42 protein-coding genes are annotated in these 48834 nt (G+C 55.8%); 31 read left to right on the top strand and 11 right to left on the bottom strand.

Annotated features, from left to right (window positions below):
* Positions 1 to 432: 432 nt before the first annotated feature.
* The gene (gene mdtD, locus HFD95_RS16715; protein ID WP_010258829.1) at positions 433 to 1833 is read left to right on the top strand and encodes a multidrug transporter subunit MdtD; all 1401 of its coding nucleotides are present in this window, start codon (positions 433 to 435) and stop codon (positions 1831 to 1833) included.
* Here mdtD and rbsR read toward each other — a convergent pair.
* The 7 genes from rbsR to HFD95_RS16680 all read right to left on the bottom strand — a co-directional run bounded on the left by rbsR (position 1830) and on the right by HFD95_RS16680 (position 8213).
* Positions 1830 to 2813, bottom strand: a complete 984-nt coding sequence (gene rbsR, locus HFD95_RS16710) for a ribose operon transcriptional repressor RbsR (RefSeq protein WP_033759297.1) — start codon at positions 2811 to 2813, stop codon at positions 1830 to 1832. The two genes, mdtD and rbsR, sit on opposite strands and share 4 nt — an antisense overlap.
* A gap of 13 nt (positions 2814 to 2826) precedes the next feature.
* Positions 2827 to 3756 carry a ribokinase gene (rbsK, locus tag HFD95_RS16705; RefSeq protein WP_010258835.1) on the bottom strand — a complete coding sequence of 310 codons (930 nt, stop codon included), beginning with the start codon at positions 3754 to 3756 and terminating at the stop codon, positions 2827 to 2829.
* A 62-nt stretch (positions 3757 to 3818) separates the two neighbouring features.
* The gene (gene rbsB, locus HFD95_RS16700) at positions 3819 to 4694 is read right to left on the bottom strand and encodes a ribose ABC transporter substrate-binding protein RbsB (RefSeq protein ID WP_052270980.1); all 876 of its coding nucleotides are present in this window, start codon (positions 4692 to 4694) and stop codon (positions 3819 to 3821) included.
* A 25-nt stretch (positions 4695 to 4719) separates the two neighbouring features.
* Positions 4720 to 5691, bottom strand: coding sequence for a ribose ABC transporter permease (rbsC, locus tag HFD95_RS16695; RefSeq protein ID WP_010258841.1), 972 nt, complete (start codon positions 5689 to 5691; stop codon positions 4720 to 4722).
* Positions 5688 to 7196, bottom strand: coding sequence for a ribose ABC transporter ATP-binding protein RbsA (rbsA, locus tag HFD95_RS16690; RefSeq protein ID WP_167430519.1), 1509 nt, complete (start codon positions 7194 to 7196; stop codon positions 5688 to 5690). The genes rbsC and rbsA overlap by 4 nt, the downstream gene beginning before the upstream one ends.
* A 7-nt stretch (positions 7197 to 7203) precedes the next feature.
* Complete coding sequence (rbsD, locus tag HFD95_RS16685) at positions 7204 to 7623, bottom strand: D-ribose pyranase (protein ID WP_003849483.1); 420 nt, start codon at positions 7621 to 7623, stop codon at positions 7204 to 7206.
* 182 nt (positions 7624 to 7805) lie between these two features.
* Positions 7806 to 8213: a YgiW/YdeI family stress tolerance OB fold protein gene (locus HFD95_RS16680; protein ID WP_010258845.1), complete on the bottom strand. Its 408-nt coding sequence runs from the start codon at positions 8211 to 8213 to the stop codon at positions 7806 to 7808.
* Between the two features lie 162 nt (positions 8214 to 8375).
* Between HFD95_RS16680 and qseB the strand changes: the two genes are divergently transcribed.
* Positions 8376 to 9047, top strand: coding sequence for a quorum sensing response regulator transcription factor QseB (gene qseB, locus HFD95_RS16675; protein ID WP_010258847.1), 672 nt, complete (start codon positions 8376 to 8378; stop codon positions 9045 to 9047).
* Positions 9035 to 10390, top strand: a complete 1356-nt coding sequence (qseC, locus tag HFD95_RS16670; protein ID WP_029519717.1) for a quorum sensing histidine kinase QseC — start codon at positions 9035 to 9037, stop codon at positions 10388 to 10390. The genes qseB and qseC overlap by 13 nt, the downstream gene beginning before the upstream one ends.
* Positions 10391 to 10405: 15 nt before the next feature.
* On the opposite strand, the gene kup is transcribed toward qseC, so the two are convergent.
* On the bottom strand, positions 10406 to 12274 hold the full coding sequence (gene kup / locus HFD95_RS16665) for a low affinity potassium transporter Kup (protein ID WP_010258849.1): 1869 nt from the start codon (positions 12272 to 12274) through the stop codon (positions 10406 to 10408).
* A gap of 291 nt (positions 12275 to 12565) precedes the next feature.
* Here kup and ravA point away from each other — a divergent pair, with 291 nt between their 5' ends.
* From ravA to HFD95_RS16545, 24 genes are all read left to right on the top strand, one after another.
* Positions 12566 to 14062 carry an ATPase RavA gene (ravA, locus tag HFD95_RS16660; protein WP_010258850.1) on the top strand — a complete coding sequence of 499 codons (1497 nt, stop codon included), beginning with the start codon at positions 12566 to 12568 and terminating at the stop codon, positions 14060 to 14062.
* The gene (gene viaA / locus HFD95_RS16655; protein WP_167430518.1) at positions 14059 to 15519 is read left to right on the top strand and encodes an ATPase RavA stimulator ViaA; all 1461 of its coding nucleotides are present in this window, start codon (positions 14059 to 14061) and stop codon (positions 15517 to 15519) included. The genes ravA and viaA overlap by 4 nt, the downstream gene beginning before the upstream one ends.
* A 71-nt stretch (positions 15520 to 15590) precedes the next feature.
* Positions 15591 to 17729 carry a 5-histidylcysteine sulfoxide synthase gene (ovoA, locus tag HFD95_RS16650; RefSeq protein ID WP_167430517.1) on the top strand — a complete coding sequence of 713 codons (2139 nt, stop codon included), beginning with the start codon at positions 15591 to 15593 and terminating at the stop codon, positions 17727 to 17729.
* 103 nt (positions 17730 to 17832) lie between these two features.
* Positions 17833 to 18294 (top strand): transcriptional regulator AsnC, encoded by a 462-nt coding sequence (gene asnC, locus HFD95_RS16645; protein WP_003849496.1) that lies wholly within the window; start codon positions 17833 to 17835, stop codon positions 18292 to 18294.
* Between the two features lie 155 nt (positions 18295 to 18449).
* On the top strand, positions 18450 to 18890 hold the full coding sequence (gene mioC, locus HFD95_RS16640) for an FMN-binding protein MioC (protein ID WP_010258855.1): 441 nt from the start codon (positions 18450 to 18452) through the stop codon (positions 18888 to 18890).
* 432 nt (positions 18891 to 19322) lie between these two features.
* Positions 19323 to 21212, top strand: coding sequence for a tRNA uridine-5-carboxymethylaminomethyl(34) synthesis enzyme MnmG (gene mnmG / locus HFD95_RS16635; RefSeq protein ID WP_010258857.1), 1890 nt, complete (start codon positions 19323 to 19325; stop codon positions 21210 to 21212).
* Between the two features lie 48 nt (positions 21213 to 21260).
* On the top strand, positions 21261 to 21878 hold the full coding sequence (gene rsmG, locus HFD95_RS16630) for a 16S rRNA (guanine(527)-N(7))-methyltransferase RsmG (RefSeq protein ID WP_010258859.1): 618 nt from the start codon (positions 21261 to 21263) through the stop codon (positions 21876 to 21878).
* Between the two features lie 711 nt (positions 21879 to 22589).
* Positions 22590 to 22970: a F0F1 ATP synthase subunit I gene (gene atpI, locus HFD95_RS16625; protein WP_010258861.1), complete on the top strand. Its 381-nt coding sequence runs from the start codon at positions 22590 to 22592 to the stop codon at positions 22968 to 22970.
* 8 nt (positions 22971 to 22978) lie between these two features.
* Positions 22979 to 23797, top strand: a complete 819-nt coding sequence (atpB, locus tag HFD95_RS16620; RefSeq protein WP_010258863.1) for a F0F1 ATP synthase subunit A — start codon at positions 22979 to 22981, stop codon at positions 23795 to 23797.
* A gap of 105 nt (positions 23798 to 23902) precedes the next feature.
* Complete coding sequence (atpE, locus tag HFD95_RS16615) at positions 23903 to 24142, top strand: F0F1 ATP synthase subunit C (protein ID WP_003849523.1); 240 nt, start codon at positions 23903 to 23905, stop codon at positions 24140 to 24142.
* A 105-nt stretch (positions 24143 to 24247) separates the two neighbouring features.
* A complete protein-coding gene (atpF, locus tag HFD95_RS16610) occupies positions 24248 to 24718 on the top strand; it encodes a F0F1 ATP synthase subunit B (RefSeq protein ID WP_003849528.1) in 471 nt (156 codons plus the stop codon).
* Positions 24719 to 24732: 14 nt separating this feature from the next.
* Entirely contained in the window at positions 24733 to 25266 is a 534-nt protein-coding gene (gene atpH, locus HFD95_RS16605; RefSeq protein WP_167430516.1) for a F0F1 ATP synthase subunit delta, read from the top strand.
* 14 nt (positions 25267 to 25280) lie between these two features.
* Positions 25281 to 26822, top strand: coding sequence for a F0F1 ATP synthase subunit alpha (gene atpA / locus HFD95_RS16600; protein ID WP_010258868.1), 1542 nt, complete (start codon positions 25281 to 25283; stop codon positions 26820 to 26822).
* Positions 26823 to 26874: 52 nt separating this feature from the next.
* Entirely contained in the window at positions 26875 to 27741 is an 867-nt protein-coding gene (gene atpG / locus HFD95_RS16595) for a F0F1 ATP synthase subunit gamma (protein WP_010258869.1), read from the top strand.
* Between the two features lie 30 nt (positions 27742 to 27771).
* Entirely contained in the window at positions 27772 to 29169 is a 1398-nt protein-coding gene (atpD, locus tag HFD95_RS16590; protein WP_010258870.1) for a F0F1 ATP synthase subunit beta, read from the top strand.
* 24 nt (positions 29170 to 29193) lie between these two features.
* A complete protein-coding gene (locus HFD95_RS16585; protein ID WP_010258871.1) occupies positions 29194 to 29613 on the top strand; it encodes a F0F1 ATP synthase subunit epsilon in 420 nt (139 codons plus the stop codon).
* A gap of 160 nt (positions 29614 to 29773) precedes the next feature.
* Positions 29774 to 31144, top strand: a complete 1371-nt coding sequence (gene glmU, locus HFD95_RS16580; RefSeq protein ID WP_167430515.1) for a bifunctional UDP-N-acetylglucosamine diphosphorylase/glucosamine-1-phosphate N-acetyltransferase GlmU — start codon at positions 29774 to 29776, stop codon at positions 31142 to 31144.
* Between the two features lie 153 nt (positions 31145 to 31297).
* Positions 31298 to 33127: a glutamine--fructose-6-phosphate transaminase (isomerizing) gene (glmS, locus tag HFD95_RS16575; RefSeq protein ID WP_010672188.1), complete on the top strand. Its 1830-nt coding sequence runs from the start codon at positions 31298 to 31300 to the stop codon at positions 33125 to 33127.
* Between the two features lie 165 nt (positions 33128 to 33292).
* Positions 33293 to 34336 (top strand): phosphate ABC transporter substrate-binding protein PstS, encoded by a 1044-nt coding sequence (pstS, locus tag HFD95_RS16570; RefSeq protein ID WP_167430514.1) that lies wholly within the window; start codon positions 33293 to 33295, stop codon positions 34334 to 34336.
* A gap of 87 nt (positions 34337 to 34423) precedes the next feature.
* Positions 34424 to 35386 (top strand): phosphate ABC transporter permease PstC, encoded by a 963-nt coding sequence (gene pstC / locus HFD95_RS16565; protein ID WP_022624789.1) that lies wholly within the window; start codon positions 34424 to 34426, stop codon positions 35384 to 35386.
* Positions 35383 to 36273, top strand: coding sequence for a phosphate ABC transporter permease PstA (pstA, locus tag HFD95_RS16560; RefSeq protein ID WP_010258878.1), 891 nt, complete (start codon positions 35383 to 35385; stop codon positions 36271 to 36273). Before pstC ends, pstA begins: the two co-directional genes overlap by 4 nt.
* A gap of 44 nt (positions 36274 to 36317) precedes the next feature.
* Positions 36318 to 37091: a phosphate ABC transporter ATP-binding protein PstB gene (gene pstB / locus HFD95_RS16555; protein ID WP_010258879.1), complete on the top strand. Its 774-nt coding sequence runs from the start codon at positions 36318 to 36320 to the stop codon at positions 37089 to 37091.
* Positions 37092 to 37108: 17 nt separating this feature from the next.
* Positions 37109 to 37843 (top strand): phosphate signaling complex protein PhoU, encoded by a 735-nt coding sequence (gene phoU, locus HFD95_RS16550; RefSeq protein ID WP_010258881.1) that lies wholly within the window; start codon positions 37109 to 37111, stop codon positions 37841 to 37843.
* 107 nt (positions 37844 to 37950) lie between these two features.
* On the top strand, positions 37951 to 39189 hold the full coding sequence (locus HFD95_RS16545; RefSeq protein WP_010258883.1) for an MFS transporter: 1239 nt from the start codon (positions 37951 to 37953) through the stop codon (positions 39187 to 39189).
* Positions 39190 to 39355: 166 nt separating this feature from the next.
* Here HFD95_RS16545 and xylB read toward each other — a convergent pair whose 3' ends face one another.
* Both xylB and xylA read right to left on the bottom strand, forming a co-directional pair.
* Positions 39356 to 40798: a xylulokinase gene (gene xylB / locus HFD95_RS16540; RefSeq protein ID WP_167430513.1), complete on the bottom strand. Its 1443-nt coding sequence runs from the start codon at positions 40796 to 40798 to the stop codon at positions 39356 to 39358.
* 17 nt (positions 40799 to 40815) lie between these two features.
* Positions 40816 to 42138 (bottom strand): xylose isomerase, encoded by a 1323-nt coding sequence (gene xylA, locus HFD95_RS16535; RefSeq protein ID WP_167430512.1) that lies wholly within the window; start codon positions 42136 to 42138, stop codon positions 40816 to 40818.
* Between the two features lie 344 nt (positions 42139 to 42482).
* Between xylA and xylF the strand changes: the two genes are divergently transcribed.
* From xylF to xylR, 4 genes are all read left to right on the top strand, one after another.
* Positions 42483 to 43475 carry a D-xylose ABC transporter substrate-binding protein gene (gene xylF, locus HFD95_RS16530; RefSeq protein ID WP_167430511.1) on the top strand — a complete coding sequence of 331 codons (993 nt, stop codon included), beginning with the start codon at positions 42483 to 42485 and terminating at the stop codon, positions 43473 to 43475.
* A gap of 28 nt (positions 43476 to 43503) precedes the next feature.
* On the top strand, positions 43504 to 45024 hold the full coding sequence (locus HFD95_RS16525; RefSeq protein ID WP_052270969.1) for a xylose ABC transporter ATP-binding protein: 1521 nt from the start codon (positions 43504 to 43506) through the stop codon (positions 45022 to 45024).
* On the top strand, positions 45017 to 46201 hold the full coding sequence (gene xylH, locus HFD95_RS16520; RefSeq protein WP_167430510.1) for a xylose ABC transporter permease XylH: 1185 nt from the start codon (positions 45017 to 45019) through the stop codon (positions 46199 to 46201). The genes HFD95_RS16525 and xylH overlap by 8 nt, the downstream gene beginning before the upstream one ends.
* 93 nt (positions 46202 to 46294) lie before the next feature.
* Positions 46295 to 47473, top strand: coding sequence for a D-xylose utilization transcriptional activator XylR (gene xylR, locus HFD95_RS16515; protein WP_010258893.1), 1179 nt, complete (start codon positions 46295 to 46297; stop codon positions 47471 to 47473).
* 58 nt (positions 47474 to 47531) lie between these two features.
* Here xylR and HFD95_RS16510 read toward each other — a convergent pair whose 3' ends face one another.
* Positions 47532 to 48665, bottom strand: coding sequence for an ROK family transcriptional regulator (locus HFD95_RS16510; RefSeq protein WP_022624794.1), 1134 nt, complete (start codon positions 48663 to 48665; stop codon positions 47532 to 47534).
* Between the last annotated feature and the right edge of the window lie 169 nt (positions 48666 to 48834).

Raw genomic sequence — 48834 nt, 5'->3', positions numbered from 1 at the left:
CGGAGACGCTGATATCAATCCTGCGAGTGCCCACACAGATTGTCTGATAAATTGTTAAAGAGCAGTGCGAACAGTGCCTTAGCGTCCTGTCGCGAGGTGGCGTATATTACGCTTTCCTCCTGCAGAGTCAACCTCTATTTCAGAAGTTTTTCTCCGGCGGCGCAGTCTCCTGTGCCTTTCAACCCGCTCCCCGTTGCCGGTGTTCCGTGTCGATGGAGGCGCATTATAGGGAGTTTCCGCGGGCTGACAAGCGTTTCTTTGAATTAATTTGCTGAGCGCATCTTTTTTAAACGAACGGCTTAAAAAGAGACGTTTCATGACGGAATAACGCACAAAAATCGCCATTAAACGTTGTAAAGAGACCTGCCGTTGCTTAATGCGGGTGCTATTATTTTGCTTCTTCTCGCAGGATAACCCCAGGAAGGATACTCAATGATAAAATCCGCGCGCAGCATGGCTGGTTTGCCATGGATAGCTGCCATGGCCTTTTTCATGCAGTCACTCGACGCCACCATACTGAATACTGCCCTGCCCGCTATCGCCACCAGCCTCGACCGTTCTCCTCTGGCCATGCAATCCGCCGTCATCAGTTACACCCTGACTGTCGCTATGTTGATTCCGGTCAGCGGCTGGCTCGCCGATCGCTACGGCACGCGCAAGGTATTTATCGTTGCCGTTTCGCTGTTCACCCTGGGCTCGCTGGCTTGTGCACTTTCTCCCACACTCCAGGTACTGGTCATCTCGCGCATCATACAGGGCGTCGGTGGCGCAATGATGATGCCGGTCGCGCGACTGGCGCTGTTACGCGCCTATCCGCGCAGTGAGCTGTTGCCGGTGCTCAACTTTGTCACCATGCCGGGATTAGTTGGCCCGATACTGGGGCCAATGCTGGGCGGCGTGCTGGTGACCTACGCGACCTGGCACTGGATTTTCCTGATTAATATCCCGATTGGCATTCTCGGCATTATCTACGCACGCAAATATATGCCGGACTTCACCACGCCGAAGCGCCGCTTCGACTTTTTCGGCTTCTTATTGTTCGGGGCTGGACTGGTGATGATCTCGATTGGGATTGAGCTGTTTGGCGAGCGGATTGTTTCCGCCTGGCTGGCGGGCGGGATATTACTCAGCGGGATTGTGCTTTTGCTTCTTTATATAGTGCATGCCCGAAATCACCCTTCGCCACTGATCAATCTGCCGATGTTTAAAACCCGGACGTTCTCAGTGGGCATCGGTGGCAACATCGCGTCACGTCTTGGCACCGGTTGTGTGCCCTTTTTGATGCCGCTCATGTTGCAGGTCGGCTTTGGCTATTCAGCGATTATCGCGGGCTGCATGATGGCACCTATCGCCATTGGTTCAATACTGGCGAAGTCGACGGTGACGCAACTGCTGCGCTGGCTGGGTTACCGCCGCCTGCTGGTTGGCATTACCGCCATTATTGGCATTCTGATCGCCAGCTTCTCTCTGCAGTCGCCCGCTGAAAGCATCATTGTGCTCTTACTTCCGCTGTTTATTCTCGGCATGGCCATGTCTACGCAGTTTACCGCCATGAATACCATCACCCTGGCCGATCTGAATGATGATAACGCCAGCGGCGGTAACAGCGTGCTGGCCGTGACTCAGCAGCTAGCGATCAGTTTTGGTGTGGCCGTCAGCGCCGCGGTGCTGCGCTTCTACCAGGAGTTTGAAACCAGCACCATTTCACAGTTCCACGCCACGTTTATGACCATGGGCGTGGTAACAGTATTGTCGGCGCTGACCTTTATGCTGCTGAAAAACGGCGATGGCCGTAATCTGATCAGTAATCGCGACAAAAAGAAAAAGCGCTAAACCGATCCACGCACCACCAGTTCCGGCGTCAGCACCAGCGTTTGCTGACTGGCGTCGGGATTGCTGAGACGATGGAGCAGGGTGTCTATCGCCAGTTCACCCAGCGCATCTTTCGGTTGATGAATGGTACTCAGTGGCGGAGTGAGATAGCGCGCCAGTTCGATATCGTCATATCCCATTACCGCCATCTGCTGCGGAACCTGCATGCCGGCCTGATAGAGTGCGTGATAAACGCCCACCGCCATGGCATCGTTGCTGGTGAAAACCGCTTCCGGCGGCGTTTCCAGCGCCAGCAGTTCGACCATCCCGTTGTAGCCTCCCTGGAATTCAAAGTCACCATTCACCACATAGCCGGGCAGAATCGCCAGGCCACTCTTTGTCATGGCGTTGCGATAACCTTCCAGGCGCATACGAGCCGGGGTTTTATCCTGTGGACCGGCGATACAGGCGATGCGGGTATAACCACTGTCGATAAGATGCTGAGTCGCCAGCTCCCCGCCCAGCAGCGCGTTATCCTGAATAATGTCACCACGGCCTTCAAACGGCGCCCAGTCCATCATGACGGCAGGTATAGAGGGATAACGGTTCAGAATGTCGGCCGAGGGCAGGTGACTTTCCGTACACATAATCAATAAACCGTCGACGCGCTTCTGCATCAGCGTTTCCAGGCTGCGGTTCATCCGCTCTTCATCACCTGCCGTGTTACAGAGAATCAGGCTGTAGCCACGCTGATAGCAGCTCTCCTCCACACCCCGCACCACTTCGGCATAAAATGGGTTACTACTGGTGGTCAGCAGCATACCGATCGTGTGCGTCTGATTGATTTTCAGACTGCGCGCCAGCGCAGAGGGGGCGTAATTCAGATGGCGGATGGCCTGCTCAACTTTTTCGCGCACGCCTTCACTAACAAAGCGATTGTTATTGATAACGTGCGAGACAGTGGAGGTAGAGACGCCCGCCAGGCGAGCGACATCTTTCATGGTGCTCAAATGCTTAGCCCTGCTGCTGCAAAAATTCATCGATCTCCGCGCGCCACGGCACGGAGGGCTGCGCACCCGAGCGGGTAACGGCGATAGCAGCGGCGGCATGGGCAAACCGCACCGCGTCATACATCGTTTTCTGCTCCAGTCGCGCGGTGATAAAGGCGCCATTAAAGGTGTCGCCCGCCGCGATGGTGTCGATAGCTTTAACACTGAAGCCAGCAATACGCTGACCTTCTCCCTGCTCGCTCAGCCAGACACCGCGGCGACCCAGAGTAATCAGAACCGTGCCGATACCTTTCGCATGCAGTACTGCCGCAGCGCGGGCGGCATCTTCATCGTTGCTGACCGCAATGCCGGTCAGACTCTCGGCTTCGGTTTCATTCGGGGTAATAATGTCGATCAACGCCAGCAGTTCATCTGAGAGCTGAGTGGCGGGTGCAGGATTGAGAATAACCTGCGTCTGATGCTGTCGGGCAAGCGTCGCGGCGGCCAGCACACTTTCCAGCGGTGATTCCAGCTGCATTAATAGTGCATCGGCGTCGGCGATAACCTGCTGATGGCGCGTCACGCAGGCGGGTGTTAACGCCGCGTTTGCACCGGAGTAGATGCCGATGTTGTTCTCACCGTCACCATTGACGAAAATCATCGCCACGCCGGTTGACTCACCCTCGACCACTTCGACCGGCGTGGTATCAATATTGTCCTGGGCCAGTTGCTGACGAACACGTTCACCAATGTCGTCAGCGCCCACACAGGCGATAAATGCGATATCGGCACCAGCACGACCGGCGGCGACAGCCTGATTCGCACCCTTACCGCCAAACGCAATCTGATAATTCTGCCCGATCACCGTTTCACCGGGACGAGGAAAGTGCGCCAGATTAAGGATGTGGTCAGCGTTAATGCTGCCAAGAACGGCCAGTTTTGCGTTTTTGCTCATTAGGGGAGTCCGAAATAAGTGCGCCACCAGGAGGGTGGCGCAGTGCCCTGCTTTTCTTTGAGTTATTGAGTGACCAGCTTCAGGTCGACCGGGTTGATCGCCTTCACTTTTTCACCCTTCAGCACTTTATCAGCGGTATCTACGCCGATCATGCCAATTTTGTCTGGCATCTGTGCCACGGTCGCGGACAGTTTGCCACCTTCTACCGCTTTAACGCCATCAGCAGTACCGTCAAAACCAACGACGATCACACCAGTTTTACCAGCGGTCTGCAGCGCACGCAGTGCACCCAGCGCCATTTCGTCGTTCTGAGCGAATACGGCCTGAACGTCCGGGTGTGCCTGAAGCAGGTTCTGCATGACGTTCAGACCTTTGGTACGGTCAAAATCGGCTGGCTGGCTGGCGAGGATCTGGAATTTATGCGCATCAGCGGCCTGTTTGAAGCCTTCGCCACGCTCACGGGCGGCAGAAGTCCCGGCAATGCCCTGCAGTTCAATAATTTTGGCGCTTTCGCCGACTTTTTTGGCGATGAAGTCGCCGGCCATTTTACCGCCGAAACGGTTATCGGAGGCGACGTGGCTGACAACGGTGCCCTGTGCCGCAACGCGATCCAGCGTGATAACCGGAATGTTCGCCTGGTTAGCCATCTTCACCGCATTGCCCACAGCATCAGAGTCGGTTGGGTTGATCAGCAGCAATTTGGTGCCGCGAACCGTCAGATCCTGCACGTTAGCCAGCTCTTTCGCCGGGTTGTTCTGTGAATCCAGCACCACCAGGTTGTAGCCCAGCTTGTCCGCTTCTTTCTGCGCGCCCTCTTTCAGCGAAACAAAGAACGGGTTATTCAGGGTTGAAACCACCAGCGCGATAGTATCTTTGGCCATAGCGCTGGTACTGAGCGTTGCGCCAAGGATCACGGCCAGTGCGGTTAACTTTTTCATCATGTCATCCTGTGTAAGGTCAGAGTTATTTACTGCTTTTATTATCTACCAGCACCGCCAGCAGGATTACTACCGCCTTAACGATCATCTGGTAGTACGAAGAGACGCCCATCAGGTTCAGGCCATTGTTCAGGAAGCCGAGGATCAGCGCGCCAATCAGGGTGCCGAAAATACGGCCCTTACCGCCTGCCAGGCTGGTTCCGCCCAGCACGACCGCAGCAATCGCATCCAGCTCATAGCCGGTACCCGCTGTCGGCTGTGCCGAAGAAAGGCGCGCCACTTCAATGGTGCCTGCCAGCGCTGCCAGCATGCCACTCAGTGAATAGACGATGATTTTGACGCGATTCACATTGATGCCGGAGAGACGCGTTGCCGCTTCGTTACCGCCAAGCGCATAGATATAGCGACCCAGACGGGTGTGCTGCAGCATGTACCAGGCAGCAATAAAGACCAGCGCCATCAGCCAGACCGGCGCAGGGATACCCAGCGGACGACCAATACCAAACCAGCCCAGCAGATCGGCATTGGCATTAAAACCCGTGTTTACCGGACTGCCATCGGTATAGACCATGGTGACACCACGCAGCAGCAGCATCATGACCAGCGTGGCGATAAACGCCTGCACTTTGCCGCGCGCCACAATGGTGCCGGTCAGGGCACCGATTGCCGCTCCCAGCGCCAGCGACGCCGCCACCGCGACCAGGGCATTGACCTCCATACCCACCAGCGATGCACCCACCGCGCCCGTCAGGGCCAGCAGCGATCCTACAGAGAGGTCGATACCAGAAGTCAGGATCACCAGCGTCATCCCGACCGCCATAATGGCGTTAACCGAGGTCTGCTGCAGAATGTTGAACAGGTTCGCCACGGTAAAGAAGTTCGGGCTCTGGCTGGCCACCACAGCGATCAGCACCATCAGCGCAATCAGCGACTTCTGTTCCAGTAGCCAGCTTTTGCTAAACCAGCGACGGCTGGCAGGTAAAGTTTGGGTCGTCATACCACTAAATCCTCGCTGTGTTGCTTGCCTACGGCGGCTGCCATCAGGCTCTCCTGAGTGGCTTCTTCTCGGGTAAATTCGCCGCTGATACGGCCTTCATGCATCACCAGAATCCGATCGCTCATGCCCAGCACTTCCGGCATTTCCGAGGAGACCAGAATGATGCTCAGCCCTTCGGCTTTAAACTGGTTAATCAGTTGATAGATCTCTTTCTTCGCGCCGACATCCACACCGCGTGTCGGTTCATCCAGAATCAGTACGTTAGGCCGGGTCATCAGCCCGCGGGCAATCGCCACTTTCTGCTGGTTGCCGCCCGAAAGCAGACCAATGGGCTGCTCCATTGAAGGCGTTTTAACGTTAAACAGCCGGATAAAGTCGCCCACGGCCAGCTGCTCTGCCGCATGTTTCAGCGTGCCGCTGCCGTGACTGAAATAGCCTAACGCTGTCAGCGACATGTTCTCTTTTACTGACATGCCCAGCACCAGGCCATCGCGCTTACGATCTTCGGAGATATAGACGATGCCGTTAGCCAGCCCATCCTGCGGTGAGCGCGTCACCACTTCCCGACCATTGAGCCACAGTGTGCCTTCGCGACGCGGCAGGGCGCCGTAAAGCACCTTCATCAGTTCGGTACGGCCCGCGCCCATCAAGCCAGACACGCCGAGGATTTCACCTTTGCGCAGGCTGAAACTGACGTTATCCACGCCCGGTCCGCTGACGTTTTCCACTTTCAGCCGCACGTCGCCTGGTGCCTGATCAATATGGGGATATTGATCTTCCAGCTTACGGCCGACCATCATCTCGATCAGGCTCTCTTCGGTCAGTTCGCTGACCGGGCGTTCAGCAATAAACTGACCGTCGCGGAACACTGTGACGTCATCGCAGATCTCAAAGATCTCTTTCATGCGATGCGAGATATAGACGATGCCGCAGCCCTGCGCTTTCAGTTCGTTGATCACCCGGAACAGCGACAGCGTTTCGGTATCAGTCAGCGCATCGGTCGGCTCATCCATGATGATCACCTGCGACTCAAAGCTCAGGACTTTGGCGATTTCGACCATCTGCTGATCGCCAATCGACAAATCCCCCACCAGCCTGTGGCTGCTGAAGCGCAGATTAAGCCGTTTAAGCAGCGCATCAGCTTCGGCATACATACGCGGCCACTGGATACGGCCAAAACGGCTGACATATTCGCGGCCGAGAAAAATATTCTCCGCCACGGTTAACTGAGGGATCAGGTTCAGTTCCTGATGAATGATGCCAATACCCGCTTCCTGAGACGCTTTCGGCCCGCTGAAACGGGTCTCTTTGCCCAGCCAGCGCAGCGTACCGGCATCATATTGATAGATGCCGGTCAGAACTTTCATCATGGTGGACTTGCCTGCGCCGTTCTCGCCCACCAGCGCCATCACGCGTCCTGCCCTGACATTCAGCGACGCCCCCTTGAGGGCTTTCACACCCGGAAAGGATTTTTCAATGCCGTCGAGTTGCAGTAAAAGTTGCATAGCGGCCTCAGAAGGTCACACCGGCGCTGAGGATGACATTCGCAAACGGAGAGCACTCTCCGCTGCGAATGACCGCCTGACTACGCTGCGTTTGTTGTTTGAATTGTTCATGACTGGTGTAGCTGATGGTGATGATATTCCCCTGGTGCTGTTGCAAGGCTTCGAGCACGGCGACAAGCGCGCTATGAAGTTGCGGATTATGCTGCTTAATCTCTTCCGCGATCAGGGCGCTCTCTACCTGCATCTCCAGTGCGACAGCATTAACCACCTGCATAAAATCGGGCGTACCCGGCGTGAGCGCTAAATCGATGCGCTGCGGTCCGGCCGGAATCGGCAAGCCTGCATCGGCAATCGTCAGCGTATCCGTGTGTCCCAGGCGGGCAATCACATGAGAGAGTTCAGCGTTTAACAAGCGACCTTTTTTCATCTTTTCACTCCACAGCGAAACGTTTCGCTGTCAGGAGTGTATGAAAAGCCGCCATCAACTCAACCGGCAAAGAAGAAATCTGTGATCGCTATCGAAACGTTTCGCTCACGCGGGGAGAAATTTGTATTAAGTCGGGGGAGGGGCAGAAAAAAGGGCCGCGAACGCGGCCCCGGAGGAGAGGATTAAGGCAGTTTCTTAACCTGCTTAACGTCCATCTCAATGCTGTTGAAATCTTTATCCAGTTCACCCGTCAGCTCGACGTTGTCTTTAGGTGAGATAGTCTGACCGTTCCAGTGCTTGTGGTCGATTTCGACTTTCATGGTGCCGGTCTGGTCGCGGAACAGATAATCTTCGTTGCCGATCTGTTTCTCCAGCTTACCGCGCACGGTGACCCAGCTGTCATCTTTCATCTCTTCAGCCTGCTTTACGGTCACCACACTGGTGTGATCGGCACTGAAACCACCCTGACCGGCTGCTGCCTGCGTCTGTGCGGCTGGCGCACTGGGATCAACAAATCCACCCTGCTGTGCAGCGAAAACCGGGGCGGAAGCCAGCATTACGACGGCCAGAATTGCAGCGTGCTTTTTCATTTTTTCACCTCTTTTCCATGATGTGGTTCGTCTTGTTGAGCTTAGTTGACCATAAAGTTCTTAACAGCTTCTTAAGAGGCAAAAATAAGCTATTTTCGCCGAAATCAGCTGTACAAGCAGGAAGTTGCTTCGTATAAAGCGCTATCGGAACAGGGAGACGTGATGCGTATTTTACTGATTGAAGATGATCGTTTAATTGGCGACGGTATCAAGGCGGGGCTGAGTAAACTGGGCTTCAGCGTTGACTGGTTTACCTCTGGTGAGGCGGGCTTTAACGCGCTGGAGGCCGCGCCCTGGGATGCGGTGATCCTGGATCTCTCACTGCCCGAGCGGGATGGGCTCGATATTCTGCGGCAGTGGCGACAGCAGGGCAAAGATGTACCGGTACTGATACTGACCGCACGCGATGCGCTCGATCAGCGGGTCGAAGGCCTGCAGCTGGGCGCCGACGACTATCTGTGTAAACCTTTTGCCTTAACCGAAGTAGCTGCTCGCTTACAGGCGCTGATCCGCCGCCGTCATGGCCAGCTGCAGCCCGAACTCCGGCACGGTAATGTGGTGCTGATCCCCGGCAGCCATAGTGTGATGCGCGAAGGTGAGGCGATTGCGCTGAAAAGCCGTGAACTGGCGCTGCTGGAACTGTTTATGCGAAACCCGGGCCGGGTGCTGACACGCAGCCAGCTGGAAGAGAAGCTCTACAACTGGGACGCCGATGTCTCCAGCAATGCGGTAGAGGTTCACATTCATCATCTGCGTAAAAAACTGGGCAGCCAGTTTATCCGCACGCTGCACGGCGTCGGTTATACCCTGGGAGCGGCTGAATGCGATCAATGAGCCTGTTTCTGCGGCTGGGTATCGGTTTTGTGCTGCTGCTCGGGATCTGCTGGGCCAGCGCCAGCCTGAGTGCCTGGCATCAGACACGTGAAACCCTTGATGAGCTCTTCGATACCCAGCAGATGCTGCTGGCAAAGCGTCTGCTGACGCTGGATTTCTCCTCGCTGGACAACGCCACTCTGCCTAAAACCAAAGAGATACTGCGCCACCATCGCGGCGATCAGGATGACGACGCCCTGGCCTTTGCCGTCTTCACGCGCGACGGCCGGCAGGTGATGAATGATGGTGACAATGGCCGCTACCTGCCGTTTGAGGCGGAGTATCAGGGATTTCATGAGGGTCAGCTCACCAATGATGACGATCGCTGGCGGTTTGTCTGGCTGACTACGCCCGACCAGCAGTTCCGGGTGGTGGTGGGTCAGGAGTCCGAATACCGTGACGACATGACGCGGGATCTGATGAAAGCCAGCATGCTGCCCTGGCTGATCGCGCTGCCCTTTATGTTGCTGCTGCTGATCGGTCTGGTCTGGTCTGAACTGCGCCCCCTGAAGACGCTGGCACAGCAGCTGGCGCAGCGCGCACCCGATGATGATACGCCGCTGCAGGCAGACCGCGTGCCGAAAGAGGTGCAACCGCTGATGGTCGCGCTCAATGGTCTGTTCAGCCGCATCAGCGCAATGATGCAGCGTGAACGGCGCTTTACCTCTGATGCCGCACATGAGCTGCGCAGTCCGCTGGCGGCGCTGCAGGTGCAAAGCGAGGTGATCCAGCTGACTGCGGATGATGAAGTGATGCGAAGCCATGCGCTGCAGCAACTGGATGCCGGCATTATCCGCGCAACCCGGCTGGTGGATCAGCTGCTGACGCTCTCACGGGTTGAAGCTGATGATGCACGCAGCGCCTTCGAAACGGTGGCGCTGAAACGCACGGTCCAGGAGACGCTGGCTGCACAGCTGCCGCTGGCGGATAAAACGGGTGTCACGCTGCGGCTGCATGCTGACGCCGATCCGCAGATTCAGGGGCATCCGCTGTTACTGTCACTGCTGGTGCGTAATCTGCTGGATAATGCCATTCGCTATACGCCAGCGGGCAGCGAAGTTGATGTGCGGCTTCAGGCGAACAGCCTGTCGGTAGAGGATAACGGCGAAGGTCTGAGTGCAGCCGATCTGCAACGGCTTGGTGAACGTTTCTGGCGACCGCCAGGTCAGGAGAAAAGCGGAAGCGGGCTGGGATTATCGATAGTCCGCAATATCGCCCAGTTGCACGGGATGCAGGTCAGCTTCAGCCAGCGATCGGGTGGCGGATTATGCGTCACGCTGCGCTGGTCAGCGCCCGCCCCGTAAGGCGGGCACTGCAGATCAAATCTCGACCTGGGTGCCAAGCTCAATCACCCGGTTTGGCGGGATCTCAAACTGGTCTGGCGCACGGAGCGCATTGCGCTGCAGCGCCAGGAAGAGTTTGCCACGCAGGCGCAGATACCACGGCCGTTTGCCGATAATCAGCGACTCATGCGACATGAAGAACGATGTCTCCATCATGCGGCAGTTGAGCCCTTCCAGCCCGCAGCGGTGGAAAATCTCCTCGACGTTTGGCGTTTCGCGCCAGCCGTAGCTGGCCACCACCCGCCAGAAGGTGGGTGACAGCTGCTCAATCGTCACGCGACGCACGTTGTGCACGTAAGGCGCATCTTCTGTCCGCAACGTCAGCAGCACCACCCGCTCATGCAACACTTTGTTGTGTTTAAGGTTATGCAGCATGGCAAACGGAATCACATTCAGCGCACGCGACATATAGACCGCGGTGCCCGGCACGCGAACCGGCGGCGATTTCTCCAGTGACGCGATCATCGCCTCCAGGGAGTTGCCATGCTCGTGCATGCGGCGCAGCAGGCGGAAACGTTCGCTTTTCCACGTCGTCATAATGATAAACATCACCAGGCCGAGACAGAGCGGCAGCCAGCCACCGGAGAAGATTTTCACCAGGTTGGCGGTAAACAGCGGCACATCGATACAGAGCATCAGTACCAGGATGACGGCAACCGCCAGCTTATTCCAGTGCCAGTTTTTAACCGCCACGGTACAGGAGAGCATCGCGGTCAGCACCATGGTGCCGGTGACGGCGATACCGTAGGCCGCAGCCAGATTACTTGAATGCTCAAAGCTGATAATCACAATCAGCACGGCGAAGTAGAGTACCCAGTTAATCACCGGAATATAGATCTGGCCCGATTCGCGCTCAGAGGTGTGGATGATACGCATCCCCGGCAGATAGCCCAGTCGCACCGCCTGGCGCGTCAGCGAGAAGACGCCGGAGATCACCGCCTGTGAGGCAATCACCGTGGCCAGCGTCGCCAGAATCAGCATCGGGATCAGCGCCCAGTCCGGCGCCAGCAGGAAGAAGGGGTTTTTAATCGCTTTGGGATCGCTGAGTAACAGCGCGCCCTGACCAAAGTAGTTCAGGACCAGCGACGGCAACACCACCGAGAACCAGGCCAGTCGGATCGGCACTTTACCGAAGTGACCCATATCGGCATACAGCGCTTCAACCCCGGTAATCGCCAGCACCACCGCGCCAAGCGCGAAGAATGAGACAGATTTATAGTGCAGGAAGAACTCGACCGCATAGGCGGGATTCAGCGCATGCAGCACTTCCGGGTTTTTCATGATGCCGCTGACCCCCAGGATCGCCAGCACCAGGAACCACACCAGCATCACCGGCGCGAAGAGTTTGCCCACCATGCCGGTGCCATGTTTCTGAATCGCAAACAGCAGCGTCAGCACCGCAATCGACATCGGCACAATAAAGGGATCCAGCGACGGCGCGGCAATCTCCAGACCTTCAATGGCTGACATCACCGAAATGGCCGGCGTGATCACCACTTCCCCATAGAAGAAGCTGCCGCCAATCAGGCCCATGATCACCAGCACTGCCGTGGCGCGTGCACCCGTATGGCGGCCCGCCAGCGACATCAGTGTCAGAATACCGCCTTCACCGGCATTGTCGGCGCGCATCACATAACTGATGTACTTCAGTGATACCACCAGCACCAGCAGCCAGAAAATCAGCGACAAAAAGCCAAACACCGCTTCCCGCTCAACGCCGAAGCCGAACTGTCCGGAGAGACATTCACGCAAGGTATACAGCGGACTGGTGCCGATATCCCCGTAAACAACACCAATAGCGGCCAGCGTTAATCCGCGAAGTGACTGCTTATTATCCGAGCTCATAGAGTTATCTTTTGTTGGAGTCTAAGAGGCGCAACAACCCCTCGCTCAGGCCATCAAAAAGCGCACAGTATGCACGGTTTGCCGAAAATTCCTATACCCGCTTCGCCTGTCTGCCAGGGTAACGGGGTGGTTTCAGGCATTAAAGCGTTAATCAGCGCCGCTTTCAAAGCAGGCAAACCTTATGAAACAAAAAAGCTGACAGCTATCAACGCTTTCACGCATGATGATCTATAGAGTAAGGCGCTTGCTGAAGCGCGGCGGCCCGACGATCGTAAGGACATTGAAGTGATTATGGCTCAACCCCATCTTTTGGCAGAAAGAATTTCTCGCCTTAGCAATGCGTTAGAAAAAGGATTGTATGAGCGACATCATGCCATCCGCCTTTGCCTGCTGGCAGCGCTGAGCGGTGAAAGCGTATTCCTGCTGGGACCGCCCGGCATCGCCAAGAGCCTGATTGCCCGCCGCCTGAAATATGCCTTTCAGCACGCCCGCGCCTTTGAATATCTGATGACCCGTTTCTCCACACCGGAAGAGGTGTTTGGCCCGCTATCTATTCAGGCACTGAAGGATGAAGGGCGCTATCAGCGCCTCACTAAAGGTTATCTGCCCGACGCGGAGATTGTTTTTCTGGATGAGATCTGGAAAGCCGGCCCGGCGATTCTGAATACCCTGCTGACCGCTATCAACGAACGCCGCTTCCGCAATGGCGACAGCGAAGAGGCTATTCCGATGCGTCTGCTGGTCACCGCCTCTAATGAAATGCCGGAAGCGGACAGCGGCCTTGAAGCGCTCTATGACCGGATGCTAATCCGCCTGTGGCTGGATAATGTGCATGAGAAGCAGAACTTTCGCAGCATGCTGACCCATCAGCAGGATGAGCACACCAATCCGGTCGCGGAATCCCTGCGCATCAGTGATGAGGAGTATGCGCAGTGGCAGCTCGGCATCAGTCAGGTCAGCCTCCCGGATGCGGTGTTCGAGCTGATTTATCAGCTGCGCCAGCAACTGGAAAGCCAGCCCGCCGCGCCCTATATTTCCGATCGTCGCTGGAAAAAAGCCATTCATCTGCTGCAGGCCAGCGCCTTTTACAGTGGCCGCAGCGCCATTGCGCCGATAGACCTGATCCTGCTGAAAGATTGCCTCTGGCACGACGTTGCTTCCATGCAGCTGCTGGAGCGCGAAATCGATCAGCTGATGACGCAGCACGCCTGGCAGCAGCAGCCGATGTTGCTGAAACTGCATCAGATAAAAGCGCGTCGCATGGCTCTGCAGCAGCAACAGAGCATCGCACAGGCGATCACTCTGGAAAAACACAGCGGCATGTTCAGTCGCAAACCCCATTACGACCTGCCGGAAAGCTTCACTGATGAGCAACTGACGCTGATGCTGCAAAAACCGCTGATGCTGCATGACATGCAGGTGACACATCTGGTTATCGCGCGTGATGCACTGAATCAGTGGCTGCAGAAAGGGGGCGAGGTTCGCGGCAAGCTCAATGGAATTGGCTTTGCGCAGAGTCTGGATTTACAGGTGGATGCGCAGCACTGCCTGGCTATCCGTGATGTCAGCCTGCAATCGTCGCGTCTGACACTGCCTGGCGTCAGCAACAGCGAGCCGCTGCCCGGTGAGATCACCGAAGCGCTGGATGCACTGGAGAGTGAACTGCGGTCGCAGCGTCATCTGTTCAGCCAGCATCAGCGCTGCCTGTTTATCAGTGATGACTGGCTGGCGCGGGTTGAAACCAGCCTGCAGGATGTGGCGGAACAGTTGAAACAGGCGCGTAAATGATCCCACTGGAGACGCTCAGCACACTGCTCTCCGTGGGTGAAACCGAACTGATTGAAGAGCTGATTATTGCCCTGCTGGCGTCTCCACAGCTGGCGCTGTTTTTTGAAAAGTTTCCCGGGCTGAAAAAAGCGCTGTTGCGCGATGTGCCACGCTGGCGAGCGGAGATCAACGCTGAGCTCAAAGCCACGCCGGTTCCGGCCACGCTGGCCGAAGAGTTTCAGCTGTTCCAGCGGGTACAACTCCTCAGCGATCGTGAATTCAGCCACCAGCTGAATGCCACGCTTCAGGCGCTTGAAAGCCTGCCTTCCCCTTTTCTGGATGAAGCCAACCGGCTGCTGCAGCACACCGATATCAGCCATCTCAGCAGCGCGCAGCACCAGCTTTTTCTACAGCGCTGGCGGCTGAGCCTGACCTTACAGACTCTGACGCTGAATCAGCAGTTGCTGGAGCAGCAGCGCGAACGCCTGCTGGCGGAACTGCAGCAGCGTATGGCACTGAGCGGTCAGCTGGCGCCGATTCTCGGCGACGATGACGAAGCCGCCGCTGGCCGGCTGTGGGACATGAGCAAAGCGTCACTGCAGCCTGGCGACTATCAGCTGATGCTGCAATATGGCGACTTTCTGGCGCAGCAGCCGGAGCTGCTGAAACTGGCCCAGCAGTTGGGTCGCAGCCGCGAGGCAAAATCGGTGCCGTCGCAGGATGCCCCTATGGAGGCCTTTCACCATATGGTGCAGGAACCTGCGGCCGTGCCGGAGGAGGTCAGCGGCATTCACCAGAGCGATGACGTGCTGCGTCTGCTGCCGCCGGAGTTAGCTGCACTGAGTATCAGTGAACTGGAGCTGGAGTTTTACCGGCGGCTGGTAGAGAAACGGCTGCTGACCTACAAGCTGCAGGGCGATGCCTGGCATGAAAAGGTCACGATGCGTCCGGCCAGCCACCAGCAGCATGAAGAGCAGCCGCGCGGGCCGTTCATCGTCTGCGTCGATACCTCGGGTTCAATGGGTGGCTTCAATGAGCGCTGCGCCAAAGCGTTTTGTCTGGCGCTGCTGAAGGTCGCGCTGGCCGATCGCCGTCGCTGCTACATCATGCTGTTTGCGCATGAGGTGATCGGCTATGAACTGACCGGTGATGACGGGCTGGAACAGGCGATTCGCTTTCTCAGTCAGCGCTTTCGCGGCGGCACCGATCTGGCAGCCTGCCTCTCTTCTGTTGTGACCCGGATGGAAGGCGTCCTGTGGCAGGAAGCCGATGCGGTGATCGTCTCCGATTTTATTGCCCAGCGTCTGCCGGAAGAGGTGATCGGGACCATTAAAACGCGTCAGCGAAATAATCAGCAACGTTTTCACGCCGTGGCTATGTCGGCCCACGGGAAACCAGGCATTCTGCGCATCTTCGACCATATCTGGCGTTTCGATACCGGCATGAAAAGCCGTCTGCTGCGTCACTGGCGGCGTTAAGTCATCGGGCAGAAATGCACATTTGCTATAGTAAATTACCGTTTCACTTACTCAGCAATCTGGAGCTCCTTGTGACGCTTGCTCAACCTCATCGCGATCTGCCTGCGCCGACGCGAACGCTACTGCTCTCCGGCCATAACATTGAACAAAAACGTGCCGAATTGCTGGCCTATTTCCACCAGACCTGGGAACAGTATGAAAGTCTGTTTACCTGTCTGGCCGATTCCCAGGCCTGGTTTACCAAAGCCATTCCACTGCGCCATCCTTTAATCTTCTATTTTGGCCACACCGCTACCTTCTACATTAATAAGCTGATGGCCGGACGCCTTATCGACGCGCGTCTGGACGATCGTATCGAAGCGATGATGGCGATTGGTGTGGATGAGATGAGCTGGGACGATCTTAACGACAGCCACTATGACTGGCCCACTGTTGAAGAAGTCCGCGAATACCGCGGGCGCGTTAAAGCGCTGGTCAGCGATCTGATCCAGACCCTGCCGCTGACTCTGCCGATCACCTGGGAGAGTCCGGTCTGGGTGATCCTGATGGGCATTGAGCATGAGCGTATTCATCTGGAAACCTCCAGCGTACTGATACGCCAGTTACCGGTCGGGTGGGTGAAACCCCAGCCCGCGTGGCCGGTCTGCCCGATGGCGCGCCACCAGCGCGAGGCTGTCCCGGCCAATACCCTGCTGCCGATGCCCGGCGGCACCGTCACGCTGGGTAAAACCGACGATACCTATGGCTGGGATGTCGAATATGGCCGCCAGCAGATCGCGCTGCAGCCGTTCCAGGCGAGCAAAATGCTGGTCAGCAACGCGGAATTCCTGGCGTTCGTTGAGGCGGGGGGTTATCAGGACGCTCGCTGGTGGGATGACGAAGGCTGGGGCTGGTGTCAGTTTGCTAAAGCGGAGATGCCCACCTTCTGGGTCGGCACGCCTGCGATGCCCGATCAGCTTAAACTGCGTCTGATGTGTGAAGAAGTCGCGATGCCGTGGGACTGGCCAGCCGAGGTTAACCAGCTGGAAGCGGCGGCCTTCTGCCGCTGGAAAGCGGATCAGACGGGAATGAGTGTTCAGCTCCCCTGTGAAGCGGAGTGGGCTCAGCTGCGCGAACAGGTCGCGGGCGATCAGCCGGATTGGGATCGGGCACCGGGTAACATTAACCTGGCGTACTGGGCTTCCTCTTCACCGGTCGATCTCTTCGCCCAGGGTGACTTCTTCGATATCGTCGGTAACGTCTGGCAGTGGACGACCACGCCGACCAACGGCTTTGAAGGTTTTAAAGTCCACCCGCTTTACGATGATTTCTCTACCCCGACCTTTGATGGCAAACATTCGCTGATCAAAGGCGGTAGCTGGATATCGACCGGCAACGAAGCGCTGAAATCGGCACGCTATGCGTTCCGCCGCCACTTCTTCCAGCATGCCGGTTTCCGCTACGTGGTTTCCAGCCATCAGGAAACCATGGCGCTGAACCCGTATGAATCTGACGCCATGGTGTCGCAATACCTCGACTTCCAGTATGGCCCGCGCTATTTCGGCGTGGATAACTATGCCGAAAGCCTGGTAAACCTGGCGCTGAACTACACCACTGCACGCGGCGAGGCACTGGATATTGGCTGTGCCACCGGACGCGCCAGTTTTGAACTGGCCCGCCACTTTGAACGTGTCACCGGCATGGACTACTCGGCACGCTTCATCGATGTGGCGCTTCAGCTGGCCAGCGGCGAAGACTTCCGTTATCTCCTGCCACAGGAAGGCGATCTGGTGGAGTATCGCCAGGTTCGCCTGAAAGATTTCGCGCTGGAGAGCGAACTGGCGCAGCGGATTCAGTTTGTTCAGGGCGACGCCTGTAACCTTAAGCCGCAACCCGCCCGTTACGATCTGGTACTCGCATCCAACCTGATCGATCGCCTGCGTCAGCCCGCACGATTCCTGCAGGATGTCACGCCGATGCTGCGTCAGGGCGGCATTCTGGTGCTCTCATCGCCCTATACCTGGCTGGAGGATTTCACGCCGAAAGAGAACTGGCTGGGCGGCGTGCGTGAAAACGGTGAGGCACTGACGACGCTGCAGGCACTGCAACGTCTGCTGGCAGCCGACTTCGACCTGGTCGATGAACCGCAGGATAAACCGTTTGTGATCCGCGAAACGGCCCGCAAGTTCCAGCACACGCTGGCGCAGGTCACCGTCTGGCGCAAACGCTAAGTGAACCGGCAGCGACGCCCGTCGCTGCCGGGAGTTGCCTGAACCACTATTTTGCTGCACATTCATCCTTGTTTACTTAAGCAGACCAATAACGAGGATGGCCATGGCCGAACATCTGCAGCTCGATAACCTGGATCGCGGCATTCTGAATGCCCTGCTCGACAATGCGCGCACTGCTTACGCCGAGCTGGCAAAACAGTTTAACGTCAGCCCCGGCACCATTCATGTCCGCGTGGAGAAGATGAAGCAGGCGGGCATTATCCTGGGCACCCGGGTTGATATCGATCCGCGCCAGCTGGGATTTGATGTCTGCTGTTTTATCGGCATTATCCTTAAGAGCGCGCGTGACTATCCGGCGGCGCTGAGCAAACTGGATGCGCTGGATGAAGTGGTTGAAGCCTGGTACACCACCGGCCACTACAGCATCTTTATTAAGGTGATGTGCCGGTCCATTGATGCCCTGCAACAGGTGCTGATCAACAAGATCCAGACCATAGATGAAATTCAGTCGACGGAAACGCTGATCTCGCTGCAAAACCCGATCATGCGCACTATCAAGCCCTGATCCTTCTCCGCCTTGTGCATAATCTTATCCCTGACGAATGTGGCGGCTGGCAACGGCTGCGTTCGCTTCTCATAATCTATTAACCCTGTTGTCCACAGGTGGATCACCGCTTGATCACAGCGTACAATGCTCGCCTTAATGTCCGGGAGAGCAAGATGGCCGATATCACCTTAATCAGTGGCAGTACTCTGGGTAGCGCAGAGTATGTGGCTGAACATCTGGAAGAAAAATTACAGGAAGCGGGCTTCTCAACGCAGATGCTGCATGGCCCGGAGCTGGATGAAGTGCCACACGAGGGTATCTGGCTGGTGGTCTGTTCAACTCACGGTGCAGGCGATATTCCCGATAACCTGCTGCCGCTGTTCGAAGCCATCACGGAAAGCCAGCCCGATCTCTCGCAGGTCCGGTTTGGTGCCATCGGACTCGGCAATCATGAATATGATCTCTTTTGTGGCGCGATCCGCCAGATTGAAGCCCTGTTAATTGCTCAGGGTGCCCGCCAGATCGGCGATCGTCTGGAGATTGATGTGCTGGAGCATGAGATCCCTGAAGATCCCGCGGAAGCCTGGCTGGAAAGCTGGAAAAAGGCGATCTGAAGGGGGCTGGGGATCGCGAAATAGTGACGATCCCCAGTGGAACATGCTGATTTTATCCTTTTCCGCTCGTTTATTTTGTGGATAACTACCCTCTTTTACTGCGTATAACCGGTAGTTATCCAAAGAACAACCGTAGAATGAATTTTGAGCTGTGGATAACATGCCATTTTGATCCCAGCTTATACGGATCAGGATCACCGATCACTAACAGGTAGTGATCCTCGTCATCCTGTTGTTTATGCTGTGCTTCTGGCACATATCCACAGAAAAGCGGGATCCTAATAAGAGATCTAACAGAAAGATCATATACAGATCTAAGATCCTTTCTTTTAAAACCGGACGATCCCGCGGCTTTCACCCCAGACGGAATTTGAGTAGAATCCACGCCCCAGGACGACGATCCTGCAAGTTCATCAACCGAGGTACCACTTCATGTTTTATCAGGATCCTTTTGACGTCATCGTAATTGGTGGTGGTCATGCGGGCACCGAAGCCGCAATGGCGGCAGCCCGAATGGGTCAGCAAACCCTGTTACTCACCCATAACATTGATACGCTTGGACAAATGTCCTGTAACCCGGCGATTGGTGGGATTGGCAAAGGACATTTGGTGAAGGAAGTGGATGCCCTGGGTGGTCTGATGGCCAGTGCGATTGACCAGGCGGGTATCCAGTTTAGGATACTAAACGCCAGCAAAGGTCCGGCAGTGCGGGCAACCCGTGCTCAGGCGGATCGCGTGCTCTATCGCCAGGCAGTGCGTACGGCACTGGAGAACCAGCCCAATCTGATGATCTTCCAGCAGGCGGTCGACGATCTTATCGTGGAAAACGATCGTGTGGTGGGTGCAGTCACCCAGATGGGACTGAAGTTCCGCGCGAAAACCGTCGTCCTCACCGTCGGCACGTTCCTTGACGGCAAAATTCATATCGGTCTGGATAATTACAGTGGCGGTCGCGCAGGTGATCCCCCGTCCATTCCGCTGGCAAAACGACTGCGTGCGCTGCCGCTGCGGGTAGACCGCCTCAAGACTGGTACGCCACCGCGTATCGATGCGCGCACCATCGATTTTTCAGTGCTCAGCCCGCAGCACGGCGATAACCCGATGCCTGTGTTCTCGTTTATGGGCAATGCGTCTCAGCATCCGCAGCAGGTACCATGCTGGATCACTCACACCAATGAGAAAACCCATGAGGTGATCCGCAATAATCTGGATCGCAGCCCGATGTATGCCGGGATCATTGAGGGGATCGGTCCACGCTACTGCCCGTCTATCGAAGACAAAGTGATGCGCTTTGCCGATCGTAACTCGCATCAGATCTTCCTGGAGCCGGAAGGGCTGACCAGCAATGAGATCTACCCGAATGGCATCTCAACCAGTCTGCCATTTGATGTGCAGATTCAGATCGTTCGCTCCATGCAGGGCATGGAGAATGCGAAGATCGTGCGTCCGGGCTATGCCATCGAGTATGACTTCTTCGATCCACGCGATCTCAAACTGACGCTGGAGAGCAAATTTATTCACGGCCTGTTCTTTGCCGGCCAGATCAACGGCACAACCGGCTACGAAGAAGCCGCTGCACAGGGGATGCTGGCGGGTCTGAATGCCGCCCGTCAGTCTGCGGACAAAGAGGGCTGGGCACCACGTCGTGACCAGGCTTATCTGGGCGTACTGGTTGATGACCTCTGCACGCTCGGTACCAAAGAGCCGTACCGGATGTTTACCTCCCGTGCTGAATATCGTCTGATGCTGCGCGAAGACAATGCCGATCTGCGTCTGACCGAAACCGGTCGTGAACTGGGTCTGGTGGATGATGCGCGCTGGGCGCGTTTCAATCAGAAGCTGGAAGCGATTGAACAGGAGCGTCAGCGCCTGCGCGATATCTGGGTCCATCCGAAGTCAGAGCACGTGACGGAAGTGAATACGGTACTCAGTGCGCCGCTGACCAAAGAAGCGAGCGGCGAAGATCTGCTGCGCCGTCCTGAGCTGACCTATCTGAAGCTGATGACGCTGGATGCCTTTGGTCCGGCACTGGCTGATGAGCAGGCCGCTGAGCAGGTTGAGATTCAGGTCAAATATGAAGGTTATATCGCGCGTCAGCAGGAAGAGATCGATCGCCAGCTGCGCAACGAGAACACGCTGTTACCGGTGGAGCTCGACTATCGCCAGGTGAACGGCCTCTCAAATGAGGTTATCGCCAAGCTGAACGATCACAAACCGAGTTCGATTGGTCAGGCGACGCGTATCTCCGGCATTACGCCGGCGGCCATCTCAATTCTGCTTATCTATCTGAAAAAACAGGGTCTGCTGCGTAAAAGCGCCTGATCTGAAAACGGGGCGAGGAGACTCGCCCCCGCTGAATGGACTTATGCTGTGATCAACACACTCACGTCGCTGCTACAGGCAGCCGGTATTTCCCTCTCCGATCAACAAAAACAGCAGCTGGTTGCCTATGTCGGCCTGCTGGATAAGTGGAACAAAGCCTACAATCTGACATCAGTGCGCGATCCGCAGCAGATGCTGGTACGCCATATCCTCGACAGCATCGTGGTGGCGCCGCATCTGCAAGGCTCACGTTTCATTGATGTGGGAACCGGACCAGGACTGCCAGGCATTCCGCTGGCTATCGTGATGCCTGATGCGCACTTTACGTTGCTCGACAGCCTGGGCAAGCGGGTGCGTTTCCTGCGTCAGGTTCAGCATGAGTTAGGACTCACTAACATTACTCCGGTGCAGAGCCGGGTTGAGGCGTTCCCGGCTGAGCCGCCCTTTGATGGCGTGATCAGTCGTGCATTTGCCTCGCTGACCGACATGGTGAACTGGTGTCATCATCTGCCGGGAAGAGAAGGGCGCTTCTTCGCGCTGAAAGGCGTGCGTCCGGACGATGAAATTGCGGAGTTACCGGCAGGCTACGTCTCTGACGCGGTGATTAAGTTGCAGGTTCCGCAGCTGGAAGGTGATCGCCACCTGGTCATTCTTCGTCACCAATAGGCTTTCGATTGGCAGATATTTAGCGTTTATCTGCCAGTGATTTTCGTCAGCTCCGGGCTCAAAAAAGTGCAGATGATGCGCTATCAATAAAAGATTTTGATTAAGCCCTGGCTGACCGAAGGTTAAAACGGTGACGGAAATTATCCGAAAAGCTCTGTTACATTTAACGTTTAATTCACATTCAGTTATCAGAAATATCACTTGTATAGGCGGGTCGCTGAATAAAAGTAGTCACGGCTGAAAATATATCGCGGTAATAACTTTGCGTGCGTAATATCAATTACATGATTCTTAAGCACAGTTCGATGTCAATAGCGTGTTTTCTGTGAAAATAGTCTTGCAGATGCATTTTTATAATTTCAATATTTTGATTTTATTGGATTAATTTGTAATACGGATTGTTCTTAAATAGCGCACAGATAAAACTCAGTGTAGTGAAAGTGCTTATTATGTGATCTAAAGCACGCTTTAAAAGCAAGTTGCGAGAGAATTTTCAGTCAGATTAGGGTGAATCTCTGCAGGGTAATCTTTGGAAAAATAGCCCTCCGGAAAGAAATTTAAATAATTGTTCACCTTTTCGCTACTTACCGATTGAAATCGCAGGTGCGGCCCGTATAATTTGCACGGCTTTTGCTGCTTGACTCAACTGCGCAAAGGCAGTCTTATACGACACGCGACATACCCCTAACGGGGCAGGAGAGTATCAGCGTCATGTCAGTGTCTCTTTACAGTGTAAAATACGCCCGAACGGTGCTGATGATTCAGCTGGTGACGATAGTCATTATCGGTGCACTCTTTGCTCTTAAAGATGTCATCTGGGGTCTCTCTGCTCTTGCTGGCGGTGCGGCAGCCTGGCTGCCAAACGTATTGTTTTTGTTTTTAGCCTGGCGCCTGCAGGGGCAAACCCCAGCTTCGGGGCGAGTCGCGTGGAGCTTCGCTTTGGGTGAAATAGCCAAAGTGTTTGCGACCATCATTTTGCTCATTGTGGCGTTGGGTCTATTCGGAGCGGTTTTCTGGCCGGTCGGAATAACCTGGTTATCGGTGCTGGTGGTACAAATGCTGGCACCGGCGGTAATTAACAACAAAGGGTAAGAGGCATCATGGCTGCAGGAGAAATCTCTACTCCGCAAGAGTACATTGGTCACCACCTGACTCATCTTCAGTTGGACCTGCGTACCTTCGAGATAGTGAATCCGCACGACGCTCCCGCGACGTTCTGGGTATTAAATATCGATTCCATGTTTTTCTCTATGGTGCTGGGAATCATCTTCCTGGTGTTGTTCCGTAGCGTGGCAAAATCTGCCACCAGCGGTGTGCCAGGGAAAATGCAGGCGGCTATCGAACTGGTTGTCGGTTTCGTCGATAGTAACGTGCGCGACATGTATCACGGTAAGAGCAAACTTATCGCCCCGCTGGCTCTGACAATCTTTGTCTGGGTCTTCCTGATGAACTTCATGGATCTGCTGCCAATCGACTTGCTGCCATATATTGGCGAGCACGTATTGGGGTTACCGGCGCTGCGCGTCGTACCATCTGCAGACGTGAACATCACGCTATCTATGGCGTTGGGCGTATTTATTTTGATTCTGTTCTACAGCATCAAAATGAAAGGCATTGGCGGCTTCACTAAAGAGCTGACGCTGCAGCCTTTTAACCACCCGATCTTCATCCCGATCAACCTGATTCTGGAAGGTGTGAGCCTGCTGTCTAAGCCTGTATCACTGGGTTTACGACTGTTCGGTAACATGTATGCGGGTGAACTGATCTTTATCCTTATTGCCGGTCTGTTGCCGTGGTGGTCGCAGTGGGTGCTGAATGTGCCGTGGGCCATTTTCCACATCCTGATCATTTCGCTACAGGCTTTCATTTTCATGGTCCTCACGATTGTCTATCTGTCGATGGCATCTGAAGAACATTGATTTTTTTCTCAACACTACTTTCCCTCTTGATTTCGGGTTGCAGCGCACACCGCTGAAGCCCGGAAGATGAAGGGAGCATTTAACTGAAACAAACTGGAGACTGTCATGGAAAACCTGAATATGGATCTGCTGTACATGGCTGCCGCTGTGATGATGGGCCTGGCGGCAATCGGTGCTGCGATCGGTATCGGCATCCTCGGAGGAAAATTCCTGGAAGGCGCTGCTCGTCAGCCTGACCTGATTCCTCTGCTGCGTACGCAGTTCTTTGTTGTAATGGGTCTGGTGGATGCAATCCCGATGATCGCTGTTGGTCTGGGTCTGTACGTGATGTTTGCTGTCGCCTAAAGCCCTGTGTTCACTCAGCGCACAATGTGCAAGGGTGAACGGATTCTGCCGCTTATCGTTGATAACGGCAGAAAAGTTAAATACTCAATCTAGAGGCATTGTGCTGTGAACATTAATGCAACAATCCTCGGCCAGGCTATCGCGTTCATCCTGTTTGTCGCGTTCTGCATGAAGTACGTATGGCCGCCGCTCATGGCTGCTATCGAAAAGCGCCAGAAAGAAATTGCTGAAGGCCTTGCTTCTGCTGAACGTGCAAAGAAAGATTTGGATCTCGCGCAGGCTAATGCGACCGACCAGCTGAAAAAAGCCAAAGAAGACGCTCAGGTCATTATCGAGCAAGCGAACAAGCGTCGCGCGCAGATTCTGGACGAAGCCAAAACCGAAGCTGAAAACGAACGTAATCGCATCGTGACACAAGCGCAGGCTGAAATTGACGCTGAACGCAAACGTGCGCGTGAAGAACTGCGTAAGCAGGTCGCGTTGCTGGCTATGGCTGGCGCCGAGAAGATCATCGAACGCTCCGTGGATGAAGCTGCTAACAGCGACATCGTTGATAAACTGGTCGCTGAACTGTAAGGAGGGAGGGGCTGATGTCTGATCTGATTACTGTAGCTCGCCCCTACGCCAAAGCAGCTTTTGACTTTGCTGTTGAGCATCAAAGTATTGAACGCTGGCAACAGATGCTGGCGTTTGCCGCAGAAGTGGCTCGCAATGAACAGATGGCTGATCTTCTCTCAGGTGCATTAGCACCCGAAGCGCTGGCAGCGTCGTTTAACGCAGTCTGTGGTGATCAACTGGATGAACCCGCGCAGAACCTGGTTAAGGTGATGGCGGAAAACGGACGTTTGACAGCGCTTCCGGCTGTACTGGCCCAATACATCGAACTGCGTGACGCTCATGAAGCCACCGCTGAAGTTGATGTTATCTCCGCCAGTACGCTGAGTGACGACCAGCTGAATAAAATCAGCGCCGCGATGGAAAAACGTCTGTCACGCAAAGTTAAGCTGAATTGCAAAATTGATAAGTCTGTGATGGCAGGCGTGATCATCCGTTCGGGTGATCTGGTTATTGATGGCAGCGTACGCGGCCGTCTTGACCGTCTGGCTGACGTCTTGCAGTCTTAAGGGGACTGGAGCATATGCAACTGAATTCCACCGAAATCAGCGAACTGATCAAGCAGCGCATTGCTCAGTTCAATGTCGTGAGTGAAGCTCACAACGAAGGTACTATTGTTTCTGTAAGTGACGGTATCATCCGCGTACACGGCCTGGCCGATGTCATGCAGGGTGAGATGATTGCCCTGCCGGGCAACCGTTACGCTATCGCCCTGAACCTCGAGCGTGACTCGGTTGGTGCAGTGGTGATGGGCCCTTACGCTGACCTCGCCGAAGGCATGAAGGTTAAGTGTACTGGCCGTATTCTTGAAGTACCGGTTGGCCGTGGCCTGCTGGGCCGCGTAGTGAACACCCTGGGTGCTCCTATCGACGGTAAAGGCGCAATCGACAACGACGGTTTCTCACCGGTTGAAGTCATTGCACCTGGCGTTATCGACCGTCAGTCAGTCGACCAGCCGGTTCAGACCGGTTATAAGTCGGTCGATGCGATGATTCCAATCGGCCGTGGCCAGCGTGAGCTGATCATCGGTGACCGTCAGACCGGTAAAACCGCAATGGCGATCGATGCGATCATCAACCAGCGCGACTCAGGCATCAAGTGTGTCTACGTTGCGATTGGTCAGAAAGCCTCAACCATCTCTAACGTGGTTCGTAAGCTGGAAGAGCATGGCGCACTGCAGAACACCATCGTTGTTGTGGCGTCTGCTTCTGAATCTGCTGCACTGCAGTATCTCTCTCCGTACGCAGGCTGTGCGATGGGCGAATACTTCCGTGACCGCGGTGAAGATGCGCTGATCGTATACGATGACCTTTCTAAGCAGGCTGTCGCGTACCGTCAGATTTCTCTGCTGCTGCGCCGTCCACCAGGCCGTGAAGCATTCCCTGGCGACGTGTTCTATCTCCACTCCCGTCTGCTGGAACGTGCATCACGCGTAAGCGCTGATTATGTAGAGCGTTTCACCAATGGCGCAGTGACAGGTAAAACCGGTTCACTGACCGCGCTGCCGATCATCGAAACCCAGGCGGGCGACGTTTCTGCGTTCGTTCCGACCAACGTAATCTCGATTACTGATGGTCAGATCTTCCTGGAATCGAACCTGTTCAACTCCGGTATTCGTCCGGCCGTTAACCCAGGTATTTCGGTATCCCGCGTAGGTGGTGCTGCACAGACCAAGATCATCAAGAAACTGTCCGGTGGTATCCGTACCGCGCTGGCACAGTATCGTGAACTGGCGGCATTCTCGCAGTTTGCCTCTGATCTGGATGATGCAACCCGCAAACAGCTGAGCCACGGTCAGAAAGTGACCGAGCTGCTGAAGCAGAAACAGTATGCGCCGATGTCTGTCGCACAGCAGGGTCTGGTTCTGTTCGCTGCAGAGCGTGGCTATCTGAACGACGTTGAACTGGCAAAAATTGGCAGCTTCGAAGCTGCACTGCTGGCCTTCGCCGATCGCGACCACGCTGAGCTGATGGCTGAAATCAACCAGTCGGGTAACTTTAATAACGATATCGAAGCCAAGCTGAAAGGCCTGGTCGAGACGTTTAAAGCAACCCAGTCCTGGTAATGTCTGGCGGCTTGTCTGAAAAGGCAGGCCGCAAGGCTTTGAGGAGAAGCTAATGGCCGGCGCAAAAGAGATACGAAGCAAGATTGGAAGCGTGAAAAACACGCAGAAGATCACCAAAGCGATGGAAATGGTCGCCGCCTCCAAGATGCGTAAAACGCAGGAACGCATGGCGGCCAGCCGTCCGTATGCAGAAACCATGCGCAAAGTGATTGGTCACCTTGCGTTGGGTAATCTGGAATACAAGCACCCTTACCTGGAAGAGCGCGACGTGAAGCGCGTCGGCTACCTGGTCGTTTCAACTGACCGCGGGCTTTGTGGTGGTTTGAACATTAACCTGTTCAAAAAGTTACTGGCGGATATGAAGTCCTGGTCCGATAAAGGCGTGCAGAGCGATCTGTCGATTATCGGTTCAAAAGGGGCATCATTCTTTAATGCTGTGGGTGGCAACATTGTGGCGCAAGTCAGCGGCATGGGCGATAAACCTACCCTGTCTGACCTGATTGGCCCGGTAAAAGTGATGTTGCAGGCTTATGATGAAGGCCGCATCGACAAGCTGATGATCGTCAATAACAAATTCAATAACACCATGTCTCAGACTCCGACCATCACCCAACTGCTGCCGTTACCGCCAGCGGAAGGTGAAGAAGAGATGAAGGCGAAGACCTGGGATTACCTGTATGAACCCGATCCGAAAGCGCTGCTGGATACCCTGCTGCGTCGTTATGTCGAATCGCAGGTTTATCAGGGTGTGGTGGAAAATCTGGCCAGTGAGCAGGCCGCACGTATGGTAGCGATGAAAGCCGCAACCGATAACGGCGGAAATCTGATCAAAGAGCTGCAGTTGGTGTACAACAAAGCTCGTCAGGCCAGCATCACCCAGGAACTTACCGAGATTGTCGGTGGAGCCTCCGCGGTTTAACCAGGTTTGGAATTAGGTAGAGGATTCAAGATGGCAACTGGAAAGATTGTCCAGATTATCGGCGCCGTTGTTGACGTCGAATTCCCTCAGGACGCGGTACCGCAAGTGTACAGCGCCCTCGAGGTTATGAATGGTGATGCGCGTCTGGTGCTGGAAGTTCAGCAACAGCTCGGCGGCGGCGTAGTACGTACCATCGCAATGGGTACGTCTGACGGCCTGAAGCGTGGTCTGAGCGTCAACGACCTGCAGAAACCGATTCAGGTACCCGTCGGTAAAGCGACCCTGGGCCGTATCATGAACGTTCTCGGCGAGCCAATCGATATGAAAGGCGAGCTGAAAGAAGAAGATGGCAGCGCAGTAGAGATCGCCTCTATTCACCGCGCAGCCCCTTCTTATGAAGATCAGTCTAACTCGCAGGAACTGCTGGAAACCGGCATCAAGGTTATCGACCTGATGTGTCCGTTTGCTAAAGGCGGTAAAGTCGGTCTGTTCGGTGGTGCGGGTGTAGGTAAAACCGTCAACATGATGGAACTGATCCGTAACATCGCGGCTGAACACTCAGGTTACTCAGTGTTTGCCGGTGTGGGTGAGCGTACTCGTGAGGGTAACGACTTCTACCACGAAATGACTGACTCTAACGTTATCGATAAAGTTGCACTGGTCTATGGCCAGATGAACGAGCCGCCGGGTAACCGTCTGCGCGTAGCACTGACCGGTCTGACCATGGCGGAAAAATTCCGTGATGAAGGCCGCGACGTTCTGCTGTTCATCGATAACATCTACCGTTATACCCTGGCCGGTACAGAAGTTTCTGCACTGCTGGGTCGTATGCCATCTGCGGTAGGTTACCAGCCAACGCTGGCAGAAGAGATGGGTGTGTTGCAGGAGCGTATTACCTCCACCAAGACCGGTTCAATCACCTCCGTACAGGCCGTTTACGTCCCTGCGGATGACCTGACTGACCCATCACCAGCAACTACCTTTGCGCACTTAGACTCAACGGTAACGCTGAGCCGTCAGATCGCCTCTCTGGGTATCTACCCGGCCGTTGACCCGCTGGATTCTACCAGCCGTCAGCTGGATCCGCTGGTTGTCGGTCAGGAGCACTATGATGTTGCACGTGGCGTTCAGTCACTGCTGCAGCGTTATCAGGAACTGAAAGACATCATCGCCATCCTCGGTATGGATGAGCTGTCTGAAGAAGACAAACTGCTGGTGGCACGTGCGCGTAAGATTCAGCGCTTCCTGTCTCAGCCGTTCTTCGTTGCAGAAGTATTCACCGGTTCACCGGGCAAATACGTGACGCTGAAAGACACTATCCGTGGCTTTAAAGGCATCATGGAAGGTGAGTTTGACCACCTGCCAGAGCAGGCCTTCTACATGGTTGGCGCCATCGAAGAAGCCGTGGAAAAAGCGAAGAAACTGTAATAACGGTTTCCCGGGAGGAAGATTATGGCTATGACTTATCACCTGGATGTGGTCAGCGCAGAGGAGCAGTTGTTCTCTGGTCTGGTTCAGAAAATTCAGGTGTCAGGTAGCGAAGGTGAACTGGGGATTTTCCCTGGCCATGCGCCGCTGCTGACTGCCATTAAGCCTGGAATGATCCGTATCGTGAAACAGCACGGCGAAGAGGAGTTTATCTACCTCTCTGGCGGCGTGCTGGAAGTGCAACCGGGCAGCAGCACCGTTCTGGCCGATACCGCTATCCGCGGTACCGATCTGGATGAAGCACGCGCTCTGGAAGCAAAACGCAAAGCAGAAGACCATATGAACAGCAGCCACGGCGACGTGGACTATGCTCAGGCCTCTGCCGAGCTGGCGAAAGCCATTGCTAAACTGCGCGTGATCGAACTGACCAAAAAAGCGATGTAATCCAGCTTTATGCGTCATGAAATGCCAGCCCTCGGGCTGGCATTTTTTTTGTCTGCTGCGCCTGATCTGCCTGTCCGCCTAATTTCGGCCTGAGAAAAATGTAGTAATCTCAATCCCAAACCGTTTTACTTTCACCCGTAAAAATTCACTCAGGATAGTTATGTCTAACAGTGCGATGAGTGTGGTGATCCTTGCTGCTGGCAAGGGCACCCGTATGTATTCCGATCTGCCTAAAGTTCTGCATACGCTGGCAGGCAAACCCATGGTTCAGCATGTGATTGATGCGGCTAAAGGGCTGGGCGCACAGCAGGTCCATCTGGTTTATGGTCACGGCGGCGATCGCCTGAAGGCGACCCTCACTGACAGCTCGCTCAACTGGGTGCTGCAGGCCGAGCAGCTCGGCACTGGCCATGCGATGCAGCAGGCAGCGCCCGCATTCGCTGATGATGAAGATATCATGATGCTTTACGGTGACGTGCCGCTCATCTCTCAGGCGACACTACAGCGGCTGCGCGAAGCCAAACCGCAGGGCGGCATTGGCTTACTCACCGTGGTACTGGACGACCCAACCGGCTATGGCCGCATTGTGCGTGAGAACGACACCATCACCGGCATTATCGAACAGAAAGATGCCAGTCCGGCGCAGCTCACCATTAAAGAGATCAACACCGGCATTCTGATCGCCAACGGCGGCGATTTAAAACGCTGGCTGGCGCAGCTCACCAACAATAATGCGCAGGGTGAATATTACATCACCGATATTATCGCGCTGGCGCATCAGGAAGGTCGGGTGATCAACGCGGTTCATCCGGCACGCATTAGTGAAACCGATGGCGTCAATAACCGGCTGCAGCTGGCGACATTAGAGCGCACTTACCAGGCTGAACAGGCGGAAAAGCTGCTGCTGGCTGGCGTGATGCTGCGCGATCCGGCCCGTTTTGACCTGCGCGGGACGCTGACGCACGGACGGGATGTTGAAATTGACACCAACGTCATTATTGAAGGCCAGGTCACGCTGGGCGCACGCGTCAGAATCGGCGCGGGCTGCATTATCAAAAACAGTGTGATTGGCGATGACTGTGAAATCAGCCCCTATTCGGTGATCGAGGATGCGAATCTCGCCACTGCCTGCACCGTCGGACCTTTTGCCCGTCTGCGTCCTGGCAGCGAACTGGCCGATGCTGCCCACGTGGGCAACTTCGTCGAAATGAAGAAAGCGCGTCTGGGCAGAGGATCGAAAGCGGGGCACCTCTCCTATCTCGGTGATGCGGAGATTGGCGACAACGTAAATATCGGTGCAGGCACCATTACCTGCAACTACGACGGTGCGAACAAATTCAAAACCGTAATTGGCGATGACGTATTTGTGGGCTCAGATACCCAGCTGGTGGCGCCTGTCAGCATCGCGGCAGGGACCACCATTGCGGCGGGCAGCACCATTATGAAAGATGTGACCCAGGCCGGTCTGGTCTATAACCGTAAAGAGCAGAATCACAAAGCGGACTGGCAGCGTCCGGTGAAGAAAAAATAAATTTTAACGGCCCGCTTTAATGCGGGCCGATGCAGTGCAGTGCCAAAACTATAATCCCCACTCTCTACAAGGCTCGGGGAACCGGCAAAGCCGGATATCAGGTCGCATGACAACAGAAGTGGCGAAAAGCCATGTAGTCAGGAAAACATCATTATGTGTGGAATTGTTGGTGCAGTAGCGCAACGTGATATCGCAGAGATTCTGCTGGAAGGTCTGCGTCGTCTTGAATATCGCGGATATGATTCGGCCGGTCTGGCCGTGGTCGATCGTCAGGGACACGTCACGCGCCTGCGGCGTTTAGGAAAAGTGCAGAAACTGGCGGAAGCCGCTGAGCAGCAACCGCTGATTGGTGGCACCGGCATCGCGCACACGCGCTGGGCAACCCATGGCGAGCCGTCGGAAGCGAACGCGCATCCGCACGTCTCAGAGCACATCATCATCGTGCACAACGGCATCATTGAAAATCATGAGCCATTGCGTGCTGAACTGATCGCGCGCGGTTATGTCTTTGCCTCTGAAACGGACACCGAAGTGGTGGCGCATCTGGTTCACTGGGAGCAGAAGCAGGGCGGTTCGCTGCGTGAAGTCGTACTGCGTGTGATTCCGCAGCTGCGCGGTGCCTATGGCATGGTGATCATGGACAGCCGCGATCCGTCACTGCTGGTGGCGGCCCGTTCCGGCAGCCCGCTGGTGATTGGTCGTGGCATGGGCGAAAACTTTATCGCCTCGGATCAGCTGGCCCTGCTGCCAGTGACCCGTCGGTTCATCTATCTGGAAGAGGGTGATATCGCCGAGATCAGCCGTCGCGATGTCACGGTGATCGACCGTGAAGGCAACACCGTGACCCGTGCCGAGATCGAGTCGAACCTGCAATATGATGCCGGTGACAAAGGCATTTACCGTCACTACATGCAGAAAGAGATCTACGAACAGCCCATGGCGCTGAAAAGCACCCTGAGCGGTCGGTTCAGCCAGGGGCAGGTTGATCTCAGCGAACTGGGCGCGGGCGCAGAAGCGCTGCTGAGCCAGGTTGAGCATATCCAGATTATCGCCTGCGGCACCTCCTACAACTCCGGCATGGTGTCACGCTACTGGTTTGAGTCGCTGGCAAACCTGCCCTGTGATGTCGAGATTGCCTCGGAATTCCGCTACCGTAAATCAGCGGTGCGCAAAAACAGCCTGCTGATCACCCTGTCGCAGTCGGGTGAAACGGCAGATACCCTGGCGGCGCTGCGTCTCTCTAAAGAGCTGGGCTACCTGGGCTCGCTGGCGGTCTGTAACGTGGCCGGTTCATCACTGGTGCGGGAATCTGACCTGGCACTGATGACCAAAGCGGGCACCGAAATTGGCGTCGCCTCTACCAAAGCGTTCACCACCCAGTTAGCGGTGCTGCTGATGCTGGTAGCGAAACTGGGCCGTCTGAAAGGGATGTCAGCCGAGACTGAGCATGAGATCGTTCATGCACTGCAGGCGTTGCCGAACCGGATTGAGCAGATGCTGGCGCAGGATAAGCTGATTGAGAATCTGGCGGAAGGCTTCTCTGACAAGCATCACGCGCTGTTCCTGGGGCGTGGCGATCAATATCCGATTGCCATGGAAGGGGCGCTGAAGCTCAAGGAGATCTCCTACATTCATGCGGAAGCCTACGCCGCAGGCGAGCTGAAACATGGCCCGCTGGCGCTGATTGATGCGGATATGCCGGTAATCGTGGTGGCACCTAACAACGAACTGCTGGAGAAGCTCAAATCCAACATCGAAGAGGTACGCGCACGCGGCGGCCTGCTCTATGTCTTTGCCGATCAGGATGCGGGCTTCAGCGACAGTGACGGCATGAAGATCATCCCGTTGCCGCATGTCGAAGAGGTCATTGCGCCCATCTTCTACACGGTGCCGCTACAGTTACTCTCCTATCACGTCGCCCTGATCAAAGGGACCGACGTCGATCAGCCACGTAACCTGGCAAAATCGGTTACTGTGGAATAACCGGGTGGGCCCCGTCGCGGGCCCACTTTGCTCTGGCCCTCTGTCATATAACTGTCATATTTCGTACATTTCACTGTCATCAAACTGTCCTATTTTCCCTCCTGCAGCAATCACAGATTCTTACTAAAACGGCCCCAAGCCTGACTTTTCTCCCCTGGAGGGAATATGACACTGATGCGTAGCACCGTAGCCCGAATCCTCGCCACCACCTTCGCCGTAAGCGCGGTATCTGCTTTTGCGGCAACCGATCTCACTGGCGCAGGCGGGACGTTCCCGGCGCCGGTTTATGCCAAGTGGGCAGCAGAATATCAAAAAGCCACCGGTAGCAAAGTTAACTACCAGGGTATCGGTTCATCTGGCGGCGTGAAACAGATCATCGCCAAAACCGTCGATTTCGGTGCGTCCGATGCGCCAATGAAAGATGAAGATCTGCAGAAAAATGGCCTGTTCCAGTTCCCTACCGTGATCGGTGGCGTGGTACTGGCGGTTAACCTGCCGGGTATCAAGTCAGGTCAGCTGACGCTGGATGGCAAAACCGTCGGTGATATCTACCTCGGCACCATCAAAAAGTGGAACGACCCGGCGATTGCCAAACTTAACCCAGGCGTGAAACTGCCAGAGACCAACATCAACGTGGTACGTCGCGCTGACGGTTCAGGCACCTCGTTCGTCTTCACCAGCTATCTGGCGAAAGTGAACCCGGACTGGAACAGCAAAATTGGTAAAGGTAACACCGTTAACTGGCCGGTCGGTCTGGGCGGTAAAGGCAACGACGGCGTCGCCGCGTTTGTTCAGCGTCTGCCGGGTTCAATCGGCTACGTGGAGTACGCCTACGCCAAACAGAACAACCTGACCTACACCAAACTGATCGATGCCGATGGTAAAGCGGTCGCCCCAAGCGAAACCAGCTTCAGTAATGCCGCGAAAGGCGCTGACTGGAGCAAATCGTTCGCGCAGGATCTGACCTTCCAGAAGGGCGCTGATGCCTGGCCAATCTCGTCAACCACCTTTATTCTGATCTACAAGGATCAGGCTAATGCGGCCAAAGGCACTGAAGTACTGAAATTCTTCGACTGGGCTTACAAAAGCGGCAGCAAAACCGCCACAGCGCTGGATTATGCTGCGCTGCCAGAGAGCGTGACTGAACAGATTCGCGCCGCCTGGAAAGCCAACATCAAAGACAGTTCTGGTAAAGCGCTTTATCAGTAATTGACCGACCCTGACCGGACAGCAGTCCGGTCAGACTCAACGGGCGGCGTCATGCCGTCCTGATAACTTCTGAAGACTGAGACTTCTATGGCTGCAACGAAGCCGGCATTCAAAGCCCCAGGCAAACAAGGTGACAGAATTTTTGGCGCGCTGGTCAGGCTGGCTGCGCTGATTGTCCTGTTACTGATGGGCGGCATTATTGTCTCCCTGATCATCTCCTCGTGGCCCAGCATCCAGAAGTTTGGTTTCGCCTTTTTGTGGACCAAAACCTGGGATGCGCCCAACGAACAATTTGGTGCACTGGTACCGATCTACGGCACCCTTGTGACCTCCATTATTGCCCTGATTATTGCAGTACCGGTGAGTTTTGGTATCGCGCTGTTCCTGACCGAACTCGCGCCAGGCTGGCTGCGTCGCCCGCTGGGCACCGCCATTGAGCTGCTGGCGGCCATTCCCAGTATTGTTTATGGCATGTGGGGTCTGTTTGTTTTCGCGCCGCTGTTTGCCGAATACTTCCAGACACCGGTCAATGACGTGCTATCGGGCATTCCGATTGTCGGCGAGCTTTTCTCCGGCCCCGCTTTCGGTATCGGCATCCTCGCGGCGGGTGTGATTCTGGCCATCATGATCATCCCTTATATCGCCTCGGTCATGCGCGACGTCTTTGAGCAGACCCCGGTGATGATGAAAGAGTCAGCCTACGGCATCGGCTGCACCACCTGGGAAGTGATCTGGCGCATCGTACTGCCCTTTACCAAAAATGGCGTGATTGGCGGTGTGATGCTCGGACTGGGTCGTGCGCTGGGTGAAACCATGGCGGTGACTTTTATTATCGGCAACACCTACCAGCTCGACAGCCCGTCGCTGTTTATGCCGGGTAACAGCATCACCTCGGCGCTGGCCAACGAGTTCGCTGAAGCGGAATCGGGCGTGCACGTCGCCGCGCTGATGGAGCTGGGACTGATCCTGTTTGTGATTACCTTTATCGTGCTGGCGATTTCAAAGCTGATGATTATGCGGCTGGCGAAAAGTGAAGGAGCGCGCTCATGACCACAATTGAAATTCAGGCGCGCGCCGAACTGGACGCATCACGCCGTAAAATGCAGTCCTGGCGCAGCACTAAAAATAAAATTGCGCTGACGCTGTCGCTGCTGACCATGGCTTTTGGCCTGTTCTGGCTGGTGTGGATCCTGTTCACCACCGTATCGCGCGGCGTGGATGGGCTCTCCTGGTCCCTGTTCACCGAATCAACGCCACCACCCAATACCGCGGGCGGCGGGCTGGCTAACGCCCTGGCGGGCAGCGGATTACTGATTTTCTGGTCTACCTTCTTCGGCACACCGCTGGGCATCATGGCGGGTATCTATCTGGCGGAATATGGGCGCAAGTCGCCACTGGCAGAAGTGATCCGCTTTATTAACGACATTCTGCTTTCGGCACCCTCGATTGTGGTCGGCCTGTTCGTCTACACCCTTGTGGTGTCGCAGATGCAGCACTTCTCCGGCTGGGCCGGGGTGATTGCGCTGGCGCTGCTGCAGGTGCCAATTGTGATTCGTACCACCGAAAACATGATGCGACTGGTGCCAGACAGCATGCGTGAAGCGGCTTACGCGCTGGGTACGCCCAAGTGGAAGATGATCGCGTCTATCACCCTGAAAGCGTCGGTCTCCGGCATCATCACGGGTGTGCTGCTGGCGATTGCGCGCATTGCAGGTGAAACGGCACCGCTGCTGTTCACGGCGCTCTCGAACCAGTTCTGGAGCACCGACATGATGCAGCCGCTGGCGAACCTGCCGGTCACCATCTTTAAGTTCGCCATGAGCCCGTTCGCCGAATGGCAGAGCCTGGCCTGGGCAGGTGTGCTGATTATTACCCTCTGCGTGCTGGTGCTGAACATCGTGGCGCGGGTGATTTTCGCCAAAGGTAAACACGGTTAATTTCCGGCGCGGCCCTGTGCGGCGCCGTATAAGAGAGATGAATTATGAGTATCGCGACAGCATCAGCCGATAAAATTCAGGTCCGTAATCTGAACTTCTATTACGGCAAATATCATGCGCTGAAGAACATCAATCTGGATATCGCTAAGAATCAGGTGACTGCGTTTATCGGGCCATCGGGCTGTGGTAAGTCGACCCTGCTGCGGACCTTCAACAAAATGTACTCGCTCTATCCGGATCAGCGGGCTGAAGGGGACATTCTGCTGGATGGCGAAAACATTCTGGCGACTCAGCAGGATATCGCGCTGCTGCGCGCCCGGGTCGGCATGGTGTTTCAGAAGCCTACGCCGTTCCCGATGTCGATCTATGACAACATCGCCTTTGGCGTTCGCCTGTTTGAAAAGCTGTCGCGTGCCGATATGGATGCGCGCGTACAGTGGGCGCTGACCAAAGCCGCGCTGTGGAATGAAACCAAAGACAAGCTGCATCAGAGCGGTTACAGTCTCTCCGGCGGCCAGCAGCAGCGTCTGTGCATTGCCCGCGGTATCGCGATTCGCCCGGAAGTCTTACTGCTGGATGAGCCCTGCTCCGCGCTTGATCCTATCTCTACTGGCCGTATTGAGGAGCTGATCACCGAGCTGAAACAGGATTACACCGTGGTGATCGTGACGCACAACATGCAACAGGCTGCACGCTGCTCTGACCATACGGCTTTCATGTATCTGGGCGAACTGATTGAGTTCAGCGATACCGACACGCTGTTCACTAAACCCGCCCAGAAGCAAACCGAAGATTATATAACTGGCCGCTACGGCTGATCTGACAGGAGATCGACATGGATAATCTTAATCTGAATAAGCACATCTCCGGTCAGTTCAATGCCGAGCTGGAGCATATCCGTACCCAGGTGATGATCATGGGCGGTATGGTCGAGCAGCAGCTGACCGATGCAATTACCGCCATGCATAATCTGGATGGCGAACTGGCGCAGCGGGTGATCGACGGTGACCAGAAGGTCAATATGATGGAAGTGGAGATTGATGAAGCCTGCGTGCGCATCATCGCCAAACGTCAGCCAACCGCGATCGATTTGCGACTGGTGATGGCGATCATCAAAGCCATTTCTGAGCTGGAACGGATTGGCGACGTGGCGGAGAAGATCAGCCGCACGGCGCTGGAGAAGTTTGGTCAGCAGCATTTGCCGCTGCTGGTCAGCCTTGAGTCGCTGGGTCGTCACACCGTACAGATGCTGCATGATGTGCTGGACGCTTTTGCACGCATGGATCTCAACGAAGCGATCACTATCTACCGTGAAGATAAAAAGGTGGATAAAGAGTACGAAGGCATTGTGCGTCAGCTGATGACCTACATGATGGAAGATCCGCGCACCATTCCCAGCGTGCTGACGGCGCTGTTCTGTGCCCGCGCCATTGAGCGTATCGGCGATCGTTGCCAGAACATCTGCGAAATCATCTTCTATTTCGTCAAAGGTCAGGATTTCCGTCACGTTGGCGGTGACCGGCTCGATGAATTACTGTCGGGCGATGACGGCAGCAACAGACCTTCCTGATAAATCTTCTTCCTGCGCCTGATCGGCGCAGGGATAAGCCTTTTCAATTGGTCACATCCTGAACTCTCTCTATAATTGCGGCACTTTTCTTTATGAGGTGCGCAACGATGTCCCCTTCTCCCCAATCTAAGCCCGGCGTAACGCCAGGCAAAGCGATGCTGGCTGCGGTCAGCGGTTATGCCATGGATGGATTTGACCTGCTGATACTCGGCTTTATGCTGCCGGCTATCAGTGTTTCGCTGGCGCTCAACCCATCACAGGCGGGATCGCTGGTGACCTGGACGCTGATTGGCGCGGTTATCGGTGGCATCGTATTTGGTCATCTCAGCGACCGCTATGGCCGCATCCGCATGCTCACCGTCACGATTCTGGTCTTCTCGGTCTTTACCGGGCTGTGCGCGGTGGCGCAGGGCTACTGGGATCTGCTCGCCTGGCGAACGCTGGCGGGTGTCGGTCTGGGTGGCGAATTTGGTATCGGCATGGCGCTGATTGCCGAAGCCTGGCCGGCGGAGAAGCGTAATCGCGCATCAGCGTGGGTTGGCATCGGCTGGCAACTCGGGGTGCTGATGGCGGCCTTTATCACACCGCCGCTGCTGACTATCATCGGCTGGCGCGGCATGTTTCTGGTCGGCTTGTTGCCTGCGCTGGTCTCGTTTGCCATTCGTCGCGGCATGGGTGAACCGGAGGCGTATCAACGGCAGGTTAAACATGTGCCGTCACTCTCTTTTCCGGCGCGCCTGAAACTGCTGGTGCGCGATCGCGCCACCGCCAAAGCCAGCCTGGGCATTTTTATCCTCTGTTCAGTACAGAACTTTGGTTACTACGGGCTGATGATCTGGATGCCGAGTTACCTCTCCTCCAGCTTTGGCTTCAGCCTGACGAAGTCGGGCCTCTGGACCGCGGTGACCGTGGTCGGGATGACCTTTGGCATCTGGCTGTTTGGCGTACTGGCCGACCGCTTCGCACGCTGGAAAATCTTCCTGCTCTATCAGTTTGGCGCAGTAGTGATGGTGGTGGTTTATGCTCAGCTGCGCGACCCGAACATCATGTTATTTACTGGCGCGATCATGGGGATGTTTGTTAACGGCATGATTGGCGGTTATGGCGCGCTGATTTCCGATACTTTTCCGCCGCAGGTGCGTGCCACCGCGCAAAACGTCCTGTTCAACCTTGGCCGCGGTGTGGGCGGCTTCGGCCCGGTGGTGATTGGTCTGCTGGCGAGCCAGTTCTCGTTTACGGCGGCGATTACCCTGCTGGCGCTGATTTATCTGCTGGATATTGCGGCGACGCTGTTCCTGCTGCCGAAGAAACAGGGTCAGGAAGATACGCTGGGCGCGATTGGCTGATGCTACCGTGATGGTATGGCTGGGTAAGTGTCATCCCGGCCATTCCGGGTCAGTAATATGGCTCACGATCACCTGTTCTGCCTTCATTACCCCCCTGGCATTACATGGCAGGGGGATCCGTTAACAGGCGATTTAAATCCATAACAGGCAGAGCGTTCTCGCAGGTTTACTTCATCAGCGGCAGGAGCTGTTGATAAAGCGTCGCAAAGGTCTCCCGACGCGGCTGGTAGTGTGCTACCCGGGCCGGATCCGGCTGGTGTCGCTGCACCAGAACCGGGGTCGGCACGGTGATCTCTGCATCCAGCGCCTGCTGCGCCAGCCTGGCGGCCCCCAGCGCCGGGCCAACCTCCCCGCCATGGCAGTAATCCAGCGTCTGGCCGCTGATGTCTGCCAGCATCTGACGCCACAGTGCACTGCGTGCGCCGCCGCCGATCAACATAATGCTCTTTGGCTGAACGCCGCAGTCGTGCAACGCGTCCATGCCCTCCGCCAGCGCAAACCCTACGCCTTCCAGCACCGCTCTCGCCAGCTCGGGACGGCTATGCTGATGGGTAAAGCCAAAGAAAGCACCGCGGGCATTCGGGTTATTGTGCGGCGTGCGCTCACCGGAAAGATAGGGCAGAAACCACAGGCCGGGCAAGTCATCGCGTGCGCGTTCAGCTTCAGCCAGCAGCTCAGGAACATCTCTGCAACCGGTCAGCGTCGCTGCCCAGTCCAGACAGGAGGCTGCGCTGAGCATCACCGACATCAGATGCCAGCGCTGGGGTAACGCATGACAGAAGCTGTGTACCGCGCGCTGCGGATTGCTGAGATAGCCGTCGCTCACCACGAAGTAGACGCCCGACGTACCCAGCGACAGCATGCCCTGACCTGGTTCGGTCATGCCGACACCAATCGCACCCGCAGCATTGTCGCCACCGCCCGCCGCCAGCGGCACGGCGTTCATCTTCCAGCGTGTGGCCAGTTCGGCATGTAAGGTGCCGGTCAGGGCATTGCCCTCATAGAGTTGCGGCATCTGATCGCGGCTGAGGTCGCAGGCGCGCAGCATCGCATCGCTCCAGTCACGCCGCGCCACATCCAGCCACATCGTGCCTGCTGCATCTGACATATCAGTGGCGAAGTCGCCACTCAATCGCCAGCGCAGGTAATCTTTGGGCAACAGCACGTGAGCGATCTGATTGAATATTGCCGGTTCATGTTGCTGAACCCACAGCAGCTTAGGAGCCGTGAAGCCGGGCATCATCAGGTTGCCGGTGATCGCCCGCGAATCCGGCACTTTCTGTTCCAGCTCACGGCACTGCGCCTCGCTGCGCCCATCATTCCAGAGCATGGCCGGTCGTAATACCTGATTTGCACTGTCGAGCAGCGTTGCACCATGCATCTGTCCGCTCAGCCCGATGGCCTGCACCGCGCGCAGATCCTGCTGCGCGCTCAGCGCCTGCATGGCCAAATCCAGCGCCTGCCACCAGCTTTCGGGATCCTGCTCGCTCCACAATGGCTGCGGACGCGAAACCTGCAGCGGCGCTGTTTCCGTCGCCACCACGTTGCCTTGTGCATCCATCAGCACCACTTTGACGCCAGAGGTGCCTAAATCGATCCCGATAAACATGCTCTGCTCCTGAAGGGTTAGAAATCAAACAGGTAGTGATTCACCAGATTTTCCAGCTGCTCCTGACGTCCGCTCTGATGCTGCGGATTGAGCTGCTGCTGCTGAGCATGCGCCGCCAGTGCCTCCAGTGAAAACTCACCTTTCAAAATTTGCTGGCCGAACTCACCATTCCAGCCGCTGTAGCGCTGTGCCACACGCTTATCGAGTTCACCATCGCTGATCATGCGGGCGGCGACTTTCAGCGCCAGCGCCATGGTATCCATCGCGCCAATATGACCGTAGAGGAGATCGTATTTATCAGTGCTCTGACGACGCACTTTGGCATCAAAGTTTAAGCCGCCAGTGGTAAAGCCGCCCGCTTTGAGGATTTCGTACATCACCAGCGCATTCTCTTCCACGCTGACCGGGAACTGATCGGTATCCCAGCCGCACTGCGGATCGCCGCGGTTGGCATCCACTGAACCAAAAATGCCCAGCGCAATGGCCGTCGCAATTTCATGATGGAAAGAGTGACCCGCCAGCGTGGCGTGATTCGCCTCAACGTTAACCTTGATCTCTTTCTCCAGACCGAACTGTTTCAGGAAGCCATAAACCGTCGCGACATCATAGTCATACTGATGTTTGGTCGGCTCCTGCGGTTTCGGTTCGATCAGCAGCGTTCCCTGGAAGCCAATTTTGTGTTTGTGCTCGACCACCATCTGCATAAAGCGACCAATCTGCTCGCGCTCCTGGCGCAGATCGGTATTGAGCAGGGTTTCGTACCCTTCGCGTCCGCCCCACAACACATAGTTTTCGCCGCCCAGGGTTTTGGTCGCCTGCATGGCGCTGCAGACCTGCGTCGCTGCCCAGGCAAAAACTTCAGGATCGGGATTGGTGGCAGCCCCGGCTCCGTAGCGTGGATGGGTAAAGCAGTTGGCTGTGCCCCACAGCAGTTTCACGCCGGTCTCCTGCTGTTTCTCCAGCAGTTTATCGGTCATGGCGGCAAAATTCTCTTTGTAGCTGTGCAGCGAATCGCCTTCTGGTGAGACATCAACGTCATGGAAGCAGTACCAGGGCACATTCAGCTTGTGGAAAAACTCAAAGGCCACATCCGCTTTCAGTTTTGCCAGCTGCAGCGCATCTCCGCTTTTCTGCCACGGACGATCAAAAGCGCCGACACCAAACATATCCGCGCCATTCCAGCAGAAGGTGTGCCAGTAACAGGCGGCAAAGCGCAGATGCTCCGCCATGGTCTTGCCGAGGATCACCTCATCGGGATTGTAGTGGCGGAAAGCGAGAGGATGAGTCGACTGGGTGCCTTCATAACGAACCCGATCGATCTGATCGAAATAAGCGTGCATGGTTTGCTCCTTAGCATCAGTACCCGAATGGCCTGCGTTGAAGCAATATTTGATATTGGCTGCTGTCTCAGCTCAATTACGATATTTCACTACGGGTGTCAGATAATTATTATTTGTGCGCTGGCTCGCAAAATAATGTTATTTACGGGGTGGTTTACCATTATCGCTCTCTTGTCCGAAAAAGATGAAACCTCGATCGCGCTCATAAAAAATGAAATAAACCAAAAAACGTAATAGCCGGATAAAAATCAGTAATTGCTGTAACAGGAAAATAAGGGCAACAATTCATCCGCCTGGTTTATAGGCCTGAAACGACAATAGCCTCAACCTACAGGATGATCACAATGAAGATGAAACATGCACTGCTCGCCGCCTGTGCGGCGCTGGCGCTGTTCAGCCAGACCAGCGTGGCAAAAGAAGTGAAGATCGGCATGGCGATTGACGATTTGCGACTCGAACGCTGGCAGAAAGACCGCGACATTTTCGTAAAACAGGCTGAGACGCTGGGCGCGAAGGTGTTTGTTCAGTCAGCCAACGGCAACGAAGAGACACAGATGTCGCAGATTGAAAATATGATCAATCGCGGTGTCGATGTGCTGGTGATTATTCCCTACAACGGTCAGGTATTGAGTAATGTTGTCGCTGAAGCGAAACGGGAAGGCATTAAAGTGCTGGCGTATGACCGAATGATAAATAATGCCGATATCGACTTTTATATCTCTTTCGATAATGAAAAAGTGGGCGAGCTTCAGGCCGAGAGCATTGTGAAACAGGTGCCTAAGGGCAACTATTTTTTAATGGGCGGATCGCCTGTGGATAATAACGCACGCCTGTTTCGTGCCGGACAGATGAAGGTGTTAAAACCCTATATTGATAAGGGCAGCATTAAAATTGTTGGCGACCAGTGGGTCGATGCCTGGCTGCCGGAAAATGCCCTGAAAATTATGGAAAATGCCCTGACCGCCAACGGCAACCATATCGATGCGGTGGTGGCCTCTAACGATGCCACCGCAGGCGGCGCGATTCAGGCGCTGAGCGCGCAGGGGCTGGCAGGAAAAGTGGCGATCTCCGGTCAGGATGCCGATCTGGCAGCCATTAAGCGTATCAAAGCGGGCACCCAGACCATGACGGTTTACAAACCGATCACTGAGCTCGCCACCGAAGCGGCGAAAATTGCCGTCGAGCTGGGCGAGGGCAAAACACCTGCCAGCAACAGCACGCTGAATAATGGTCTGAAAGAGGTTCCGTCACGGCTGCTGAAGCCGATTCCGGTCAACAAAGACAATATTGAAAGCACCGTGGTGAAAGACGGTTTCCACAAACAGAGCGAACTCTGACTGCGCATAGCGTGAGGGAGAACAGTCGATGCTGCTGGAAATGAAAAATATCACCAAGCGTTTCGGTGCCGTGAAGGCGCTGAATGATGTCAGCCTGCAACTTGAGGCGGGCGAAGTGATGTCGCTGTGTGGTGAGAATGGATCAGGCAAATCGACGCTGATGAAAATCCTGTGCGGACTCTATCCGCACGGTGATTTTGAAGGGCAGATTCACTTCTCTGGCGACGACATTCAGGCGCAGACCATTCGCGATACCGAGCGTAAAGGCATTGTGATTATTCATCAGGAGCTGGCGCTGGTGCGGCAACTGACGGTGATGGAGAACATTTTCCTCGGTGCCGAACTGAGCCGTTTCGGCATGGTGGATGATGAAACCATGACCCTGCGCTGCCAGCAACTGCTGGCGCGGGTCGGGCTGAACGTTTCTCCCGCCACCCGGGTCGGTGAGTTAGGCCTTGGGCAGCAGCAACTGGTGGAGATTGCCCGCGCCCTTAACAAACAGGTCCGGTTGCTGATTCTGGATGAGCCGACCTCTTCCCTGACGGAGCAGGAAACGGACGTGCTGCTCGGCATCATCCGCAATCTGCGTGAACACGGCATTGCCTGCATCTACATCTCGCACAAGCTGAATGAGGTTAAGGCGATCTCCGACACCATCTGCGTGATTCGTGACGGCCAGCATATTGCTACCCGTCCGGCAGCGGGCCTGAGCGAAGATGACATCATCACCATGATGGTGGGACGCGAGCTGACCGCGCTCTATCCCCACGCGCCGCATCAGATTGGCGACGTGATACTGAAAGTTGAAAACCTCACCGCCTGGCATCCGGTTAACCGCCACATCCGCCGCGTTAACAACGTCTCATTTACGCTCAGACGCGGTGAAATCCTCGGCATCGCCGGGCTGGTGGGCGCGGGCAGGACTGAGACAGTCCAATGTCTGTTTGGCGTCTGGCCGGGGCGCTGGCAGGGCGATATCTGGATCAATGGCAAACAGGTCAACATCACCGATTGCCGCGCCGCCATTGCGCACGGCATCGCGATGGTGCCGGAAGATCGTAAAAAAGATGGCATCGTGCCGCTGATGGCGGTGGGCAAAAATATTACCCTGGCGGCGCTGGACCAGTTCAGCCACCGACTCTCAACGCTGGATGAAGCGCAGGAGCAGCAGGCGATCAATGACGCGATCGGTCGGCTGCGGGTGAAAACCTCCTCATCAGAACTGCCGATTGGCCGTTTAAGCGGCGGCAACCAGCAGAAAGCGATTCTGGCGAAATGTCTGCTGCTCAATCCAAAAATCCTGATCCTCGATGAACCGACGCGCGGCATTGATGTGGGCGCACGTCAGGAGATCTACCTGCTGATCAATGCGCTGGTTCAGCAGGGTATCGCGGTGATTGTGATTTCCTCTGAGCTTCCGGAAGTGCTGGGCCTGAGCGATCGGGTGCTGGTGATGCATGAAGGGCAGATCAAAGCCGATTTGATTAACGATAACCTGACTCAGGAGCAGGTGATGGAAGCTGCCCTGCGGAGTGAACATTATGCTTAAAAGTGAAAGTACCCAAAGCCGCCTCTCCGGCACGCCGGGCAAATCGTCACCGGGCAGGTTCACACTGCCTAATTTGCAGGTTCTGGTGATGCTGGGCGCAATTGTGCTGATTGCATTGTTCTTTACCTGGACCACAGACGGCTCGTGGCTCAGTGCGCGTAACGTCTCCAACCTGCTGCGTCAGACCGCCATTACCGGCATTCTGGCCGTGGGTATGGTGTTCGTAATTATCTCGGCGGAGATCGACCTGTCAGTAGGCTCCATGATGGGCCTGCTGGGTGGCGCGGCGGCGATATTCGACGTCTGGCTCGGCTGGCCGTTGCCGCTGACCATCGTGGTGACGCTGGTGATGGGATTGCTGCTTGGCACGTGGAATGGCTGGTGGGTGGCCTACCGTAAAGTGCCTTCGTTTATCGTGACGCTGGCGGGAATGCTGGCTTTCCGCGGTGTTCTGGTCGGGATTACCGATGGCACTACGGTTGCGCCGATCACGCCGGGCATGTCGCAGATTGGTCAGAGTTATCTGCCGGGCGGCGTCGGTTTCGGCTTTGGCTTTGCCGGTCTGGCGTTGTTTATGTTGTGGCAGTGGCGGCTGCGGCTGCGTCGTCAGCAGCTCGGACTGGCGCAGGGCGCAGCCAGCGGCACCATCGGACGTCAGGCGATCACCGCCATCTTAGTGCTGGGTGCCATCTGGTTGCTCAACGACTATCGCGGCGTGCCGACCCCGGTGTTACTGCTGGCCGTGCTGTTGCTGGCGGGCATGTTTATGGCAACCCGCACCGCGTTTGGCCGTCGTATCTACGCCATCGGCGGCAACATTGATGCTGCGCGCCTGTCTGGCATTAACGTGGCGCGTACCAAGCTGGCGGTGTTTGCCATCAACGGTGTGATGGTGGCGATTGCCGGGCTGATCCTCAGTTCACGGCTGGGCGCAGGTTCGCCGTCGGCGGGTAATATTGCGGAACTCGACGCTATCGCCGCCTGTGTCATCGGCGGCACCAGCCTGGCGGGTGGCGTGGGTTCGGTTGCGGGCGCGGTAATGGGAGCCTTTATTATGGCCTCGCTGGATAACGGCATGAGCATGATGGATGTGCCGACTTTCTGGCAGTACATCGTCAAAGGCGCGATTCTGCTGCTGGCGGTGTGGATGGATACGGCAACGCGGCGTCGGGTGTAATCGCGCGGGCGATCACATTGTGGCGCAAACAATTTTTTTGCCCCTTTCAGCCGTGTTATGCAATGCGCTGAGGATTTAAGGGAACGCGCCATCATGCATGAGAAACGCTATCGCATTACCCTGCTGTTTAACGCCAACAAAGTGTATGACCGTCAGGTTGTGGAGGGCGTCGGTGAGTATCTGCAGGCGTCGCAGACTGACTGGGATATCTTCATCGAAGAAGATTTCCGCTGCCGCATCGACAACATCCGGGAGTGGCTGGGCGATGGGGTGATCGCCGATTACGACGATCGCTCTATCGAAACCCTGCTGTCAAATGTCTCCGTGCCGATTGTCGGCGTTGGCGGCTCTTACCACCGGCAGGAGGATTATCCGCCGGTGCATTACATCGCGACTGACAACGCCGCGCTGGTGGAGAAAGCCTTTCTGCATCTGAAAGAGAAGGGCATTAACCGCTTCGCCTTTTATGGTTTACCGGCCTCCAGCGGCAAGCGCTGGGCACAGGAGCGTGAACAGGCGTTTCGCCAGCTGGTGGGACGTGAGCGCTATCAGGGCGTGGTCTACCAGGGCATGGAAACCGCGCCGGAAAACTGGCAGCACGCCCAGAACCGTCTCGCCGACTGGCTGCAGACGCTGCCGCCGCAAACCGGCATTATCGCCGTCACGGATTCACGGGCGCGACACCTGCTGCAAGCGTGCGAACACCTGAAAATACCGGTGCCGGAGAAGCTTACGGTGATCGGGATTGATAATGAGGAGCTGACCCGCTATCTGTCACGCGTGGCTCTCTCGTCCGTGGCGCAGGGCTCGCGACAGATGGGCTATCAGGCGGCCAAACTGCTGCATCGGCTGCTGGATAAGCAGCCCTTACCGCTTCAGCGTATCCTGGTGCCGCCGGTGAAAGTCATCGCCCGGCGCTCTACCGACTTCCGCTCGCTGCGCGATCCGGCGGTGATTCAGGCGATGCACTACATCCGCTTCAACGCCTGTAAGGGGATCAAAGTGGAGCAGGTGCTGGATGCAGTCGGGCTGTCGCGCTCTAATCTGGAAAAACGCTTTCGGGATGAGACCGGCGACACCCTCCATGCGATGATCCACCGTGAAAAACTGGAAAAAGCGCGCGAACTGCTGGCCTCTTCATCGCTCAACATCAACGAGATCTCGCAGATGTGCGGCTATCCTTCGCTGCAATACTTCTATTCGGTCTTCCGCAAAAGCTACGACACCACGCCAAAAGAGTATCGCCAGCATTTTGGGGAGAATGTGTTGTAGCAGGAAGCGTTCAGTCTGAGGTGGATGGATACCGGATGAATCAGGGCGGCTTGAGCCACTAGATCATCCGCTGCTCACTCTGCTCCAGCACCGCCAGCGCCAGCCCGTTGGCCGGATCGATCCGTTGCTCAGGAAAGTGCAGCAGGGTATGTGCGGCGGTAAAGGCCAGCGCGTTGCCGTGTGCGGTAGTGCGCACCGCCTTGCAGAAGACCTCACTGGCGTTCCACGGACAATCAATGATGATGGTGGCGGGATTGAGCAGCAGCATAATCTGACTCAGCGCCGCACCCAGATAGCCACCCGCCTGCGCCATCACCTCATCCACCACCCGTGGCGCGCTGTCGCGGTTCTGCCAGCTCAGGCCAGGCTGACGCTGCGCCAGCTGCTGTTTAACCGCAGGCTGGCTGACCAGCGCTTCCAGGCAACCGCGGCGGCCACAGCTGCAACGCGGGCCGTCGGGCTGGACAACCAGATGTCCCGCCTCGCCCGCCGTCCAGCTGTGCCCGGTAAATACTTCGCCATGCTGTACCAGTGCGCCGCCAATTCCCTCGGAAATACGCAGATAAAAGTGACCGCTCTCCACAGATAATCCACGTAGCTGTACCGCCAGCAGCGCAGCGGCTTTGACATTATTCATAATGCGGATGGGGAGACTGACGTGCTTACTCAGCGCGCCCAGCAGGTCAACATCCTGCCATTCGAGGGGCAATGAAATATGCATCCAGCCGCGCCGGGGATCGACGATACCGGGAAAACCCAGGCCAATGCCGAGCAAATCAGGATAGCTTTTCATCAGTTCCCGGCACAGCATCGCCAGCTCAGCCAGCAGTCGGGTCGGGTTACTGGTATCGGTGCGCAGCGTCTTTTCAGCCAGCACCTGTGAAAAATAGTCGCAGACCCGCCAGTGGATGACGTTGCGTTCCACCATGATGCCTGCGCTCTTGAGCTTTTCCGGCCGCAGGGTAATCCCGATTTTAGGCCGTCCGGCGGACGCGACGCTGACCGGCCCCAGCTCCTCTATCAGACCCTGCTCCAGCAGGTCATCAATGATTAAGGAGACGGTATTTTTGCTGAGTGTCAGCGCCTCCGCCAGATCCTGACGCGACGTCACGCGCAGCTTACGCAGCTGAGTCATCACCCGTTTCTGGTTATTCAGTCGCAGTAGTGCAGGGCCTTTGCCGTTCGTTTTCATTACGGGTTCACTCAACAGAGGAGTAAGAATTGAGTGTATCAGCCCATACGTATTCCACATCCCACACTTTTGCGGGCGGTTTCACACAACCCGATCGCCTGTGGCTAAGATCGTGACCGCGATCAGATCGTGGGATTAATGCCGGGTTTTCTGCTGCACCAGTGGCCGG

The sequence above is a fragment of the Pantoea sp. EKM10T genome, assembly GCF_011800685.1.
GTDB classification, from domain to species: Bacteria; Pseudomonadota; Gammaproteobacteria; order Enterobacterales; family Enterobacteriaceae; genus Pantoea; species Pantoea agglomerans.
Note: the sequence above shows the minus strand (reverse complement) of the source record. Positions and strands in the feature narration are given on the sequence as shown.

Excerpts from the sequence above, each read along its gene's own strand:
- rbsR (WP_033759297.1), bottom strand. The coding sequence starts at position 2,813 with ATGAAAGATGTCGCTCGCCTGGCGGGCGTCTCTACCTCCACTGTCTCG.
- kup (WP_010258849.1), bottom strand. The coding sequence starts at position 12,274 with ATGAGCTCGGATAATAAGCAGTCACTTCGCGGATTAACGCTGGCCGCT.
- atpG (WP_010258869.1), top strand. The coding sequence starts at position 26,875 with ATGGCCGGCGCAAAAGAGATACGAAGCAAGATTGGAAGCGTGAAAAAC.
- HFD95_RS16585 (WP_010258871.1), top strand. The coding sequence starts at position 29,194 with ATGGCTATGACTTATCACCTGGATGTGGTCAGCGCAGAGGAGCAGTTG.
- pstB (WP_010258879.1), top strand. The coding sequence starts at position 36,318 with ATGAGTATCGCGACAGCATCAGCCGATAAAATTCAGGTCCGTAATCTG.
- mnmG (WP_010258857.1), top strand. The coding sequence starts at position 19,323 with ATGTTTTATCAGGATCCTTTTGACGTCATCGTAATTGGTGGTGGTCAT.
- HFD95_RS16545 (WP_010258883.1), top strand. The coding sequence starts at position 37,951 with ATGTCCCCTTCTCCCCAATCTAAGCCCGGCGTAACGCCAGGCAAAGCG.
- xylF (WP_167430511.1), top strand. The coding sequence starts at position 42,483 with ATGAAGATGAAACATGCACTGCTCGCCGCCTGTGCGGCGCTGGCGCTG.
- ravA (WP_010258850.1), top strand. The coding sequence starts at position 12,566 with ATGGCTCAACCCCATCTTTTGGCAGAAAGAATTTCTCGCCTTAGCAAT.
- asnC (WP_003849496.1), top strand. The coding sequence starts at position 17,833 with ATGGCCGAACATCTGCAGCTCGATAACCTGGATCGCGGCATTCTGAAT.
- HFD95_RS16525 (WP_052270969.1), top strand. The coding sequence starts at position 43,504 with ATGCTGCTGGAAATGAAAAATATCACCAAGCGTTTCGGTGCCGTGAAG.
- atpA (WP_010258868.1), top strand. The coding sequence starts at position 25,281 with ATGCAACTGAATTCCACCGAAATCAGCGAACTGATCAAGCAGCGCATT.
- pstS (WP_167430514.1), top strand. The coding sequence starts at position 33,293 with ATGACACTGATGCGTAGCACCGTAGCCCGAATCCTCGCCACCACCTTC.
- pstC (WP_022624789.1), top strand. The coding sequence starts at position 34,424 with ATGGCTGCAACGAAGCCGGCATTCAAAGCCCCAGGCAAACAAGGTGAC.
- HFD95_RS16510 (WP_022624794.1), bottom strand. The coding sequence starts at position 48,665 with ATGAAAACGAACGGCAAAGGCCCTGCACTACTGCGACTGAATAACCAG.
- phoU (WP_010258881.1), top strand. The coding sequence starts at position 37,109 with ATGGATAATCTTAATCTGAATAAGCACATCTCCGGTCAGTTCAATGCC.
- atpI (WP_010258861.1), top strand. The coding sequence starts at position 22,590 with ATGTCAGTGTCTCTTTACAGTGTAAAATACGCCCGAACGGTGCTGATG.
- rbsD (WP_003849483.1), bottom strand. The coding sequence starts at position 7,623 with ATGAAAAAAGGTCGCTTGTTAAACGCTGAACTCTCTCATGTGATTGCC.
- rbsC (WP_010258841.1), bottom strand. The coding sequence starts at position 5,691 with ATGACGACCCAAACTTTACCTGCCAGCCGTCGCTGGTTTAGCAAAAGC.
- atpE (WP_003849523.1), top strand. The coding sequence starts at position 23,903 with ATGGAAAACCTGAATATGGATCTGCTGTACATGGCTGCCGCTGTGATG.
- mdtD (WP_010258829.1), top strand. The coding sequence starts at position 433 with ATGATAAAATCCGCGCGCAGCATGGCTGGTTTGCCATGGATAGCTGCC.
- pstA (WP_010258878.1), top strand. The coding sequence starts at position 35,383 with ATGACCACAATTGAAATTCAGGCGCGCGCCGAACTGGACGCATCACGC.
- qseC (WP_029519717.1), top strand. The coding sequence starts at position 9,035 with ATGCGATCAATGAGCCTGTTTCTGCGGCTGGGTATCGGTTTTGTGCTG.
- HFD95_RS16680 (WP_010258845.1), bottom strand. The coding sequence starts at position 8,213 with ATGAAAAAGCACGCTGCAATTCTGGCCGTCGTAATGCTGGCTTCCGCC.
- qseB (WP_010258847.1), top strand. The coding sequence starts at position 8,376 with ATGCGTATTTTACTGATTGAAGATGATCGTTTAATTGGCGACGGTATC.
- rbsB (WP_052270980.1), bottom strand. The coding sequence starts at position 4,694 with ATGAAAAAGTTAACCGCACTGGCCGTGATCCTTGGCGCAACGCTCAGT.
- atpH (WP_167430516.1), top strand. The coding sequence starts at position 24,733 with ATGTCTGATCTGATTACTGTAGCTCGCCCCTACGCCAAAGCAGCTTTT.
- xylB (WP_167430513.1), bottom strand. The coding sequence starts at position 40,798 with ATGTTTATCGGGATCGATTTAGGCACCTCTGGCGTCAAAGTGGTGCTG.
- glmU (WP_167430515.1), top strand. The coding sequence starts at position 29,774 with ATGTCTAACAGTGCGATGAGTGTGGTGATCCTTGCTGCTGGCAAGGGC.
- xylR (WP_010258893.1), top strand. The coding sequence starts at position 46,295 with ATGCATGAGAAACGCTATCGCATTACCCTGCTGTTTAACGCCAACAAA.
- xylA (WP_167430512.1), bottom strand. The coding sequence starts at position 42,138 with ATGCACGCTTATTTCGATCAGATCGATCGGGTTCGTTATGAAGGCACC.
- atpD (WP_010258870.1), top strand. The coding sequence starts at position 27,772 with ATGGCAACTGGAAAGATTGTCCAGATTATCGGCGCCGTTGTTGACGTC.
- atpB (WP_010258863.1), top strand. The coding sequence starts at position 22,979 with ATGGCTGCAGGAGAAATCTCTACTCCGCAAGAGTACATTGGTCACCAC.
- glmS (WP_010672188.1), top strand. The coding sequence starts at position 31,298 with ATGTGTGGAATTGTTGGTGCAGTAGCGCAACGTGATATCGCAGAGATT.
- rbsK (WP_010258835.1), bottom strand. The coding sequence starts at position 3,756 with ATGAGCAAAAACGCAAAACTGGCCGTTCTTGGCAGCATTAACGCTGAC.
- rbsA (WP_167430519.1), bottom strand. The coding sequence starts at position 7,196 with ATGCAACTTTTACTGCAACTCGACGGCATTGAAAAATCCTTTCCGGGT.
- xylH (WP_167430510.1), top strand. The coding sequence starts at position 45,017 with ATGCTTAAAAGTGAAAGTACCCAAAGCCGCCTCTCCGGCACGCCGGGC.
- viaA (WP_167430518.1), top strand. The coding sequence starts at position 14,059 with ATGATCCCACTGGAGACGCTCAGCACACTGCTCTCCGTGGGTGAAACC.
- mioC (WP_010258855.1), top strand. The coding sequence starts at position 18,450 with ATGGCCGATATCACCTTAATCAGTGGCAGTACTCTGGGTAGCGCAGAG.